At 34.1% G+C, this 57,671-nt stretch carries 55 protein-coding genes (1 of these 55 running past the window's edge); 46 read left to right on the top strand and 9 right to left on the bottom strand.

Features of this window, described 5'->3' with window-relative positions; genetic code table 11:
* On the bottom strand, positions 1-463 hold the 5' end (the start) of the coding sequence (locus ASC72_RS07990; RefSeq protein ID WP_056189463.1) for a TonB-dependent receptor. It extends 2,594 nt beyond the left edge of the window; 463 of the gene's 3,057 nt are visible here — the first part of the coding sequence; the start codon lies at positions 461-463; the stop codon falls past the left edge of the window.
* Positions 464-1,020: 557 nt separating this feature from the next.
* On the opposite strand from ASC72_RS07990, the gene ASC72_RS07985 reads away from it, so the two are divergent.
* Positions 1,021-1,710 carry an NUDIX domain-containing protein gene (locus ASC72_RS07985; protein ID WP_056189460.1) on the top strand — a complete coding sequence of 230 codons (690 nt, stop codon included), beginning with the start codon at positions 1,021-1,023 and terminating at the stop codon, positions 1,708-1,710.
* 271 nt (positions 1,711-1,981) lie between these two features.
* On the opposite strand, the gene fsa is transcribed toward ASC72_RS07985, so the two are convergent.
* The 3 genes from fsa to ASC72_RS07970 form a co-directional block, all read right to left on the bottom strand.
* A complete protein-coding gene (gene fsa / locus ASC72_RS07980; RefSeq protein ID WP_056189457.1) occupies positions 1,982-2,638 on the bottom strand; it encodes a fructose-6-phosphate aldolase in 657 nt (218 codons plus the stop codon).
* 8 nt (positions 2,639-2,646) lie between these two features.
* Positions 2,647-4,698 (bottom strand): transketolase, encoded by a 2,052-nt coding sequence (locus ASC72_RS07975; protein ID WP_056190474.1) that lies wholly within the window; start codon positions 4,696-4,698, stop codon positions 2,647-2,649.
* Positions 4,699-4,959: 261 nt separating this feature from the next.
* The gene (locus ASC72_RS07970; protein ID WP_056189454.1) at positions 4,960-5,958 is read right to left on the bottom strand and encodes a GntR family transcriptional regulator; all 999 of its coding nucleotides are present in this window, start codon (positions 5,956-5,958) and stop codon (positions 4,960-4,962) included.
* A 161-nt stretch (positions 5,959-6,119) separates the two neighbouring features.
* Here ASC72_RS07970 and ASC72_RS07965 point away from each other — a divergent pair, with 161 nt between their 5' ends.
* From ASC72_RS07965 to ASC72_RS07945, 5 genes are all read left to right on the top strand, one after another.
* Positions 6,120-7,115, top strand: a complete 996-nt coding sequence (locus ASC72_RS07965; RefSeq protein ID WP_371258446.1) for an aldose epimerase family protein — start codon at positions 6,120-6,122, stop codon at positions 7,113-7,115.
* 83 nt (positions 7,116-7,198) lie between these two features.
* Positions 7,199-8,359 (top strand): galactokinase, encoded by a 1,161-nt coding sequence (galK, locus tag ASC72_RS07960; protein WP_056189446.1) that lies wholly within the window; start codon positions 7,199-7,201, stop codon positions 8,357-8,359.
* Between the two features lie 17 nt (positions 8,360-8,376).
* The gene (locus ASC72_RS07955) at positions 8,377-9,456 is read left to right on the top strand and encodes a UDP-glucose--hexose-1-phosphate uridylyltransferase (protein ID WP_056189443.1); all 1,080 of its coding nucleotides are present in this window, start codon (positions 8,377-8,379) and stop codon (positions 9,454-9,456) included.
* Positions 9,457-9,691: 235 nt separating this feature from the next.
* Positions 9,692-11,377 carry a sodium/sugar symporter gene (locus ASC72_RS07950; protein WP_056189440.1) on the top strand — a complete coding sequence of 562 codons (1,686 nt, stop codon included), beginning with the start codon at positions 9,692-9,694 and terminating at the stop codon, positions 11,375-11,377.
* A gap of 177 nt (positions 11,378-11,554) precedes the next feature.
* Positions 11,555-12,160 carry a hypothetical protein gene (locus ASC72_RS07945; RefSeq protein ID WP_056189437.1) on the top strand — a complete coding sequence of 202 codons (606 nt, stop codon included), beginning with the start codon at positions 11,555-11,557 and terminating at the stop codon, positions 12,158-12,160.
* A gap of 34 nt (positions 12,161-12,194) precedes the next feature.
* Here the strand turns inward: ASC72_RS07945 and ASC72_RS07940 are convergent, their stop codons facing one another.
* Complete coding sequence (locus ASC72_RS07940) at positions 12,195-13,445, bottom strand: NAD(P)/FAD-dependent oxidoreductase (protein WP_056189434.1); 1,251 nt, start codon at positions 13,443-13,445, stop codon at positions 12,195-12,197.
* Positions 13,446-13,546: 101 nt separating this feature from the next.
* Here ASC72_RS07940 and hutH point away from each other — a divergent pair, with 101 nt between their 5' ends.
* The 35 genes from hutH (at position 13,547) to dusB (ending at position 47,412) form a co-directional block, all read left to right on the top strand.
* Complete coding sequence (hutH, locus tag ASC72_RS07935; protein WP_056189431.1) at positions 13,547-15,067, top strand: histidine ammonia-lyase; 1,521 nt, start codon at positions 13,547-13,549, stop codon at positions 15,065-15,067.
* A 38-nt stretch (positions 15,068-15,105) separates the two neighbouring features.
* Positions 15,106-16,332, top strand: a complete 1,227-nt coding sequence (locus ASC72_RS07930; protein WP_056189430.1) for a WG repeat-containing protein — start codon at positions 15,106-15,108, stop codon at positions 16,330-16,332.
* Between the two features lie 28 nt (positions 16,333-16,360).
* Entirely contained in the window at positions 16,361-17,092 is a 732-nt protein-coding gene (gene fabG, locus ASC72_RS07925) for a 3-oxoacyl-ACP reductase FabG (RefSeq protein ID WP_056189427.1), read from the top strand.
* Between the two features lie 19 nt (positions 17,093-17,111).
* Positions 17,112-18,347: a beta-ketoacyl synthase gene (locus ASC72_RS07920; protein ID WP_056189423.1), complete on the top strand. Its 1,236-nt coding sequence runs from the start codon at positions 17,112-17,114 to the stop codon at positions 18,345-18,347.
* Complete coding sequence (locus ASC72_RS07915) at positions 18,340-18,594, top strand: acyl carrier protein (protein WP_056189420.1); 255 nt, start codon at positions 18,340-18,342, stop codon at positions 18,592-18,594. The genes ASC72_RS07920 and ASC72_RS07915 overlap by 8 nt, the downstream gene beginning before the upstream one ends.
* Positions 18,594-19,475: a lipid A biosynthesis acyltransferase gene (locus ASC72_RS07910; protein WP_056189416.1), complete on the top strand. Its 882-nt coding sequence runs from the start codon at positions 18,594-18,596 to the stop codon at positions 19,473-19,475. The genes ASC72_RS07915 and ASC72_RS07910 overlap by 1 nt, the downstream gene beginning before the upstream one ends.
* Before the next feature lie 190 nt (positions 19,476-19,665).
* A complete protein-coding gene (locus ASC72_RS07905) occupies positions 19,666-20,568 on the top strand; it encodes a hypothetical protein (RefSeq protein WP_056189412.1) in 903 nt (300 codons plus the stop codon).
* A 16-nt stretch (positions 20,569-20,584) separates the two neighbouring features.
* Complete coding sequence (locus ASC72_RS07900) at positions 20,585-21,718, top strand: beta-ketoacyl-ACP synthase III (RefSeq protein WP_056189409.1); 1,134 nt, start codon at positions 20,585-20,587, stop codon at positions 21,716-21,718.
* A complete protein-coding gene (locus ASC72_RS07895; protein ID WP_056189405.1) occupies positions 21,718-22,149 on the top strand; it encodes a hypothetical protein in 432 nt (143 codons plus the stop codon). The genes ASC72_RS07900 and ASC72_RS07895 overlap by 1 nt, the downstream gene beginning before the upstream one ends.
* A gap of 8 nt (positions 22,150-22,157) precedes the next feature.
* Entirely contained in the window at positions 22,158-22,622 is a 465-nt protein-coding gene (locus ASC72_RS07890) for a hypothetical protein (RefSeq protein WP_056189400.1), read from the top strand.
* Positions 22,623-22,647: 25 nt separating this feature from the next.
* Entirely contained in the window at positions 22,648-23,052 is a 405-nt protein-coding gene (locus tag ASC72_RS07885; RefSeq protein WP_056189397.1) for a hypothetical protein, read from the top strand.
* Positions 23,052-24,050 (top strand): BtrH N-terminal domain-containing protein, encoded by a 999-nt coding sequence (locus tag ASC72_RS07880; protein ID WP_056189393.1) that lies wholly within the window; start codon positions 23,052-23,054, stop codon positions 24,048-24,050. Before ASC72_RS07885 ends, ASC72_RS07880 begins: the two co-directional genes overlap by 1 nt.
* Before the next feature lie 61 nt (positions 24,051-24,111).
* The gene (locus ASC72_RS07875; protein ID WP_056190472.1) at positions 24,112-24,810 is read left to right on the top strand and encodes an ABC transporter ATP-binding protein; all 699 of its coding nucleotides are present in this window, start codon (positions 24,112-24,114) and stop codon (positions 24,808-24,810) included.
* A complete protein-coding gene (locus ASC72_RS07870; RefSeq protein ID WP_056189390.1) occupies positions 24,800-26,083 on the top strand; it encodes an ABC transporter permease in 1,284 nt (427 codons plus the stop codon). Before ASC72_RS07875 ends, ASC72_RS07870 begins: the two co-directional genes overlap by 11 nt.
* The gene (locus tag ASC72_RS07865; RefSeq protein ID WP_056189387.1) at positions 26,058-26,507 is read left to right on the top strand and encodes a thioesterase family protein; all 450 of its coding nucleotides are present in this window, start codon (positions 26,058-26,060) and stop codon (positions 26,505-26,507) included. Before ASC72_RS07870 ends, ASC72_RS07865 begins: the two co-directional genes overlap by 26 nt.
* Before the next feature lie 100 nt (positions 26,508-26,607).
* On the top strand, positions 26,608-27,744 hold the full coding sequence (locus ASC72_RS07860; protein WP_056189383.1) for a beta-ketoacyl synthase: 1,137 nt from the start codon (positions 26,608-26,610) through the stop codon (positions 27,742-27,744).
* On the top strand, positions 27,745-28,281 hold the full coding sequence (locus ASC72_RS07855; RefSeq protein ID WP_056189380.1) for a hypothetical protein: 537 nt from the start codon (positions 27,745-27,747) through the stop codon (positions 28,279-28,281).
* Positions 28,282-28,286: 5 nt separating this feature from the next.
* Positions 28,287-28,979, top strand: a complete 693-nt coding sequence (locus tag ASC72_RS07850; RefSeq protein WP_131725798.1) for a hypothetical protein — start codon at positions 28,287-28,289, stop codon at positions 28,977-28,979.
* An 89-nt stretch (positions 28,980-29,068) separates the two neighbouring features.
* Positions 29,069-29,683 (top strand): hypothetical protein, encoded by a 615-nt coding sequence (locus ASC72_RS07845; RefSeq protein WP_056189374.1) that lies wholly within the window; start codon positions 29,069-29,071, stop codon positions 29,681-29,683.
* Positions 29,684-29,685: 2 nt separating this feature from the next.
* A complete protein-coding gene (locus ASC72_RS07840) occupies positions 29,686-29,943 on the top strand; it encodes a phosphopantetheine-binding protein (protein ID WP_026727250.1) in 258 nt (85 codons plus the stop codon).
* An 87-nt stretch (positions 29,944-30,030) separates the two neighbouring features.
* Complete coding sequence (locus tag ASC72_RS07835) at positions 30,031-31,233, top strand: beta-ketoacyl-[acyl-carrier-protein] synthase family protein (RefSeq protein ID WP_056189370.1); 1,203 nt, start codon at positions 30,031-30,033, stop codon at positions 31,231-31,233.
* Positions 31,234-31,492: 259 nt separating this feature from the next.
* A complete protein-coding gene (locus tag ASC72_RS07830; protein ID WP_056189367.1) occupies positions 31,493-32,554 on the top strand; it encodes a beta-ketoacyl synthase N-terminal-like domain-containing protein in 1,062 nt (353 codons plus the stop codon).
* Positions 32,551-33,327 (top strand): polysaccharide deacetylase family protein, encoded by a 777-nt coding sequence (locus tag ASC72_RS07825; RefSeq protein WP_056189365.1) that lies wholly within the window; start codon positions 32,551-32,553, stop codon positions 33,325-33,327. Before ASC72_RS07830 ends, ASC72_RS07825 begins: the two co-directional genes overlap by 4 nt.
* Positions 33,328-33,412: 85 nt before the next feature.
* Positions 33,413-34,039 carry an outer membrane lipoprotein carrier protein LolA gene (locus tag ASC72_RS07820; protein ID WP_056190471.1) on the top strand — a complete coding sequence of 209 codons (627 nt, stop codon included), beginning with the start codon at positions 33,413-33,415 and terminating at the stop codon, positions 34,037-34,039.
* Positions 34,005-34,640 (top strand): hypothetical protein, encoded by a 636-nt coding sequence (locus ASC72_RS07815; RefSeq protein WP_056189362.1) that lies wholly within the window; start codon positions 34,005-34,007, stop codon positions 34,638-34,640. The genes ASC72_RS07820 and ASC72_RS07815 overlap by 35 nt, the downstream gene beginning before the upstream one ends.
* Before the next feature lie 27 nt (positions 34,641-34,667).
* On the top strand, positions 34,668-35,273 hold the full coding sequence (locus ASC72_RS07810; protein WP_056189360.1) for a porin family protein: 606 nt from the start codon (positions 34,668-34,670) through the stop codon (positions 35,271-35,273).
* 5 nt (positions 35,274-35,278) lie between these two features.
* The gene (locus ASC72_RS07805) at positions 35,279-35,893 is read left to right on the top strand and encodes an outer membrane beta-barrel protein (protein WP_056189356.1); all 615 of its coding nucleotides are present in this window, start codon (positions 35,279-35,281) and stop codon (positions 35,891-35,893) included.
* A 3-nt stretch (positions 35,894-35,896) separates the two neighbouring features.
* The gene (locus ASC72_RS07800) at positions 35,897-36,274 is read left to right on the top strand and encodes a 3-hydroxyacyl-ACP dehydratase (protein ID WP_056189353.1); all 378 of its coding nucleotides are present in this window, start codon (positions 35,897-35,899) and stop codon (positions 36,272-36,274) included.
* Positions 36,271-36,756: a hypothetical protein gene (locus tag ASC72_RS07795; RefSeq protein ID WP_056189350.1), complete on the top strand. Its 486-nt coding sequence runs from the start codon at positions 36,271-36,273 to the stop codon at positions 36,754-36,756. Before ASC72_RS07800 ends, ASC72_RS07795 begins: the two co-directional genes overlap by 4 nt.
* A gap of 19 nt (positions 36,757-36,775) precedes the next feature.
* The gene (locus ASC72_RS07790) at positions 36,776-37,954 is read left to right on the top strand and encodes a DUF2062 domain-containing protein (protein WP_056189346.1); all 1,179 of its coding nucleotides are present in this window, start codon (positions 36,776-36,778) and stop codon (positions 37,952-37,954) included.
* A gap of 155 nt (positions 37,955-38,109) precedes the next feature.
* Positions 38,110-41,790 carry a 1-acyl-sn-glycerol-3-phosphate acyltransferase gene (locus tag ASC72_RS07785; RefSeq protein WP_056189343.1) on the top strand — a complete coding sequence of 1,227 codons (3,681 nt, stop codon included), beginning with the start codon at positions 38,110-38,112 and terminating at the stop codon, positions 41,788-41,790.
* 1 nt (position 41,791) lies between these two features.
* The gene (locus ASC72_RS07780) at positions 41,792-43,306 is read left to right on the top strand and encodes an NAD(P)/FAD-dependent oxidoreductase (protein WP_056189339.1); all 1,515 of its coding nucleotides are present in this window, start codon (positions 41,792-41,794) and stop codon (positions 43,304-43,306) included.
* A gap of 8 nt (positions 43,307-43,314) precedes the next feature.
* Positions 43,315-44,976 (top strand): C45 family peptidase, encoded by a 1,662-nt coding sequence (locus ASC72_RS07775; protein ID WP_056189336.1) that lies wholly within the window; start codon positions 43,315-43,317, stop codon positions 44,974-44,976.
* Positions 44,977-44,978: 2 nt separating this feature from the next.
* Complete coding sequence (locus tag ASC72_RS07770) at positions 44,979-46,268, top strand: phenylacetate--CoA ligase family protein (protein ID WP_082564284.1); 1,290 nt, start codon at positions 44,979-44,981, stop codon at positions 46,266-46,268.
* A gap of 151 nt (positions 46,269-46,419) precedes the next feature.
* Positions 46,420-47,412, top strand: a complete 993-nt coding sequence (dusB, locus tag ASC72_RS07765) for a tRNA dihydrouridine synthase DusB (RefSeq protein WP_056189329.1) — start codon at positions 46,420-46,422, stop codon at positions 47,410-47,412.
* Between the two features lie 53 nt (positions 47,413-47,465).
* On the opposite strand, the gene ASC72_RS07760 is transcribed toward dusB, so the two are convergent.
* From ASC72_RS07760 to rbfA, 4 genes are all read right to left on the bottom strand, one after another.
* Positions 47,466-48,068, bottom strand: coding sequence for an N-acetylmuramoyl-L-alanine amidase (locus tag ASC72_RS07760; protein ID WP_131725797.1), 603 nt, complete (start codon positions 48,066-48,068; stop codon positions 47,466-47,468).
* Positions 48,069-48,134: 66 nt separating this feature from the next.
* Positions 48,135-49,562 (bottom strand): MATE family efflux transporter, encoded by a 1,428-nt coding sequence (locus ASC72_RS07755; RefSeq protein ID WP_056189321.1) that lies wholly within the window; start codon positions 49,560-49,562, stop codon positions 48,135-48,137.
* 169 nt (positions 49,563-49,731) lie between these two features.
* Entirely contained in the window at positions 49,732-50,931 is a 1,200-nt protein-coding gene (locus ASC72_RS07750; protein WP_056189319.1) for an FtsX-like permease family protein, read from the bottom strand.
* Position 50,932: 1 nt separating this feature from the next.
* Complete coding sequence (gene rbfA, locus ASC72_RS07745) at positions 50,933-51,325, bottom strand: 30S ribosome-binding factor RbfA (protein WP_007808467.1); 393 nt, start codon at positions 51,323-51,325, stop codon at positions 50,933-50,935.
* Positions 51,326-51,543: 218 nt separating this feature from the next.
* Between rbfA and ASC72_RS07740 the strand changes: the two genes are divergently transcribed.
* The 5 genes from ASC72_RS07740 to ASC72_RS07720 all read left to right on the top strand — a co-directional run bounded on the left by ASC72_RS07740 (position 51,544) and on the right by ASC72_RS07720 (position 57,423).
* Entirely contained in the window at positions 51,544-51,963 is a 420-nt protein-coding gene (locus tag ASC72_RS07740; protein WP_056189315.1) for a CBS domain-containing protein, read from the top strand.
* A 332-nt stretch (positions 51,964-52,295) separates the two neighbouring features.
* Entirely contained in the window at positions 52,296-53,732 is a 1,437-nt protein-coding gene (locus tag ASC72_RS07735) for a circularly permuted type 2 ATP-grasp protein (RefSeq protein ID WP_056189313.1), read from the top strand.
* Positions 53,733-53,778: 46 nt separating this feature from the next.
* Positions 53,779-54,720 (top strand): alpha-E domain-containing protein, encoded by a 942-nt coding sequence (locus tag ASC72_RS07730; RefSeq protein ID WP_241775660.1) that lies wholly within the window; start codon positions 53,779-53,781, stop codon positions 54,718-54,720.
* A 4-nt stretch (positions 54,721-54,724) separates the two neighbouring features.
* The gene (locus tag ASC72_RS07725) at positions 54,725-55,669 is read left to right on the top strand and encodes a transglutaminase family protein (protein ID WP_056189307.1); all 945 of its coding nucleotides are present in this window, start codon (positions 54,725-54,727) and stop codon (positions 55,667-55,669) included.
* A 305-nt stretch (positions 55,670-55,974) separates the two neighbouring features.
* Complete coding sequence (locus ASC72_RS07720; protein ID WP_056189302.1) at positions 55,975-57,423, top strand: IS1182 family transposase; 1,449 nt, start codon at positions 55,975-55,977, stop codon at positions 57,421-57,423.
* Positions 57,424-57,671 lie beyond the last annotated feature (248 nt).

Genomic DNA, 57,671 nt, shown 5'->3' with positions numbered 1-57,671 from the left:
TTGCAGCATCATATGTTACGGTCTTTTTAGCCGATTCTAAATTTACGACACTTACAGAACCTGTTAAATCAGATTTCTTTTGGGTACCGTAACCTATTACAACTACTTCATTTAATTTATTGGTGTCTTCACTTAATACGGCATTTACTTTAGATAAATTTCCTACTGTTATTTCCTGATTTTGAAATCCCAGAAATGAAAAAACTAAAATATCATTTGGGGATGCTTTAATAATATACTCTCCATCAAATCCAGTAACTGCTACTGTTTTGGTTCCTTTTATCATAATGTTCACGCCCGGCAAGGGTAATTTGTCTTGTGCCGAAGTAACAACTCCGCTAATCTCTTTGCCCTGAGCCGACATTTGATTAACAGAAAATAATAGCATCATTAGTGCTAATAGCCATTCTTTTTTTGGCAATAAAAAATTGCAATAAAAAAATAATCGTTGGTTTGTTATCATACTGGTTTTTTTAAGGTTGGTTAGTTGTAAATTATAAGTGTTAATTCTACATTTGTAAATTTAAATAAAAAAAAGACTGAAAAACAAATTAATATCATAAAAAAAATGAAGAAAAAAAATGTATATCGCAAATTAAGTGTTAAATGAACATTTAAAACTTGCTGTTTTTTTCAAAAAATGAGTCTTTTTTGAAAGTTATTTGTGTAAAATTTACACTTTTCATCAAAAAGCAACTTTTTAAGCAAAAAAAGCTTTTTTCAAAAACTATTTAATTTTGAATAATTTAAAAGGCATAAAATGTTATTTTTGTAAAAAAAATCTGGTTTTATTTGTCAGGTTTTTCACTTTTAGATAACGCTATTTTTAAAAACTATCCTGTAACTATCCTGTTTTCATCTTAAAAAAGTCTTAAATCGGATAGCAGACTGTTATTTTTTTCTAAAAAGTTATTTTTTTAACGCTATTTTTGAGTAGTTATTTGTGTAAGTGTAAAATCTACATTAATAAATTATGAAACGTATTAAGAAGTTTATATATTTACCAATAAAATATTTAATATGCTAAACAGTTATAGCTCTGCCGATAAAGTCCTATTAGCAGTAGATTGTATCATTTTTGGATTTGACCATGAGGGGTTGAAAATTCTTTTAATTAAAAGAGATTTTGAACCTGAAAGAGGAAAATGGTCTTTAATTGGAGGATTTTTAAAGCGCGATGAGGTACTTGACAACGCTGCTATTAGAATATTACATACCTATACCGGGTTACACGACATTTATATGGAGCAATTACATGCTTATAGCGAAATTGACCGTGATCCTGTCGAAAGAACCATTTCAGTATCGTACTACGCCTTAATTAACATTGAAAATCACAATACGGAACTTATCAAAAATTATCATGCGCAATGGTTTAGTATAACTGATGCTCCAAACTTAATTTTTGACCACAACGAAATGGTAGATTACGCCATCAAAAGGTTACGTTACAGAACTTCAATAAAACCAATTGGGTTTGAATTATTACCTGAAAAATTCACGATGCGTCAGTTATTGGAATTATACGAAGCAATTTTGAGTAAGGAACTAGACAAACGAAACTTTATCAGTAAAATTAATTCATTAGAAATATTGAATAAATTAGATGAAAAAGACATGCAGTCATCCCGAAAAGGTTCTTATTTGTATACTTTCAACAAAGAAAAATATGAAGAGAAATTACTAAATGATTTTGTGCTGAATTTATAAATAAAAGTTTCACGCAGATTTTAAAAGATTTAAGCAGATCAAAAGCAGATTTTTTTTAAATCCTTTATCCCGATAACTATTGGGAGTGATTATTTTCTTAAAAAACAAAAAACCCTGAAACCTACAAACTTTCAGGGTTTTTACTTCAATAAAACTAATTAAAAAACTAAACAAATTTTCTTTTTTGAAAAGATAATCTCTCGCAGATTTGGCAGATTGAGCAGATTTTATTTCGACCTTATTAATCTGCTAAATCTGCGTGAAAAAAATATTAGCTATTTCCTTTTTGGTAATCTGCTAAAAAGGTGGCTAATCCAATATCCGTTAAAGGATGTTTCAACAAGCCTTCAATCGCGCTTAACGGCCCGGTAATAACATCTGCTCCCGTTTTGGCACAATTAATAATATGCATTACGTGTCGAACTGATGCTGCCAGTATTTGCGTTTCAAAACCATAATTATCATAAATCAATCTGATTTCTTCAATCAAATTCATTCCGTCTGTCGAAATATCATCCAGACGACCAATAAAAGGTGAAACATATGTTGCCCCGGCTTTTGCTGCCAGTAAAGCCTGACCTGAAGAAAACACCAATGTACAATTGGTTTTAATTCCTTTATTCGCAAAATATCTGATTGCTTTTACACCGTCTTTTATCATCGGGATTTTTACCACAATCTGCGGATGCAATGCTGCCAGCTTTTCTCCTTCGGCAATCATTCCTTCAAAATCGGTCGAAATTACCTCAGCACTTACATCCCCATCAACCAGTTCGCAAATTTTTATGTAATGATCCAGAATATTCTGAGCTCCTGTAATTCCTTCTTTTGCCATTAATGACGGATTTGTGGTTACACCATCTAAAACCCCTAAATCATTAGCTTCTTTTATGTCTTTTAAATTCGCTGTATCTATAAAAAATTTCATCTTTCTCTTTATTTTATGTTATAATTATTCTGCTCCAAATATTTGATTATTTCTTCGCAGGCATTTTTACTGGTAAATCCAAATTTCTGATCCAGAACCGAAGCCGGAGCTGAATATCCAAAATGATCCAATCCAAAAACTTTTCCTTTGCTTCCCACTAAACTTTCCAGGTTGACCGGAAGTCCTGCTGTAAGTCCGAAAACCAATTGATTATGTGGAATAACACTTTCCTGATATTCTTTTGATTGAGACCTGAAAAGTCCTTCTGAAATTATGGAGGCAACATTTATTTTTATTTTGATAATATGTTCCAATTCTTCTGCAGCTTCAATTAGTGTCGCTACTTCTGATCCGTTGGCAACTAAAGTGATGGCAGGATTTTCATTTGATTTGACTAAATAACCACCTTTTTTTGCTTTTAAAGCATCTTCAAATCTTGAATTTCCAATTGCTGGAATGTCCTTAATTTCTTGTCTTGAAAGAATTAAACCTGTTGGTGTTTTCTTGTTCTCCAATGCCATTTGCCAGGCAACAGACGTTTCAATGGCATCAGCCGGGCGAAGTGCCAACAAACTTTGATCACCAGAATGATTTTTAATTTTTTCTAATAATCGAATTTGTGCTTCCTGTTCAATTGGCTGATGTGTAGGCCCGTCTTCGCCTACGCGGAAAGAATCGTGTGTCCAGACATATTTTACCGGTAATTCCTGAATTGCCGCCAAACGAATAGCAGGTTTCATATAATCAGAAAAAACGAAAAATGTTGCGACTACGGGAATAACACCACCGTGAAGCGCGATTCCGTTTGCGATTGCCGCCATGGTTAATTCGGCTACACCAGCTTGCAAAAATGCTCCGCTGAAATCATTTTTCTTTAAGATCGATGATTTTTTCAAAAAGCCATCTGTTTTATCACTGTTGGATAAATCGGCAGAAGAAACAATCATATTTTCTACATTTTCAGCCAGATATCCCAAAACTGCTGCAGAAGCATCTCTTGTTGCTGCATTTGCTTTTTGAGCGATTGCACTGAAATCTAAAGCTGGTAAATCTCCATTAAAAAACTGTTTTATCTTTTGGGCAGCTTCAGGATTCTGACCTTCCCAAGCTGAAATTTTTGCTTTTCTCTGAGCCGATTCTACCGTTTTCTGATTTAAAATAGTTCCATAATGTGCTGCAACTTCTTCATAAATAGCAAATGAATCTTCAACGTTGGCTCCTAAGTTCAATAATGTTTTTTCAAAATCGGCTTTGGTTGCTCCAATTGGTTTTCCGTGAAGTTCGCATTGTCCTTCATACATTGATCCGTCAGCAGTTACGCAACCTTTTCCCATTATGGTTCGGCCAATAATCAGTGTTGGTTTTTCCGTTTCGTTATGTGCTTCAGTCAGAGCTTTACGAATCTGAGCGTGATCATGTCCATCAATAGTAACCACTTTCCAACCCCATGATTCATATTTCATCGCGGTGTTTTCAGTCGTAACCTCATCGGTCATCGATGAAAGCTGAACATCATTTGAGTCGTAAAACATAATGAAATTGTTGAGTCCCAAATGTCCGGCAATACGCCCTGCACCCTGCGAGATTTCCTCCTGAACACCTCCGTCCGTAATAAAACCGTATATTTTATGATCGAATAAATTCTCAAATCTTGCCGAAAGAAATTTAGCAGCAATCGCTGCTCCAACTCCCATAGCATGTCCCTGACCCAATGGTCCGGAAGTATTTTCGATTCCTCTTTTTACATCAACTTCAGGATGTCCCGGTGTTACAGAACCCCATTGTCTAAAATTTTGAAGGTCTGTTTTTTCGAAATTCCCCAACAAATAATATTGGGCATACATTAATGCGGAAAGATGTCCGGCATCCATAAAAAAACGATCCCTGAAAATCCAGTGCATATCGCTCGGATCGTATTTTAAATATTCGGTATATAAAATATGCAGAAAATCAGCACCTCCCATGGCTCCACCAGGATGGCCTGAATTCGCTTTTTCGACCATCGAAATGGCTAAGGCACGAATATTATTCGCAGCTAATTGGTCAATTTTGTTGTTCATTTTTAAGTAATCTAAGTGGTTTGTGGTTAATAGCGGTTTAAAATTTGTATTTGCAGAATTCCGAAAAGAATAAAATCTTTTCAATTAAAACAAAAACGAATAATAAGTGTAGAATTTACATTTGCAAATGTATGTAAAAAAATTTCACGAAAACAAAAAATTGCATCCTTATTTTTTTTACCAATAATTTATAGATTTAACAAACAAAAATAAATATAATTGTGATATAAATAACCAATAGCAGAAATGACATAAAAATCACTACAAAGAATTTCGCATAATAAGAGATGATTTATTTTCGATCTGTACGTTATTTCCCTTAATAACCATTTCTGCTAAAATTTTCCCCATCATTTCAAAATGGGTCGAAATTGTACTAATGCCATTGGCTACCACTTTTTTCAAAGGCGTTTCATTATAGGATATAATTCCAAAATCAGAACCTAATTTTAAATTCTGATTTCTGGCATTTTCAATTACAGCCACTAAATCACGATCATTCGGAATAATATAGAGGTCTCCTAAAGTAATCTCGCGATTGGTAAATTCGGTTATAATTTCAGACTCAAAATGGTACTCCGCGCAAAAAGCTTCAAAGCCTAATTTCATTCCGAGTGGCTCCCTGAATCCCGGGAAAATCAAAATCAATCTTTTGTATTTGCCTAATCTCGATTTTGCTTTTAGCAATCCTCCAAAAATGTCTTTTTCATGATTTTGATAAATGGCCGGATACAATCTTAAACTGGGATTGGTCTGATCTAAAATAATTACATCATTTACTGGTAGGGTTTTTATCAAATTGACTATATCGGTCAAGTTGGTTGGCATGATAATGTATTTTGTATAATTTCCGTTGCCGTCATTTATTAGCTTTTGAAAAACCTGAGCATTAAAATGATGAAAGAAAATATCGACCTGAACATTTTTTCCAATGTTTTTCAAAAATGAATTATAGATATCTTCCTTGAAAATATTTAGTTCATCAAAAAGCAAAAATATCTTCTGTTTTATAGCAATTTCAACGCTTTTCACGTAATATCCCTTACCGGGAATGGCGTAAATTATCCCTCTTTTTTTCAGTTCATCATACCCTAACAAAACAGTATCCCGGGATAAGGAAAAAGCCAAACATACTTTATTGACCGATGGAAGACGATCTCCTTTTACCAATTTTCCATCCTCAATTGCTTTTTCAATTGAAAGAATAATCTGTTTATATTTTGGCAAACCAAGATTGCCTTGAATGGAAATTATATTCATGAAAAATATTTTTTTGTGCAATATACAAAAAACTGGTAGGTACTGGTATGTAAAAGTCGGGAATGTTTCTATTTTTGAATTTCACATTTGGTAAAAATAAGATGGAAATAAAACAAATATCACATTTTCAAGATAAGTCTGACTGCAAATTGTTTGGTTTAATGTCTGATAACGAAGAAATTCATTCTTTCGAATTAACTAATAAAAACGGAATAAAAGTTCAACTTATCAATTATGGTGCAACGGTAACTTCTTTGAAAATTCCTTCTTCAAACGGAAAACTGGTCGATGTTGTTTTAGGTTTTGATACTTTAGAGTCTTATCTATCTTCTTATAATTTACCGAGTGCTCCCTATTTTGGAACCACCGTTGGCCGCTATGCAGGAAGAATCAATAAGGGACATTTTACCTTAAACAATGAGACATTTCAGCTTGCGGGCAATAATAATGGTAACAGCTTACACGGAGGAAATATTGGTTTTGGAAGAAGAGTCTGGAATGTAACCGACTTAACTGGTGGGGAAAATCCATCCATAACTTTTGGTCTTTTAAGTGAAGATTCTGATGAAAATTTCCCTGGAGAATTACATGTTTATCTAACTTATACTTTAACTGAGGAAAACGAACTAAAGCTGGAATATAAGGCAACAACAACAAAAGATACCGTTATTAATTTAACGCATCATAGTTATTTTAACCTTGACGGTCACGATACTTCGGTATTAGATCAACAAATGTATATTGATGCTTCTAAAATGTTAGAAACAGATTCTAACAATATTCCAACAGGAAAATTTACAGATCTTTCTAATCATGCTTTTGATTTCAGAACACCTAAAAACTGTCCTTCTTCAATCGATAATTCTTTTGTAATTGAATCTCAGAATAAAGTTGCTGCGCAATTATTCAGTGAGAAAAATAATTTGCAAATGAGTGTTTACACAGATCAGCCAAGTGTACATATATATGTAGGCGGAAATTGTTTCGACATCCTTGAAGGAAAAGAAAATACAAAGTATCATGCAACAAGCGGAATTTGTTTTGAAACCCAAAATTTTCCGGATGCACCAAATCAGGCTCATTTCCCGAATTCAGTTTTGAAAAAAGGCGATGAATACCGTCAGACAACAGTTTATAAATTTGATCGTATTAATTAATTATCCTAAAAAACATATTTTTTATCTGATTCTAATGATTTTTCATTTGAATTACAAAACAACACTATTACAATTACAAAATAATGAATGACATTTTAATACAAAACACGACAGCATTTTTTGAGAAATCGTTCGGATCTGCTCCTCAGAAAATTGTGCTTTCTCCCGGGAGAATAAACATTATTGGAGAACATATTGATTACAACGACGGTTACGTTTTACCAGCCGCAATTGACAAAGTAATTTGCTTTGCTTTTGAAAAAAACAACACTCAAAAATCTAAAATAATCGCCATCGATTTAAATGAAGAATTTGAACTTGATTTAACTGAACCCATTCAATTAAGCGATGTTGTCTGGACCAATTATATTCGTGGTGTTGTCAAACAACTTCAGAACAATGGGTTTTCGTTTGAAGGTTTCAATTGTGTTTTCAGCAGTAATATTCCGGTTGGTTCCGGTTTGTCTTCTTCGGCAGCTTTAGAGTGCGGAACCATTTTTGGAATCAAGGAGCTTTTTGGTTTAAAAATTGAAAAAGTTGATATCGCTTTAATGGGGCAAAAAGCCGAACATTGGGTAGGAATTAATTGTGGAATTATGGATCAGTTTTCGAGCGTTCACGGACTTGAAAACAAAGTAATCAAATTAGATTGCAATACATTGGAATTTGAATATCACGATGCTGATTTCAAAGATTACTCCGTTATTTTATTTGACAGTAATGTAAAACATTCGCTTTTTACTTCTGAATATAATACGAGAAGATTAGAATGTGAAGAAGGATTATCAATCATTAAAGAACATTTTTCGGAAGTAAAAAGTTTCAGGGATTGTTCTGAAGAGCAACTTTTGAGTATTCAGAATCAATTTACTCCGGTTGTTTTTAAGAGAGTTCACTTTGTTGTAAAAGAAATTAACCGGGTTATAAAAGCCTGTGAGGCGCTGGATAAAGGAAATATAAAACTTTTAGGACAATTGCTTTTTGAAACGCATTATGGTTTATCGCAGGAATATGAAGTAAGTTGTGAAGAGCTGGATATGCTTGTAGATACCGCAAAATCTGACGATGCGATCATTGGAGCGCGTGTAATGGGCGGCGGATTTGGTGGTTGTACTATAAATTTAGTTAAGAAAGGAGATGAAAATGAGGTAAAACGTAAATTTTCAAAACTTTATTTAGATACATTTGGAATTGAATTAAAATTCTATGATGTAAAAATCTCAAATGGAACAACACTACTTTAATACCACAAACGAATACAATGAAAAATTTTGACATTAACGAAGACCCTCACAGACGCTTCAATCCTTTACTTAACGAATGGGTGTTAGTATCCCCTCATCGTGCAAAACGCCCTTGGCAGGGACAAAATGAAACTATTGCCACAGAGGCTTTACCAAAATATGATTCAACTTGTTATTTATGTCCCGGGAATGTTCGGGCCAATGGCGTAAATAATCCGAAATACGAAAGTAGTTTCGTTTTCGAAAATGATTTTGCTGCCATGAAACAGGAAGAAATTATTTTTGAAGAAGACATTAAACATACCTTTTTTAAGGCAAAACCAGAACAGGGAATTTCAAGAGTGGTTTGTTTTTCTCCCAGACACGATCTTACGTTGCCAGAAATGGATCTGGACGGAATTGAAAACATAATCAGAACCTGGCAAAAAGAATATACCGACTTAGGAAATATAAAATACATCAACCACGTTCAGATTTTTGAAAATAAAGGGAGTGTTATGGGCTGCAGCAACCCGCATCCGCACGGACAAATCTGGGCACAATCATCATTGCCAACTCAGGTTGAAAAAACGCATCATAGCCTAAAAGCCTATTATGATAAAAATAAAAGAACACTTCTTGAAGATTATCTTCAGGCCGAATTAAGATCAGAAAGTCGTATCGTTATCGAAAACGATTATTTTGTGGCTTTGGTTCCATTTTGGGCAATCTGGCCTTACGAAACTATGATTCTGAGTAAAAGAGCCATCTCAAAAATCACTGATTTTACAGAAGATGAAGTACGTTCTTATGCTAAAATTTTAAAGCAATTAACCATTAAGTACGATAATTTATTCAGTACTTCTTTCCCTTATTCATCAGGAATTCATCAGGCTCCTACAGATGGTTTAGATCATCCGGAATGGCATTTCCATATGCACTTTTATCCGCCTTTACTTCGATCTGCAACAGTTAAAAAATTCATGGTGGGTTACGAAATGTTAGGCGAGTCGCAACGTGATATTACACCTGAAAAAAGCGCCGAGATTTTAAGGCAACAATCAGATGTGCATTACAAAAGTAAAGCCGCAGTACGTGAAAAAATGGAGTCGAAATAAGACCCAGTTTAAAATTTAACATAATTATCCACTTATAAATGTAAAAAATACATTTGTAAGTGGTGTAAATATAGATTTTTATTATACTTTTGGCTTTCGTTCTTATTTTGACAATAAAATAACATAAATAAAACACATATCTTATTTTTAGTCAGAGAAAACCACAAAAAAGCTGATTTTTTAATTTATTAAACAAACAATCACCTAAAAACTAATTTTTAAAATACTACTAACAATGAACCAGAACCTTGCTTTCGCAGATTATGCGGTTTTTATTATTTATTTCATCGTAGTTTCGGTCTACGGTTACACCATTTACAGTAAGCGTAAAAAAGACGAACACGATGCAAAAGCTTACTTTTTAGCTGAAGGAAATTTAACGTGGTGGGCTATTGGAGCTTCGTTAATTGCCTCAAACATTTCGGCTGAACAATTTATCGGAATGAGCGGTGAAGGTTTCTTTTTAGGAATTGCCGTTGCTGCTTACGAATGGCTTGCTGCTGTTGCTTTGATTATTGTAGCTGTTTGGTTTATTCCTGTATATCTTAAGAATAAGATTTACACCATGCCTCAATTCTTAAAAACACGTTACAACGAATCTACTGCTTTGATTATGGCGGTTTTCTGGTTGTTTTTATATGTATTTGTAAACTTAACTTCTATTCTATATTTAGGAGCAGTAGCTATTAATGGTCTTGCTGGTGGAGAATATCTTCACGTAATCATGGTTGGATTAGCTGTTTTTGCTTTATTCATCTCTTTAGGAGGTATGAAAGTTGTGGCTTATACAGACGTTATTCAGGTTGCGGTTTTAATTATTGGCGGACTTGTGACTTCTTATATTGCATTGACAACTGTAGGACAATATTTTGGAGTTGGAGAAAATGCAATCGCAGGATTTAAAGTTTTAATGAGAGAAGCTCCTGAGCATTTTAAAATGATTATCCCAAGACCAACTGCTACTTCATCGCAGCTTGAAATTGACAAATACTTAACTTTCCCTGGTTTGATGTCTTACCTTGCCGGTATCTGGATTATCAACTTAAACTATTGGGGATGTAATCAATATATCACACAAAGAGCATTAGGTGCCGACTTGCAAACTGCACGTACGGGTATTTTATTTGCTGGTATGTTAAAATTATTAATGCCATTAATCGTAATGTTGCCAGGTATCGCTGCTTACGTTTTATACCAAAATGGACATTTACCACAATTAGTTGGAGGAAAAGATGGAGCTTATTCAGCTGTACTAACATTCTTGCCAACTGGTTTAAAAGGACTTTCTGTAGCGGCTTTAACTGCTGCAATTGTAGCTTCATTGGCTGGAAAAGTAAACAGTATCTCAACTATTTATACTTTAGATATTCATAAAAAATACATTCAAAAAGAAGCGGGTGAAAAACAACAGGTAAATATTGGTAGAATTGCCGTTTTTGCTGCAATGCTTTTAGCCGTATTATTTACATGGAATGATATTTTAGGAATTGGTGGTGTTGGTGGATTCACTTACATTCAAAAATATACAGGTTTTATTAGCCCTGGTGTATTCGCAATGTTCTTCCTTGGTATGTTCTGGAAAAGAACTACCGGAACTGCTGCAATTGTGGGTGTAATTTTAGGATTTGTATTATCCGTATTATTCAATGAATATGCTCCAATGTTATTCGGAAATGAAACTTTATTGTATACCGCTTATCCTAACGGAAAAGGAGCTTTCGAAATTCCTTTCCATATTTGTATGGGATTATCATTCCTTTTTACAATGTTAGCGATGATTGGAATCAGTTTCGCTGGTCCAAAAGTGAACCCTAAAGCGTTTGAAATAGACTCTGAAATGTTTAAAGTAAAACCACAAACTACAGTTTTAATCGTAATTACATTATTGATTATTGTGGCTTTGTATGTTAAATTCTGGTAGTATAATTTTTTACTATATTATTTTTGAAGACAAAAAGAGGATGCCATTTGGTATCCTCTTTTTATTTATAAAGGATTTTAACCCTTAATAATAAAGCCTCAATTTATTTTATTTTGCGTAATCAAAATTTAAATTACTTTTAAGCAAAAAAAATAAAACTAACAAACCATTAAAAAAATGAAAAAACTAGTACTTGCCCTTTTCCTGATTTCTGTGGCAGCATTCTCTCAGGACATGACTGTTATAAATGGAAATTTTGATTTCTTAAAAGATCAGACTGAAATCAATACTGAATTTGATTACAGCAATTTCACCATGATGAAAGAGAAAAAAACAGAATCTCAATATGTCGAAGAACATAAAGCTGATTTGGATCAGAAAGCAAAAGGAAATGGAAATATTTGGCAAAAAAAATGGATTGCGGCAAAAGAGCAAATCTGGACACCAAAATTTTTAGAGATTGCAAATATTGTATTAACCAAAGCAGGTAAAAACCTGAATTTTCAAGAAGGATTAAACACTCCCTATACTTTAATTGTACAAACTCTCTGGATTTATCCGGGTTGGGATGCAGGAATTATGAAACAACAGGCAAAAGTTACTACTCATTTAAAATTTGTAGAAACAGCAAATAAGTCAAATGTGCTGTTAGAAATTTCAAGTGAGGAAGCACCAGGAGATCAATGGGGAAATAATTACAGTAACGAATCAAGAATTGGAGAAGGATATGCTAAAACAGCCAAATCATTATCAAAAATGATACTGAAAAAAGCATCTAAATAAGAAGCACTACTCAAAGAAAAAGCCCTGATCATCATTATTCAGGGCTTTGTTCTTTTTGCATATTCAATAAATAGGCCATATTCCTGATCACATGATCATGTTTTTTTACAAAAGGGTTTTCTTCATCCCAAACATATCCGGCTAATACCGAACAAATTTTTTCTTTCACATCCGGATTTTCCGGTTGGTGAAAAAACAAAGTCTGAAGGTTTCCGGTGTACCATTCTTTCACGTAAGTGGTAAAAACGGCAATTCCCCTTTTCATGTAGTCTGTAAATTCAACTTCCCAGTCTACTTCAATTCCCTTCGATTCTTTTATGTATAATTTTGCTGCCAACATTCCGGATTCGGTCGCAAAGGCAACTCCCGATGAAAAAACCGGATCTAAAAATTCAGAACTGTTTCCCGTTAATGCAAAACCATCGCCATACATTCTTTTTACGGCTCTTGAATAATTTTCCAATTTAACCGGCTCAAACAAAAACTCAGTCCCTTTAAATCTTTGGATATAATAATCCGACATCTGAATCGCATTTCGCAAAGCTTCGGCATTATCTTTATTTTCAGATAAGGAATTAATAAAATCAGTCGGGCCAACAACACCTAAACTTGTATTTCCATTCGAAAACGGAATAACCCACAACCAAACTTCAGTTTCCAAAATATCAAATGAAATTTGTGTTCCTTCTTCCCCTTCCGGTCTGTTAATGTCTTTTACGTGAGTAAAGATCGAAGAATGCGGATCTAATTTTGATGGTGTATCCAAATCTAAAAGTCTTGGCAAAACTCTGCCGTAACCACTGGAATCAATAATAAATTTAGCGTGAATTTCTTTTAAATTTCCGTCTTTGTCTTTTACAATGGTTTTCGAATTTTTTCCTTCAAAAGAAACTTCTAAAACCTCTGTTTCAAATTCAAGATCGATTCCTTTTCTAACGACTTCCTGCGCCATGGTGTGGTCAAAATCAGCGCGAGGTACTTGCCAGGTCCAATCCCAGCCCTCTCCAAATTTCTGGCTAAAATCGAAAACACAAATTTCTTCTCCCCTAATAAAACGAGCTCCGAGTTTTTTCTCAAAATTCATTGCATCGAGACATTCAAAAAGTTCAGCTTCGGCAAAATGATCCATCACCCGCGGAATAAGGCTTTCGCCTACCACAAGTCTTGGGAATTTTGCTTTCTCCACCACTTTTATCTTAATATTATTTTTATGAAGATACGATGCCGAAACGCATCCTGAAGGTCCTGCACCAATCACTAAAACATCAACAAACTCCTTTGTCATAATAAAAATGTTACCGATTATTAACTTACATTTGCCTTCATCAAAATAACTACATTTATTTTGATAAATAAAATTAAATTAGCACAATCAAAAACGATTTAATGAATACAATTAATGAATATTTAAGTTTAGGAGAATTCGAATCCATCATTTTTGGAAATAACAAAGTTACAATCAGCGATGTAGTTTTAAATCGGGTAAACGAAAGCTTTAACTTTCTGAAAGAATTTTCGGGAAATAAAATAATATATGGTGTGAATACTGGTTTTGGACCAATGGCTCAATATAGAATTAAAGAGTCAGACCAAATTCAGCTGCAATATAATTTAATCAGAAGCCACTCTTCAGGAACCGGAAAACCATTAAGTCCCGTTTGTGCAAAAGCAGCGATTTTAGCTCGATTAAATACGCTTTCATTAGGAAATTCCGGAGTTCATCCTTCAGTAATACACCTGATGGCAGAATTGATCAACAGAGATATTACGCCACTGATTTTTGAACATGGCGGCGTTGGAGCAAGTGGTGATTTAGTACAATTATCACACTTGGCTTTAGTCTTAATTGGCGAAGGCGAAGTTTTTTATAAAGGAGAAAGAAGACCAACTCCTGAAGTTTTTGAAATTGAAGGCTTAAAACCAATTCAGGTAGAAATCAGAGAAGGTTTGGCTCTAATCAACGGAACTTCGGTAATGACCGGAATTGGCGTTGTAAATGTGCATCATGCCAACAAATTATTAGACTGGTCTTTAAAATGTTCTTGCGCCATCAATGAATTGGTTCAGGCGTATGATGATCATTTTTCGGCAGAATTAAACCAAACTAAACGTCACAAAGGCCAGCAGGAAGTAGCTTCAAGAATGAGAGCAAATCTTTCTGACAGTACTTTAATCCGTAAAAGAGAAGATCATTTATATTCCGGTGAAAATACTGAGGAAATCTTCAAAGAAAAAGTTCAGGAATATTATTCATTGCGTTGTGTGCCTCAAATTTTAGGTCCGGTTTTAGAAACGATCAATAACGTTGCTTCTATTTTAGAAGACGAATTTAACTCGGCAAACGATAACCCTATTATCGATGTAAAAAACAAACATGTTTATCACGGAGGTAATTTTCATGGCGATTATATTTCGCTTGAAATGGACAAGTTAAAAATCGTTATTACCAAATTAACAATGCTGGCAGAACGTCAATTGAATTATTTATTGAATTCAAAAATCAACGAAATTCTTCCTCCGTTTGTCAATTTAGGAACTTTAGGATTTAATTTTGGAATGCAGGGTGTTCAGTTTACAGCAACCTCAACAACTGCCGAAAGCCAAATGTTGTCTAATCCAATGTACGTTCACAGTATCCCGAACAATAATGACAATCAGGATATTGTAAGTATGGGAACAAACGCGGCCGTGATAACCTCAAAAGTAATCGAAAACGCTTTTGAAGTTTTGAGCATCGAAATGATCACGATTGTTCAGGCAATTGATTATTTAAATCAAAAAGATAAAATTTCATCGGTTACTAAAAAATGGTACGATGATGTTCGTAATATAATTCCGGTGTTTAAGGAAGATCAGGTAATGTATCCGTTTGTACAAAAAGTAAAAGATTATCTGATCAATAGTTAAATTTTAATTTCACATTATTAATATTGAACCTTTAAATCATGAAAAAAATACTTCTTTTTTTATTTGCTTGGTGCATTCAATTTGTTAATAGTCAGGAACTGGCTTTAGTTAAAAAAAATTCTAAAATTGGATATATTTCCAAAAACGGAGATTTTAAAATTGAGCCAAAATACAAATCTGCAAAAAGCTTTTCTGAAGGTTTGGCTGCTGCAGAAGAAAATGGGAAATGGGGATTCATAGATACAAAAGGAGTCTGGGTAATTCCAGCCGATTTTAAGGATGCCAAAGATTTTAACAGCGGGATAGCTGTTGTTCAAAAAGATAAGGATTGGGTTTATATCAATACAAAAGGAGAAATTCAAAAAGCACCGGCTTCTGATAAAGTATTTGATTTTAATAATGATGTTGCTTTTATCAGACAAAATGATAAAGTTGGATTGATCAATTCAAAAATGACAGTTGTTCTGGAACCGAAATACGATCAGATTAAATCTTTTGAAAATGGTTTCGCCAGAGTTGAAAGCAATAAAAAATGGGGAATTATAAATACTGCCGGAAAAGAAGTTGTAGAACCAACTTATGATGAAATAGGCAATTATTTTAAAAACACCAGCTGGGCAAGAAAGGATAAAACTTTCGGAATTGTAAGCGACGGAAAATTTATTCCGGTTGACGGAGCAGAAAAAATCTGGGATTTTGAAACACAAGATTTGACTTTTGCCAAAAAGAACGGAAAAATTGGTTTTATTGACTTAAAAGGAAATTGGGTAATTACTCCTATATATGATAAAGCGAAAGCATTCTCAAAAAATTTAGCTCCGGTTTGTGTGGGTTCTAAATGGGGATATATCAACCCAAAAGCAGAATTTGTAATTGAACCAACGTATAGCGATGCCGAAGTTTTCAGCTCAAACGGACTGGCTCCGGTAAAAGAAAAAAACTGGGGATTCATCAATGAAACAGGAAAAATAGTAATCCCAACACAATACGGAATTACAACAAACGGAATTATCGCCATGTTTGTACAGCAGGATAAAGGTTTTATTGATGGTGTTGCAAGAGTAAAAAACGAAGGAAAATGGGGTTTTCTTAAACCAGACGGAACTGTAGTGAGCAACCAATGGTTTGAAAATGCTGAACTATTTTCAAAATCAGAAAAAAAAGAGATAATTGAAGCTGCGGCTGAAAAGCCAAAACAGGAAACAAAACAAGCAAAACCGGCAACCAAAACTGCTGCTAAACCTGCAGTCAAAAAAAAGAAATAACATTTATCTCCAATAAAAAATAAATTACATGAAATGTGTATTAGTAACAGGCGGTTCGAGAGGAATTGGAAGTGCTATTTGTAAAAAATTAGCCGTCGAAGCCAATTATCATATTCTGATAAATTATCATTCGAATAAAATTGCTGCCGAAGCAACACTTCAGGAAATACAAAAATTAGGAGCAACCGGAGAAATTCTGGGTTTTGATGTTTCTAATTTTGAAGAGGTGCAAAACACTTTAACAAAATGGCAGGAAGCCAATCCTGAAGCACTTGTTGAAGCTATTGTAAATAACGCCGGAATTACAAAAGACGGTCTTTTTATGTGGATGACTCCCGAAGACTGGAACGGAGTTGTGAACACAAGCTTAAACGGTTTTTTTAATGTGACGCAGTTTTTCATCCAAAAAATGCTTCGCAATAAATATGGAAGAATAGTCAATATGGTTTCGGTTTCGGGTGTAAAAGGAACAGCCGGGCAAACCAATTATTCGGCTGCAAAAGGCGCTATTGTTGCGGCAACAAAAGCATTAGCACAAGAAGTTGCCAAACGTAATATTACAGTAAATGCTGTGGCTCCTGGTTTTATCAGAACGGACATGACGAGTCAGCTGGATGAAAAAGAATTATTAAAGCTAATTCCGGTGAATCGTTTTGGCGAAGCCGAAGAAGTAGCAGATTTGGTAAGCTTTTTGATTTCTAAAAAAGCAAGCTACATTACTGGTGAGATTATCAATATAAACGGAGGAATATATTCTTAAAAAATTACTTTAAAAGACGATGAATAAGAGAGTTGTAATTACTGGAATGGGAATTTATTCTTGTATCGGAACTTCTTTAGATGAAGTAAAGGAATCTTTATACAACGGAAAATCTGGTATTCAGTTTGATTCTGATAGAAAAGAATTTGGTTTTCAATCGGCCTTAACCGGCATGGTTCCAAAAGCGGATTTGAAAAATTTACTGACCCGAAGACAGCGTATGAGCATTGGTGAAGAAACCGAATATGCTTATATGGCCACCATCGAAGCATTGAAAAATGCGAATATCGACGATGCTTTTTTTGATGAGCGCGAAGTGGGAATCATGTACGGAAATGACAGTGTTTCTAAAGCCATTATCGATGCCACAGATATTGTTCGTGAGAAAAAAGATACCGCTTTAATAGGTTCAGGAGCGATTTTTAAGTCGATGAATTCGACAGTTACGATGAATCTTTCGACAATTTTTAAACTACGCGGTATCAATTTAACGGTAAGTGCGGCCTGCGCGAGTGGTTCACATTCTATTGGATTGGCCTATTTTTTAATAAAAAGCGGTTTTCAGGATATTATTATTACAGGTGGAGCGCAGGAAATCAATAAATATGCGATGAGTAGTTTTGATGGTTTGGGCGTTTTTTCTAACAGAGAAAGTGATCCTGAAAAAGCTTCAAGACCTTTTGATGCAGATCGTGACGGATTAATTCCGTCAGGCGGAGGGGCTACTTTAATTCTTGAAAGTTATGAATCTGCCATTGCAAGAGGCGTCAATATTATCGCCGAAGTTGTAGGTTACGGATTCTCGTCAAACGGTGGTCACATCTCGACTCCAAATGTCGAAGGCCCGTCTATAGCCATGCAACGAGCGCTTGACGACGCCAAATTAAAAGCAACAGATATCGAATACATTAATGCCCATGCCACTTCAACTCCAGTTGGAGATGGAAATGAGGCCAAAGCGATCTTCGAAGTTTTTGGTGAGAAAAATCCTTATGTAAGTTCCACAAAATCAATGACTGGACACGAATGTTGGATGGCGGGAGCCAGCGAAGTAATCTATTCTATTTTGATGATGCAGCACGATTTCATTGCTCCAAACATCAATTTAGACAACCCGGATGAAGATGCTTCTAAATTAAATTTGGTCAAAACTACTTTAAACAAAAAATTTGACATATTTTTGTCCAATTCTTTCGGTTTCGGAGGAACCAACTCTGCGTTGGTGGTTAAAAAGTTTAAATTGAACAATGAATAAAGAAGAGATTATAACGAGAATTAATGGTTTTTTGGTTGATGAATTTGAAGTAGACAATGACGAAATTGAACCAGATGCTAATTTAAAAGATACACTTGGGTTAGACAGCTTAGATTATGTTGATTTAGTTGTTTCAATTGAAGCTAACTTTGGTGTAAAACTAGTTGAAGCAGATTTTGTTGGAATCGCTACTTTTCAAAACTTTTACGACCTGATCGAAACTAAATTAAAAGCTAAAGCTGTTTAATGAGTCAATGGGATGGCAAATCAAAAGGAACAGTTTTAGGCTATAGAATATTCGTTTTTTTAATACAAAAAGCGGGTGTCAAGTCTGCTTATGTCTTACTTTATCTGGTTGCCTCTTATTATTTCTTATTTCTTAAAAAGAGCAATCGCGCTATTTTTTATTACTTTAAAGAAAGGCTTCACTATTCCAATTTTCAGGCAAAAAAAATGGTTTTCAAAAGTTACTACACTTTTGGGCAGACTATTATTGACAAAATTTCGATTTCCGCAGGAATGCGAAACAAATTCACTTACGAATTTGACGGTATAGAAATTCTGAAAAACCTTTTGGCTGAGAAAAAAGGAGGTGTTTTAATCAGCGCACACGTTGGGAATTTTGAAATTGCAGAACACTTTCTGGGCGATATAGATCTAAATTTTCAAATTAATCTGGTTACAACGGATCTAGAACATTCTGCCATTAAAAATTATCTGGAGAGTGTTACCCAAAAACCGACCGTAAAATTTATCATCATCAAAGATGATTTGTCCCATATTTTTGAGATCAATGCGGCACTGGCAAACAACGAATTAGTTTGTTTTACCGGAGACCGTTATTTTGAAGGAACCAAATCACTTTCAGCAGAAATTCTGGGCAAAGAAGCCAACTTTCCGGCAGGTCCTTTTTTAATTGCTTCGAGATTAAAAGTTCCTGTTGTTTTTGTTTATGTAATGAAAGAACCCAATCTTCATTACCATTTATACGCCAGAGAAGCGACAGTAAAACACCGCGACGAAAAAGGTTTGTTACAGGAATATGTAAAAAGTGTCGAAAGCATCCTGCAAAAATATCCTTTGCAATGGTTCAATTATTTCGATTTTTGGAATGATTTAAAAGGATAAAAAAATTCGCCACGAATTCACGAATTTATTTTTTAATAACTTTGAGAATTTGAGCATCTTTTTATGAAAAATTCGTGAATTCGTGGCGAAAAATTGCTAACCTATTTCCATTTGCAATAAACCATTAAACAAGAAAATTCGTTTAAATAAATTTACTTATTTTTGTTTGCAACCAAAGCCTTCAAATCAAATGAAAAATGTTCTCGTTATTTTTTATTCTCAATCTGGGCAACTAGAATCTATTGCGCGAAATATTGCAAAACCCTTTGTAAATTCAGAGGAAATAAAAGTAACCTTTCACGAAATTCAGTTAGAAAAACCTTTTCCTTTTCCTTGGAATAAAACCACTTTTTTTGACGCGTTCCCCGAATCTTTTTTACAGATTCCGACAGCCTTAAAACCAGTTTCTGAGAAAATTCTGAATACAAAATTCGATCTTGTTCTTTTGCATTATCAGGTTTGGTATTTGTCGCCTTCAATTCCGATGAACTCTTTTCTGAAAAGTGCCGAAGCAAAAACCATTCTTAACAATACACCAGTCATTACCATAAACGGATCTCGAAATATGTGGATTATGGCACAGGAAAAAGTAAAAGTTTTATTGCGTGATGTAAATGCGAAGCTGGTTGGAAATGTGGCGTTGGTCGATCGCGTTGGAAATTTAATCAGTGTGATTACAATTGTACACTGGATGTTTTCCGGAGTAAAGGAAAAATATTTAGGTTTTTTCCCGTTGCCTGGAGTTTCTGATAAAGACATTCAGGAATCGGATAAATTTGGAGAAGTAATACTTTTCCAATTCAATCAAAACAAATTAGACGATTTACAACCAAAATTAGCCGAAATAGGCGCTGTAAAAATCAGTTCGTATTTAGTGACGGTAGATAAAACAGCGAATAAAATATTTAATAAATGGTCTAATATCATTCATAAAAATCAAAAAAACAGAAAAACGCTTCTTAAAATATTTTATGTTTATTTATTCTTGGCTATATGGCTAATCTCACCAATAGTCTATATATTGCATCTTATTACCTATCCATTTAAGTTCAAAAAAATAAAAAAGGAAACTCAATATTATCAGGGAGTTTAGAAGAGGAAATTAAATTATGTTTGACGTATATATTACCAAAGCCGCAAAGTATTTGCCAAATGAAGCTGTTTCAAATGATGAAATGGAAAGCTATTTGGGACTTATAAATGATACAGCCTCAAAAGCAAGACGTATTATTTTGCGTAATAATAAAATTACAAGCCGATATTACGCTGTCGATAAAGAAGGCAAAAGTACACATAGCAATGCCGAACTGACTCGAAACGCTATTGTACAATTATTTGATGAAAAATTTACAGATCAGAATGTTGAAGTACTGTCCTGCGGAACCTCGTCACCGGATGTTTTGGCACCGTCACATGCTGCAATGGTTCATGGTTTATTGAAAAACAGATCGGTAGAATTGAATTCATCTATGGGAATTTGCTGTTCCGGAATGAATGCCTTGAAATATGGTTTTCTTTCCATACGTTCAGGAAATTCTAAAAATGCGATTTGCACAGGATCTGAAAAAGTTTCAACCTGGCTTTCGTCTCCAAAATACAATCACGAAATCATCAACTTAAAAAATCTGGAAGCTCAGCCTATTATTGCTTTCAAAAAAGATTTTTTACGTTGGATGTTGTCTGACGGAGCGGGTGCTTTTTTATTAGAAAATAAACCTGGCGGAGACATCTCGTTAAAAATCGAATGGATGGAATCGTATTCTTATGCCTTCGAACTGGAAGCTTGTATGTATGCCGGTGGAGATAAATTAGAAAATGGAGAAATCAAACCTTGGAGTGATTTCAAACCAGATGAATGGTTAAACGAGTCGGTTTTTGCTGTAAAACAGGATGTAAAACTATTAGACGAATTTATTTTACCAAAAGGTGTCGAGAGTATGAGTGACGCCATGGCCAAACATAATATTACCGGCGAAGAAGTTGATTATTTTTTACCGCACGTTTCGTCTCATTTTTTTGTTGAAGGATTGAAAAATGGACTGAATGAAAAAGGAATCGTAATTACCGATGAAAAATGGTTTATGAACCTTCTGAGAGTTGGAAATGTTGGATCAGCATCTATTTATATTGCTGTTGAAGAATTAATGAACTCTGGTAAATTAAAAAAAGGCGACCGCATTTTATTGTCTGTTCCGGAAAGCGGAAGATTCTCATTTGCGTACGCTTATTTAACGGTTTGCTAATGGAAACTACAATACTTTTAGAAAAAGAAGCTGTTGGAAATTTATTACCGCAGAAGTTTCCTTTTGTAATGGTAGATCGCCTGTTTTCTTATTCTGAAACTTCATTGGTTGCCGGTTTGAAAATTGAGAATGACAATATTTTTTTAGAAGAAAATACTTTTTTAGAAGCAGGTTTAATCGAACATATGGCACAATCTGTGGCCTTGCATACCGGTTATCAGTTTTTTTTAAAGAACGAAATTGCACCAACCGGTTATATCGGTTCGATTAAAGATATTGAAATCAAAAAATTGCCTCAAATCAACGATACGATTCAATCGACCATTACGATTTTACAGGAATTTGGTGGAATCACTCTGGTTGACATTGTGACTTTTTTGAATAATGAAGAAATTGCAAGCGGACAAATGAAAACCGTTTTAGCCAAATAAAAAAGAATATGAAAGTCGGAGTTGACATCCAAAATTACTTGCCCCATCGAGCTCCAATGCTGATGGTCGATTTGATTTTAGATATCGATGCCAACTTTGTAGAAACCATTTTTTTGATCAAAGAAGATAATATTTTTGTCGACAAAAACATTTTTACAGAAGCCGGTTTAATCGAAAACACAGCCCAGACTTGTTCGTCAATTGTTGGAAAAAAATACTTTTTTGATGAAGACGGTACAGAAAATGAGAATGTTAACGTTATAGGTTTTATCAGTGCTTTAAAAAACCTGCAAATTTATTCATTACCAAAAGTTGGCGACAGCATTACAACCAAAGCGACTTTGGTTTCAAAATTTGTTGGCGACGATTATACTTTATGTACAATGAGCTGTGAAAGCTTACTTGAAGACCAACTACTTTTAGAATGCGAGATTAATTTGTTTATTCAGAAGACGATTTCGGCAACCACTTAATTCTAATCGAAAACTAAAACCCGTCATGGAAAAAGAAAATGTACCTCAGCACGATGGAAATTTAAGCAAAAAGAACCTTAAAGAACTTGTTTATGCTACCGATGAAAACGGCAATTATACAACGGCTTTAAGTACCGGCTGGGAACCAAAAGCCATTGCACTTTCGAACGCGATTGATGATATAAAAGAACGTGCCGAAGAAGCAAAACTAAAAGTTCAGATTGGAGAATTGAGTCCGATTTGTTATTATATGGAACTCAACAAAATGGATCTTACGATTCTTTCCGGTTATGTTGACATGTGGAAATGGCGTGTAAAAAGACATTTTAAGCCAGCCGTTTTCGCCAAACTAAACGACAAAATTTTACAAAAATATGCAGACGCTTTTGACATTTCAATAGCCGAATTAAAAAACTTTAAAACAGATTAATGCAAGTTACTTTTACACACCATCAATCTGCTCATTGTGAAAATGGAGTAGCGTCAAATTTGCTAAAAAACAGCGGATTGAACATCAGCGAACCGATGGTTTTCGGAATTGGTTCTGGACTTTTGTTCGTGTATTTGCCTTTCATAAAAGTAAATCACGCGCCGGCAATCAGCTATAGAACTTTGCCTGGACAGATTTTTAATAAAGTTGCAAGCCGTTTAAATCTTAAAATAAAAAGACAAAAATTTTCATCTGTTTCAAGTGCTACTAAAGCTTTGGATGAAAATTTAAAAAATAATATTCCAACCGGATTACAAGTTGGTGTTTACAACCTTACTTATTTTCCGGATGAATACCGTTTTCATTTCAACGCTCATAATTTAGTCGTGTACGGAAAAACCGAAACTGATTATTTGATCAGCGATCCTGTGATGGAAACCGTTACAACTTTGACGCATAATGAACTAGAGAAAGTACGTTTTGCCAAAGGTGCGTTTGCTCCAAGAGGTCAGATGTATTATCCAATTCAGGTTCCGAATGAGGTTGATTTTAAAAGTGCGATCATTAAGGGAATCAAAGATACGTGTCGCACTATGCTCGCGCCAATGCCAATTGTAGGTGTTAACGGAATTAGATTTGTTTCTCGCCGAATCAGAAAATGGCCTGCAAAACACGGTGTCAGAAAAGCCAATCATTACCTGGCGCAAATGGTACGCATGCAGGAAGAAATTGGAACCGGAGGCGGTGGTTTCCGTTTTATTTACGCCGCGTTTTTACAAGAAGCTTCGGTTATTTTGGGTAATGAAGAATTGAAAAATCTTTCGAAAGAAATGACTCAAATTGGAGATTCCTGGAGAGATTTTGCCGTAGAAGCGTCCCGAATTTACAAAAACAGAAGCGCTAAAGAAGACGCTTACAACGCCATTGCAGATGAACTTTTGGCCATTGCGAATCGCGAAGAAATCTTTTTCAAAAAACTAAAAAAAGCAATCAGCTAAATATATTTTGAATTCCATTATAAAAATAGAATCCCTTTCGAAAAAGTACAAAGACGCAGAAATGTTTTCTTTGAATGACGTTTCGCTGGACATAAACGAAGGTCAGATTTTTGGTTTACTTGGACCAAATGGGGCCGGAAAAACCACTTTAATTTCGATGCTCTGCGGATTAATCAAACCTACTTCAGGACATTTCACGATTAATAATCTGGACTATTCGCATCATGCCGCAAAAATCAAAAAGATCATTGGCGTTGTTCCTCAGGAATATGCTTTATATCCAACTTTGACGGCGCGTGAAAATCTCCACTATTTTGGAAGTATGTACGGTTTGAAAGGTTCTGATTTAAAAGATAAAGTAATCGAAACGTTAGATCTTTTGGGACTTTTGAAATTCGCTGACAAACGCATTGAAACCTTTTCGGGCGGAATGAAACGAAGAGTCAATTTGATTGCCGGAATTCTGCACAATCCGAAAGTTTTGTTTTTAGATGAACCAACGGTTGGTGTTGATGTACAATCTAAAAATGCTATTTTGGATTATTTAAAAGTATTAAACCAAAACGGAACTACAATTATTTATACCTCACATCATTTAGCGGAAGCCGAAGATTTTTGCGACACCATTGCCATCTTAGACCAAGGCCGAATTTATGCGCAAGGCACGCCATCAACTTTGATTGCGTCTGTTGAAGAAGCGAGAAATCTCGAAGAAGTTTTTATTTCATTAACCGGTAAAGACTTTAGAGATGCTATATAAAATTTGGATGTCGATCGTAAAAGAATTTTTATTGCTGAAACGCGATTTAGGCGGTTTGATCATTCTGTTCATCATGCCTTTGATACTTGTGATCACAGTTACTATCATTCAGGATAGTACCTTTAAAACCGTAAGTGATACTAAAATTCAGATTTTATTGGTCGATAACGACAAAGGTTCAGTTTCAAAGACGGTTTTTGATAATCTACAAAACAATAATGCATTCGATGTTGTAACTCAAATCGATAATCAGCCTATTACAGAAGAAATTGCGCGCGAAAATGTTTACAAAGGAAAATTTAAGCTGGCGATTGTAATTCCGAAAGATTTAAGTGTTGATTTACAAGCCAAAGTTGATCAGAATGTACAAAACATTGTGAGCAAAATGGGTTTTACAGATTCTGTTGCCAAACCCGAAACCTCAAAAGTTTTACAGCAAAAAGAAGTTAAATTGTATTTTGATCCGGCCGTTCAAATGAGTTTCAAAACTTCGGTTATGAATGCGATTGACAAAATGATTTCTCAGATCGAAACCAAGTCCATTTACACCACTTTTCAAAATCAATTGGGCGAAGAAAACACGAAATTCGATCAAAAGAGTTTTATTACTTTCAAAGAAATAATTCCAAGAATAAACAATAAGGAAGTATTGCCTAATTCGGTGCAACACAACGTTCCGGCCTGGACACTTTTTGCCATATTTTTTATTGTAATTCCTTTGTCCATCAATATTGTAAAAGAAAAATCACAGGGAACATTTGTGCGTTTATTGACCAATCCGGTTTCAAATTTAATTGTCATTATCGGAAAAACCATTACGTATTTAATAATCTGTATGATTCAGTTTTATATGATGGTTGCCGTTGCAATTTTCCTTTTTCCACATATTGGTTTACCTCCATTAAATGTGGAAGGGCATTTGTTTTTGATGAGTGTTGTGGCTTTATTTTCTGGTTTTGCCGCAATTGGTTTCGGAATTTTATTAGGAACTGTTGCGAGCACTCAGGAACAATCGGCACCGTTTGGTGCGACAAGTGTTATTATTTTAGCTGCTGTTGGAGGCGTGTGGGTTCCTGTTTTTGCGATGCCAAAAATTATGCAGATTATAGCCAAATCATCGCCTATGAATTGGGGATTGGAAGCTTTTTACGATGTTTTATTACGCAACGTTTCTTTCGTCGAAATCATCCCAAAAATAAGTTTGCTATTTTTGTTCTTTATAATCACAACTTCCATTGCCTTATTTTATGACAAAAAGAAAAGAACAGTATAACGAAGCCATTGCCCTAACCGTTTCGCACGAAATCAGAATTCGTTTTAACGAAACTGATCCGCTTGGAATTGTTTGGCACGGAAATTATATTACCTATTTTGAAGATGGAAGAGAAGCCTTTGGACGCGAACACGGGCTTACGTATTTGGACATTGCAAAAACCGGTTTTACTACTCCAATTGTAAAATCGAAATGCGAACACAAATTGTCTTTACGTTACGGCGATGTTGTAACTATAGAAACAACCGTTGTCGATACACCAGCCGCCAAAATGATTTACCGTTTTAAAATTATAGACGAAAAAGGCGAAGTTGCCTGTACCGGCGAAACCGTTCAGGTATTTTTAGATCAAGAAGGAAACTTAATGCTGACGAATCCTCCTTTTTATGAAGAATGGAAACGAAAAGTGGGATTGTTGAAATAAAACACTAATTACACCAATTTACACAAATAAAAAATCAGTGTAAATCCGCTTAAATCCGTGTCATCTGCGTTCCATTTCAGCGTTCAATAAAAATCACAAAATGATAAGAGAAGTATATATAAATGAAACCAATTGTATCACGCCTTTAGGTTTTGATGTTCCATCGAATATCGAAGCGATTTTGCGTGGCGATTCGGGACTTCAATTGCATCAGGATATTTCTTTGATGCCGATGCCATTTTATGCTTCTATTATCGCTGATGAAAAAATAAACAGTGCTTTTGAAAAGATAAGTACTGAAACCAAATATTCTCGTTTAGAGAAAATGATGATTTTGGCTTTAGAACCGATGATCAAAAATTCCGGTATTGAATTAAATTCGAAAACAGCTTTTATACTTTCTACTACAAAAGGAAATGTTACGGCTTTAAAAGAGAATTCTAAAATCAGTTTTCAAAACGCACATTTAGATGTTTTGGCTCAAAATGTTGCCAATTTCTTCGGATTTAAAACAACGCCAATTGTAGTTTCGAATGCTTGTGTTTCTGGAATTTTAGCAATATCTGTTGCTAAAAGAATGATTCAGTCGGAGCTTTACGATAACATTTTTGTAGTTGCCGGCGACGAAGTTTCAGAATTTGTTTTATCTGGTTTTAATGCTTTTCAGGCAATGAGCGATTTGCCTTGTAAACCGTATTCTAAAAACAGAACCGGCGTAAGTTTGGGCGAAGCAACAGCTGCTGTTTTAGTTTCGGCGGAAGCCAGAAATGCTAAAATAAAAGTGATTGGAGATAGTTCCATAAATGATGCGAATCATATTTCGGGACCTTCAAGAACAGGCGAAGGTTTGTTCCGAAGTATTCAGAATGCGATGAAAGAAGCAAAAATAAATTCGGATCAAATTGATTATATTTCGGCGCACGGAACCGCAACTCCGTTCAACGACGAAATGGAAGCGATTGCTTTGAATCGTTTGGATTTACAAAATGTTCCGCTCAATAGTTTAAAAGGATTTTACGGTCATACTTTAGGCGCTTCAGGGTTATTGGAAACGGTAATTGCAATTGAATCAGCAAATCAAAATCAACTTTTCGAATCGAAAGGTTTTGATGAAATTGGTGTCAGTGAAAGGATTAATGTGATTGAGAAAAATAAAGAGGTAACTATTGAAATATTTTTGAAAACGGCTTCTGGATTTGGGGGTTGTAATACGGCTGTGGTTTTTGAGAAGATCTAAATGAGAAGTTTAAAGAATTTAGATGTTAAAAAAAGTATTGAACTAAATAAATTAGTTTATTCTGAAGATTGGCTTGAGAAGTTTGGGACAATAACCTTATATCTATTTTTTAGCTGGGGATTTCTAATGCCTTTTTTAATTTATTTTAATCCTTATCGTGATTATTCAAAAACTGGAATTGAGTTTTATCTGCTTTTTATTTTTAGTTTATATTGTGCCATTACAATTTATAGAAAAGCAACTGAAAAATGCCTAACTAAAATTGTCAGCAAATACAATGCAGAAGAAAACAAATTACTCATTAATCAATATTGTGAAAAAAAAGGTTTTGAAAAACATAAAAATTCTGGAAATGTAATAATTTACAATAGCCTTAATAATCTGGCTATTAATCCACGATTTCAAACAAGAAGAATATTTATTTTAGACAAAAATGAAATTTATTTTACAATGATAAAAGAAAATCAAAAATTAAATATTCCCGTTCTTTTTTCACAAATTAGTTTAAAGAGAGATATTGAAAATTTATGCCAATAATGTTTATGAAACTATCAAAATCCATATTTATAACTCTAATTCTTCTTTCTTTTTTAGGGTGTAAAAAAGAAGAAGTTAAAAAAACTGACGAACTACAATTTGAAAAAGATGCAATGAAAAGTGTCTTTGTTGAAATTGTAGATTCTATTTATATGGATAGAAGAATTATTTTTCCGCCACCAACTCCAAGATTTAATGAAAAAACAAATAAAGAAGATACTACGGGATTTCATAAAGAATTAAAAGAATATTGGCGTAATCGCGATAGCATCAAAAATGATAGAACAAGAATACTTCTGGGGGTTTATAACGACGTAGAGAAAATTAGTTCTTTTGAAACTGAAATGATAGTGAAGTACATTAATATTTCAGCTTATACTTATGACGTTTCAAAAGAAGTAGACAGTTACAAAATTGATTTAAAGCCTTTTGAAAATAACAAAAAGTTTAATTTTCAAAACGCATCAAAATATCCTCATGAAAAAAATTGGGATTTAAATGATATTAGTAATGTACGATTTCCCGTTGGAACAATTTCAGTATCAAGAATTCAATTCAATAAAACGAAAACAAGAGGAATTTTATCCGCTGGCGCTTCTTGTGGTGGAGGAAGATGTGGAAGAGGTTTTATAATTATAATTGAAAACAAATCTGGAAAATGGAAAATTGCCGAAGTTATTCCTACTTGGGAGTCTTAAATTATAAAACTAATTTTCAAGATTAGTTAGTGTAATTTTCAAACCAATAACCAATCCGTGCAAATTAGTGCAATTAGTGTTTAAATAAAATGACGCAAAAAATATACATACAATCCTACATCACTATCCAAAACAACGAAATCGTTTTGAACGGAACTTCTGTATTCAAAATTGAACCCAGCAATTTTGCTGATTTCTCCAAACAAGCCTATCGCAATTTTGACATTCAATATCCGAAGTTTTTCAAAATGGATGCTTTGAGTAAATTGGCTTTTTTAGGTGCTGAATTGCTTTTGAGTCCGATAACTTCTTCTGAGGAAGAAAATAATATCGCTTTGGTTTTGGCCAATAAATCTTCGAGTTTAGATACTGATGTAAAATATCAGGAATCAATTTCAGACAAAGAAAACTATTATCCGAGTCCGGCAGTCTTTGTTTATACGCTGCCAAATATTTGTCTGGGCGAAATAAGTATTCGCCATCAGCTGAAAAGTGAAAATTCTTTCTTTATATTTGATGCTTTCAACACCGAATTTATATCGAATTATTCGAATATTCTATTAAATTCAGATAAAGCAGATGTGGTGCTTTGCGGTTGGGTAGAATTTTTTAATGACGATTACAAAGCTTTTCTTTGCACGATAAGCAAGAAAGAAAACACAAAATATACAAACCAGACTATCAATACATTATATAATAAATAAGCATGGAAGCATTAAAAGAAGAATTAAAAAATAAAATTATTACGACTTTAAACTTAGAAGATATCGCAATCGAAGACATTGCTGATAACGATCCTTTGTTTGGAGACGGTTTAGGTTTAGACTCGATTGATGCACTTGAATTAATCGTGATTTTAGATAAAGATTACGGGATTAAATTGGTGGATCCGAAAGAAGGAAAATCAATTTTCCAGTCAATTGAAACAATGGCAGCTTACATTAGCGCAAACAGAACTAAATAAATTTTAGATTTTAGACTTTGGATTTTAGATTTCTTAGACAGAAATATTTAGAATCCAAAGTCTAAAATCATAAATCTAAAATCTAAAATGACAAAGGGCGTTGCAATAACCGGAATGGGAATTATCTCTTCGATTGGAAATTCAGTCGAAGAAAATTATATTTCGTTAATCGAAAATAAAATTGGTATTTCCAGAATCCAAAATATTCCGACTGTTCATGCTGATGTGATTAAAGTTGGCGAGATCAAAAAAACCAATAAAGAACTGGTTGCCGAATTGCATCTTTCTGAAAATAATAATTTTTCAAGAACCGCGATGATCGGTACTTTGGCTGCTAAACAAGCAGTTGAAAATGCAGGAATCACCTCAATAAACGAATTTAGAACCGGGCTTATATCAGCGACAAGTGTGGGTGGTATGGATATGACCGAAAAATATTATTATAAGTATTTCGAAAACCCGAAACTTGTAAAGTACATTTCTTGTCATGACGGTGGCGACGTGGCTGAAAAAATTGCAGAAGAATTGGGTTTAAAAGGACTGGTTACCACAATCAGCACCGCCTGTTCATCGGCTGCGAACTCGATTATGCTGGGTGCTCGATTGATTAAAAGCGGAAAATTAGACCGTGTTATTGTGGGCGGAACCGATGCTTTGGCAAAATTTACCATCAACGGATTTAAGACTTTGATGATTTTATCAGACGATTATAACAAACCTTTCGACAATACCCGAAAAGGATTAAACCTGGGAGAAGCGGCCGCTTATTTAGTTTTAGAATCAGATGAAATGGTTCAAAAATTCAACAAAAAAGTATTGGCCAGAGTTTCCGGTTACGGAAATGCAAACGACGCTTTTCATCAAACCGCTTCTTCAGAAAACGGCGATGGCGCTTATTTGGCGATGAAAAAAGCCTTTGAAGTTTCAGGTTTGAAACCTTCTGAAATTGACTATATCAATGTGCACGGAACTGCAACTCCCAACAACGATTTATCTGAAGGAAGGGCTTTACTTCGCATTTATGAAAATGGAAAAGTGCCAGATTTCAGTTCAACAAAACCTTTTACCGGTCATACTTTAGCGGCAGCGGCCGCAATTGAAGCCGTTTATAGTGTCTTGGCCATTCAGAATAATGTGGTTTATCCGAATTTGAATTTCGAAATTCCGATGGAAGAATTTGAACTGCAACCGCAAACTTCCTTAAAAATGAAAAATATCGAACACGTTTTATCTAACTCTTTCGGTTTTGGAGGAAATTGTTCAACCCTTATATTTTCAAAAAACGCATGAAATCGTCATGATTCCAATAAAAACTAAACTACTTAAGACTTAAAGCCCATGGGTTCAGTCGGAAGACTTAAGTCTGCAATATTAATTTTAACCGCAAATTACACAAATTCCCACAAATTAATTCGCGATAATTTGTGTAATTTGTGGTTAAAAAACTTTTATGAAGCTGAAAGCAACATCCATAGTTTAAACTATTTTTGAACCAATAATAAGGAATGATGATACCATATTCCTCTAAAAAAACAAATATAATCTTCGTATGAAAAAAGCATATATAAATGGAGTAGGCTGTATTTCGACTCAAAAAACATTTGATACTGTTTTTTTAGAAGAAGCGGTCCTTAATACAAACGATACCGTTTTTTCGATTGTGTCTCCGGTTTACAAAGATTACATTTCTCCTTCCGCAGCAAGAAGAATGGCAAAAGGAGTAAAAAACGGAATCGTAGCTTCGGCCTTGGCCATGAAAGATGCAAACCTTGAAAACGTAGATGCAATTATTACCGGAACTGGCTTAGGATGCATTGAAGATTCTGAAAAATTTCTAAAAAATATTCTCGATAATAACGAAGAGTTTTTAACACCTACATCTTTTATCCAATCAACACATAATACGGTTGGTGCGCAAATTGCTTTGTCGTTGCAATGCAAAGGCTATAATTTTACGTATGTAAATGGAGCTGTTTCTTTTGAGTCGGCGCTTTTGGATGCGAAAATGCAGATTGAAGAAAACGAAGCCAATTCGATTTTGGTTGGTGGCATTGACGAAACCGGCGAATATACCATGTCACTTTTTAAATTGGCTGGACGAATTAAAAAAGAAAACGATCTTCCTTCCAACATTTTAAATACCAATTCAGTTGGAGTTGTTTATGGAGAAGGCGCAAGCTTTTTTGTTTTAGAAAATGAAAGAAAAGATTCGACTTACGCTGAAATTTTAGATGTTGAAATTAAAAATACCTTAGAAGAAAACGAAATCGAATCTGAAATAATTGCTTTTTTAAAAGCCAATAATTTACAAATTTCAAATGTCGATGCAGTAGTTTTAGGCTTAGACGGCAATATCACTTTTGACTCTTATTACAAAAATCTGGCAGAAAATGCTTTCGCAGAAACACCACAATTATATTACAAACATTTGAGCGGAGAATATGACACAGCTTCGGCTTTTGCTGTGTGGATGGCATCAAAAATTATAAAAACGCAGGAAATTCCAGAAATTATAAAAGTAAATTCGGTTACAAAACAAGCTTACAATACCATTTTATTGTACAATCAGGTAAATGGAAAAAATCATAGTTTTACGTTACTTTCAAAATGATAACGCATAAAAACATTTCGTTATTCTTTCTCTTTTTATTGCTTTTACTGCTTCTTTTGAATCTCTATACAGCAATAAATTTGTTATGGTTTATCGGGATAATTTTAATCTGGATCGGTATAAATGCTTTTGGCTCAGCACGAATTTCTTCGAACTATCATGTAAAAACGTTCTGCAATAATCCATCCGAAACAGAAAAAAAAATTGCCCTTACTTTTGATGACGGCCCGAGTGTTTTTACTTTGGAAGTTTTACAATTGTTGAAAAAATACAATGCAAAAGCAACCTTTTTCTGCATTGGGAAAAATGTTGAAGCACATCCGGAAATTATAAAACAAATTATTGCTGAAGGTCATTTGGTTGGAAATCATTCTTATAATCATTCGAAGTTTTTTGATTTTTATAATGCTGCAGCAATCACAAAAGAAATTCAGAAAACGGATCAGCTTCTCGAAAAATTCACTTCCAAAAAAATAAACTTTTTTCGTCCGCCTTACGGAGTTACGACGCCTTCGATCCGTAGAGCCTTAAAAATTACCGGACATAAAGTAATTGGCTGGAGTATTCGTTCGCTTGACGGCGGAACAAAAGACCAAAATTTAATTTTCAATCGCATAATAAAACGAGTTTCTCCCGGCGGAATCGTACTTTTGCACGACACGGCATTGCACTCTGTTTTGGTATTGGAACAGTTTTTGCAATTTTTACAGCAAAACAATTACAAAGTGATTTCGATTGAAGAACTTTTGAATCTTAAAGCTTATGAAAATTGAACGCGGATGAAAACGGATTTCATCTATAATCTGTTTAAATCATTTATCCCGATAGCTATCGGGAGTGGAAAAAAATTTAAAAAATATGAAAACTAAAATAGCAATACTAATTCTATTTATTTCTGGCAATTTGTTCGCTCAGGAACAAAAAATGACGGATGCTGAAATTGCCGCTTTCAAACAAGATGTAAATGTAGTTTCTAAAAAAATCAAAACCTTAAGTACGGATTTCGTTCAATACAAACATTTAGATTTTTTATCCAAAGACATTGAAACTTCTGGAAAAATGATTTTTAAAGAACCGGCTTTACTACAATGGCAATATAAAAAACCATACAATTACAGTATCGTTTTTAAAAACGGAAAAATCCTGATTAACGACGAGGGAAAGAAAAGCGCAGTTGATATTGGCAACAGCAAAATCTTTGGACGTATCAATAAATTAATTGTTGGCAGTGTGAGCGGAAATATGTTTGACGACAAAGAATTTGCGATTTCGTACTTCAAATCGAAAGGACAAAATATTGCGAAATTTGTTCCGAAAGATGCTGCTTTGAAAAAATATATCAAACAAATCGAACTGACTTTCGACAAAGAAGAAGCAACTGTCGTTCAGGTCAAATTATTAGAATCATCCGAGGATTATACCCGAATTGTACTTAAAAATAAAGTGATCAATGCAAAAATCGACGATTCAGTTTTTACTAATTAATTGCTTTTTGGCAGTTTTTTTGATTTCCTGTGGCTCGGTCACTAAAAATTATACGCCTAAAAAATTAGACAAAACGACTGTAGAAATTCCTTATTTTTCAGACTCTAAAACAGATTATGTTTACAAAACCAACATCACGGTTTACGGTCATGATATGTCTGGAATATTCATCGCAAAGAAAATAAATGACACTACGCATCGCGTCGTTTTTACCACTGAATTTGGTAACAAATTGTTGGATTTTGAGATTTCTGAAAAGACTTTTAAAGTCAATTCAATAGTTTCAGAATTAGATAAAAAAATACTGATCAATACGCTGAAAGAAGATTTTAGACTACTTCTTAAAAAAGAATATTTGATTCAGGAACAATTCGAAAATGAATCCGATAACATTTATAAATCGGCAGACGGGAATCGTGACAACTATCTTTTCGTCTCTAAAAAAGAGCAAAAATTAGAAAAAGTAGTTCATTCTTCTAAAACAAAAGAAAAAATAACAATTACTTTTACTTTAGAAAACGATATTTTTGCTAAAAAAGTCGTCATTTTACATCAGAATATAAAGTTAAAAATTGAGTTAAATTATTTTAAATCAGAGTAAAATTCACATAACCTAAAACAAACCAAAATGAAAAAAATAACCTTAATTGCATTCCTTTTATTTATTGGCCTTGCAACTTTACAAGCACAAGTTAGAGTTAGTCCGGGAATTCGTGGCGGTTTAAATCTTTCAACCTTAACGAATATTGACGACAACAGTATGAAATCTGATTTTTATGTAGGCGGTTTAGTCGAAATAAAATTCAATAAATATTTTACGCTTCAGCCAGAATTAACCTATTCAAGACAAGGCTCTGAAGGCCGCGAATATTTTCCAGATACTGACTCGTTTGAAAATACAAAATATGAGTTAAATTATGTAACAATAGGTGCAGTCGCAAAGTTTAACTTTGGAGGACAAGGCTTTCATATATTAGCCGGACCATCTGTTGATATTAAAACAAGTGACAATTTTGGCCGATACGGATATGATCCAATTGATACGGATTTTGCTTTTGTTGGCGGTATTGGTTACAGTTTACCAAACGGATTAACTTTTGAAGCAAGGTTTAAGCAAGGATTAATTGATATTTACGGTTACGATGGTATTGATTATGATGACTATTATAGTGATCAGGTTATTTTAAATCAGGTATTGCAGTTTGGTATCAGCTATACTTTTAAAGTAAAATAAACATTTTGAAATATAGAAATTTATTAATCGCCGCAACAGCTATTTTTGCATTTCAACAAGCTGGTGCCCAAACTTCTTTTAAACCAGGTTTAAGAGGAGGTTTTTCGTTTTCGACTATTTCAGAAACGCGTTCCAGCTATAAAACTGATTTTTATATTGGTGCTTTTGGAGAAATAAATATTACAAAAAAATATGCGCTTCAGCCTGAAATAACGTATAGCAGACAGGGATCTGACAATGTTGGATATTATTTTAATGATAATACCCAAACCGAAATAGTAAAATCTCGTGATTTGCAAATGGGTTATTTATCCTTTACGCTTCTTAATAAATTGACATTTGGACCTGGAATTCAAATACAATTTGGGCCCGCTGTAGATGTTCTTGTAAATGATAATTTAGACAAAGTAGCAATGTATAATGATTTAGCATTTATTAGCGGTATTGCCTATCGTTTGCCTTCTGGTCTTACATTTGAAGCCAGATTAAAAAAAGGTATACTGGATGTATTTGATAGTTCCTATTATAATGACCGAAATGATTATTATTTATTTGGAAGTTACAATACCAATGTCAATTTTCAATTAGGACTTTCTTATGCCTTTGGCGGAAAAAAATAAAAAATGGTTTTAAAAGATTTTTACAAAGTTCTTTCGGAAGAAAAAACAACCGATTCTAAATATAGTATTACGATTTTGGTCAATGAAAAACATGAAATTTTCAAAGGTCATTTTCCGGGAAACCCGATTATGCCGGGAGTTTGCATGATTCAGATTATTAAGGAACTTACGGAGAAAATCACTGAAAGTACTTTAATGATTCAAACGCTTGCCAACGTAAAATTTATGGCGCTTATTAATCCGGAAAATAATCCGGAATTGCGCTTAGAACTTGATATTACAACGACTGAAGATAATTTGGTGAAAGTAAAAAACACCACTTATTTTAACGAGACTGTTGCTTTAAAATTGAGCAATGTCTATAAAAAACTGGAGCTATGAAACTGCTATTAACATTACTTTTATGGGTTAATTTTGCTGGTACGCCAGACTTGGCTGCTATCAGAAAAATGTATACTGGCGTTACAAAATCAGAAACCAACGCCAAAGAATTTTCAGAAAAAATGGCTGGAGTTTCTAACAATGATGATAAAATTTTAGTGGCTTATAAAGCGGCTTCGATTTTATTGGATTCAAAGTTGGAGAAAAAATTAAAGGATAAAATCGATCGTTTTAAAGAAGGTGCAAAATTGCTTGAATCAACTATAAAAAGCGAGCCAAATAATATTGAAATCAGATTGATCCGATTGAGTATTCAGGAAAATGTTCCTGGAATTACAGGTTACAAAAAGAATATTAAAGAAGACAAAAAATATATTACAGAGCATTATGCAGAGCAAAATGCCACTTTAAAAGATTACTTAAAAGACTTTATTTTACAATCGAAAAGTTTCTCTGAAAAAGAAAAACAATTCTTGAAGTAGGCGAAAGCAAAACTCCAAAATGAAACCTACTTTGTCACAGCACGATCTTCCGGATTCCACTTCTTTTTGTGTTATTGTCCCGACGTACAATAACCACAAAACGCTTAAAAAAGTACTGGATTCTGTTTTAGATTTCACTCCAAATGTCATTATCGTTAACGACGGTTCGACAGATTCGACACCGGAAATTTTAAAATCGTATTCAGAGCTTACCCAAATTCATCATCCTAAAAATTTAGGAAAGGGCCGCGCGCTTAGAAATGGATTCCGAAAAGCAATCGAAATGAAGTTTGAATATGCCATTACGATCGATTCTGACGGGCAGCATTTTGCTTCGGATATTCCGAATTTTATTGCCGAAATTCAAAACGAACCCAATTCTTTACTAATTGGAAGTCGTAATATGACACAGGAAAATGTGCCAAAGAAAAGCAGTTTCGGAAATAAATTTTCGAACTTTTGGTTCAAGTTTGAAACCGGAATCAAATTGGAAGACACACAATCTGGTTTTAGATTGTATCCTTTACAATTGATTCCGAAACAATATTATACCAATAAATTTGAGTTTGAAATTGAAGTAATTGTCCGTTCAGCCTGGAAAGGGATTACGGTGAAAAACATTCCGATTCAGGTTTTATATGATCCCGCAGAACGTGTTTCTCATTTTCGTCCGTTTCGCGATTTTACCCGAATTAGTATTTTAAATACCATTTTGGTAATTAATGCTCTTTTGTACATCAAACCAAGAAATTTCTTTCGAAGATCAAAAAAAAAAGGCTTTAAAAAATTCTTTCTCGAAGATATTTTAGAAAGTTCGGATTCAAATTTTAAAAAATCAGCTGCAATTGCTTTGGGTGTTTTTATCGGAATTTCTCCATTTTGGGGCTTTCAGACCATTTTACTTTTTACTTTTGCCGCCTTATTTAAGCTCAATAAAGTCATTGCTTATTTGTCTTCGAACGTTAGTTTTCCACCGTTTATTCCTTTTATCATCTACGGTTCTTTAAAAATGGGAAGCTATTTTGTCTCCAACGATGTGCCATTAATTTTAGACAGTTCAGTTACACTTGACGATATTCAAAAAAATGCTACCCAATATATCGTCGGAAGTCTTATTTTAGCATCCGTTTCGGCGCTGTTTTTTGGTTTTATAAGTTATTTGCTTTTAGCGGCTTTTACTAAAAAACGCATTGAATAAAAATCTATATGGTTTTGCCACAGATTATAAGGATTACAATGATTTTTTTTCGCCACGAATTCACGAATTATTTTAAGTGAATTCGTGGCGAAGTGACAAAGATTTTAAATCAATTTAATCTCTTAATCTGTGGCAAAAAACAATAATAAATAATTATGCATCACTATTTCTACGCCATTCATTTGTTTGTCAACCGAAGAAAATCCTTGTCGGTTGCGCTGGCTGTTTCGATGCTTTTTGTATTTGGCTTTTTTGCTTCTCAAATTAAATTTGAAGAAGATATCACGAAATTAATTCCAACAAACGACAAAGCTGACGTTACGGCAAAAGTCCTCAAACAATTAAATTTTGCCGATAAAATAACCGTCATTTTCAAACTTGAAAAAAACGGCTCTGACGAAGACTTAAAAGAAATGGCAACCGCTTTTTCTGACAGTGTTGCTAAATCCTGCAAACCATACATTACCGGAATTCAGGGGAAAATTGACGAAGAAAATATTCAGGAAACTATTGATTTCGTTTACGGTAATCTGCCGCTTTTTCTGGATAATAAAGATTACGAAACCATTCAAAATAAACTGCAAAAAGACAGTATTACAGCAACCGTTCAGGGAAATTACAAATCGATTATTTCACCTTCCGGATTTGTTACCAAAGATTTTATTCTGCAGGATCCGCTTGGGATTTCTTTTATCGCCTTAAAAAAATTACAGCAATTAAATGCTGGCGACGATTTTACGCTCGATAATGGTTTTGTCATGACCAAAGACAAAAAGAAATTATTGCTTTTTATAACTTCAAATCTTCCATCAAGCGAAACGGAGAAAAACACCATTTTCGCAACCAAACTAAAATCGATTCAGGAAAATTTAAATCAGAAATTTAAAGGCAAAACTTCAATCAGTTATTTTGGTTCGGCTTTAATTGCCGTTGCTAATGCCAATCAAATTAAAAGCGATATTGTTTTAACGACAACAATCGCGATGATTACGCTGATGCTGATTTTGATTTTGTTTTATAGAAAAGTATTAATTCCGCTAATTATTTTTCTGCCAACCGTATTTGGAGCTTTATTTGCCGTGGCGTTTTTATATTTTGTGAAAGAACAAATCTCAGCCATTTCACTCGGAATTGGTTCTATTTTACTCGGAATTACAATTGATTATTCCCTTCATATTCTAACGCATTACAAACACAACAGTGATGTAAAAACATTGTATAAAGACATTACAATGCCGGTAATTATGAGCAGTTCGACTACGGCTGTTGCCTTTTTATGTCTACTTTTTGTAAAATCAGATGCGTTGAATGATCTGGGAATTTTCGCCGCTGTTATCGTTATGGCTTCTGCATTTTTCTCGCTTTTAATTGTACCGCATTTATACAAACCGAAAGAAAACAATTTTGAACATAAGAAAAATGTGATCGATAAATTGGCTCATTTTTCTTTTCACAACAATAAAATCTTAATTGGCTTTTGTATTTTAATTACCATTGTCTGCTTCTTTACTTATAATAATGTTGGTTTCAATAACGATCTGTCGCAGTTGAATTTTGTTCCAAAGGAAATTAAAGCGGCAGAAAAAGACCTGGAAGAAAGCACGAGTTTAACTTCAAAAACTATTTATGTTGCTTCGTACGGAAAAAGTATGGAAGAAGTTCTGCAAAATAACAGCAAGCTTTTTTCTGATTTATCAAAAGAGAAGCAAGACAACAAAATTTTAAATTTTAGTTCGGTTGGCGGCATTATGCTCTCGCAGAAGCAACAGCAACAGAAAATAGACCAATGGAATTCTTTTTGGGATGCCAATAAAAAACAGCTTTTAAAATCACAATTAATTTCTGAAGGTTCAAAACTCGGCTTTAAGCCAACCACTTATTCGAATTTTTACGACCACTTGGATTTTAATTTCAAACCGATTTCTGCCAAAGATTATTTAAAAATTCAGGCGTTGCAACTGAAAGAATTTGTAACCGAAAAAGATGGGTTTTACACGATTTCAACTCTGGTCAAAGTGACGCCGGAACAGCGAGATGTTTTTGTGAAATCGGCTTCAGCCAAAAATAATCTGATTGCAATTGATCGTCAGCAAATGAACGAAACGTTTTTCAGCACTTTGAAAACCGATTTTAATTCGCTTGTCAATTATTCATTTGTTGCTGTAATTCTGATTTTGTTTTTCTTTTTCAGAAGAATCGAATTGGTTATCGTGAGCTGTATTCCGATTGCTTTAACGGGAATTGTAACGGCAGGAATTATGGGCATTTTTGGTATTCAGATGAATATATTCAGCATGATTGTATGCACTCTGATTTTTGGACACGGAGTTGATTTTAGTATTTTCATGACCAGTGCGCTTCAAAAAGAATATTCAACCGGCAAAAACGAAATTGCCATTTATAGAACTTCCATTATTTTGGCCGTTATCACAACAATATTAGGAATTGGCGCGATGATTTTTGCCAGACATCCGGCCTTAAGATCTATTTCATCGGTATCCTTAATTGGAGTTTTCGCGGCATTGATTATTACGTTTATCTTCTACCCGATTCTCTTTAAACTATTTATATCAAATCGCTCGAAAAAAGGAAATCCGCCTTTTGTATTACGCACCTTTATTCACGGTATCATTTCGTTTACTTATTATGGACTTGGCGGTATTTTGATGTCGCTTTTCAGCATTACCATCATGCCGATTCTTCCAATAAAGGAGAAAACTAAAATGAAAGGCTTTCGATATGCGATTTCAAAATTCATGAAATCAGTTTTATATTCGAGTCCTTATCTTCATAAGAAAGTCATTAATAAATATGGTGAAAATTTCGAAAAACCAGCCATCATAATTGCCAATCATTCTTCGTTTATCGATATTCTGGCCATGGGAATGCTGAGTCCGAAAATTATATTTTTAGTAAACGACTGGGTTTACAACTCTCCTATTTTTGGCGGTACAGTTAGAAAAGCAGGTTTTTATCCTGTTTCTGAAGGATTAGAAAGCGGCGTTGAACATTTACGTCAAAAAGTAAACGAAGGCTATTCGCTAATGATTTTCCCTGAAGGAACCCGTTCTGAAAGCAATCAAATTAAGCGTTTTCATAAAGGTGCTTTTTATCTTGCCGAAGAATTTAATTTAGATATCCTGCCTGTTTTAATTCATGGTGCTTCAGAAGCAATTCCGAAAGGTGATTTTGTAATTCATGACAGTTCTCTTACCGTTTCTATTTTAGAAAGAATTTTGCCAGATAATCTTTCTTTTGGGAATAATTATGTGGAAAGAACCAAACAGTTAAGTTCGTATTTTAAAGCTGAATTTGCTAAAGTTCGTCAGGAATTGGAAGGGCCGGAATATTTCAAAAAAATGCTTATTCATAGTTATGATTATAAAGAAATTGAAATCATCAACAGCGTTAAAAGCAATTTAAAAACACATTTAGAAATCTATTATCGCTTAAACAGGCATCTTTCGGCGAAAGCCAAAATATTGCATTTAGCGAATGATTATGGACAACTGGATGTTTTATTAACCTTGCAGGAACCACAGCGAAAAATACATTCTTACATTGCCGACGAAGAAAAATTGTTAGTAGCGAAAACCAATTATTTCCTCAAAAAGAGAAAAATATCTTATTTTGAAAATCTCGAAAGTATTTCAGAAAATCAATTTGATGCCGTTTTAATTTCGGATGAAAATTCCGCTAGTGCTATTGAAAAAATCGTTGCTCTAACTTCTTGCATTATTTTGATTGATAATTCCAGTTTAAAAACCACTTTGATTAACTTTGGTTTTGAATGTATTTTAGAGGAAGATTCCATAATCGTATTAAAGAAAAATTAGAATGAAAGAGCAATACGATGTTGTAATTGTAGGCAGCGGATTGGGCGGTCTGGTCTCGGCAATTATTTTGGCGAAAGAAGGCTATAGCGTTTGTGTGCTCGAAAAAAACAATCAATACGGTGGGAATCTACAAACTTTTGTGCGCGATAAAACCATTTTTGATACCGGAATTCATTATATCGGAGGTTTAAGTGAAGGACAAAATCTCTATAAATATTTTAAATATTTGGGGATTATGGACCAATTAAATCTAAAAAAACTAGATGAAAATGGTTTTGATATGATCTCTTTTGAAGACGATCAAAATGAATATCCACATGCCCAGGGTTATGAAAATTTTGTAAAACAATTAGAATATTTTTTCCCTGAAGAAAAAGAAAACCTTGAAGAATACTGTACTAAACTGCGAACAATTTGTGACTCATTTCCACTCTACAATTTAAAATGGGAAGGCAAGTATGACAATGCTATTTTAGAATTAAACGCAAAAGAAATAATTGACAATAGTACTCAAAATGACAAACTAAAAGCGGTTTTGGCGGGCACCAATTTTCTGTATGCCGGTATTGATAAATCACCCTTTTATGTTCATGCACTTTCTGTAAACTCTTATATACAAAGTTCCTGGCGTTGTATTAATGGCGGAAGCCAGATTACAAAACAACTTTTAAAACAACTCAAAAAAAACGGGGGCGAATTTTATAAATACAAAGAAGTTACTCGTTTTAATGTTGAAAACAACAAAGTAACGGCTGTAGAAATGAAAGACGGAACTCAGGTTTTCGCTACTCGTTTTATCTCTAATATAGATCCTAAAATCACACTGAAACTAGTTGGCGAAGAGCATTTCAGAAAAGCATTTTTTAGCCGAATTCAGAGTCTTGAAGGTGTTATTTCGGCTTTTAGCCTGTACCTTGTTTTTAAGCCTGAAACTTTCAAATACATCAATCATAATCATTATCATTTTAAGAAAAGTTCTGAAGTCTGGAATGCTCATGATTACGACGAAAATTCATGGCCAAAAGCGTTTATGGCTTCTATGAATGCTTCAAAAAAACAAGAAGAATGGGCAGAAGGCATGACTTTCATCACTTATATGAAATATGACGATGTGGCTCCGTGGATGAATACTTTTAACACAACTGCAGAAGAAAATGATCGTGGCGAAAGTTATGAGGAATTTAAAACCAGAAAAACAGCTAAATTTCTTAATGAAATTGAACTAAAATTTCCAGGAATAAAAGATTGTATTCGGTCGATTCATACTTCGACGCCGCTTTCTTATCGGGATTATATTGGTGGACACAATGGCAATATGTATGGTTATGTCAAAGATTCCAGCAATCCGATGAAAACCCTTATTCCGTCAAAAACTAAATTAGACAATCTTTATCTTACCGGACAAAGCATCAACATGCACGGCGTTTTGGGAGTAACTATTGGAGCTGTCGTAACCTGTTCTGAAATTCTTGGAAAAGAATATTTAGTAACCAAAATCAATCAGGCATCTGAATAAAAAAGCGTATGAAGAGTCGAATTCCATTACTTTTCTTTATCAGTTTTACTTTGATCTTTGTTGCTTGCGGAACATCAAAGTCAAAAAAACATTTACCAAATATTGCGCATTATAACGCCACTAAACCTCTTGTAACCAAACAATCTGATTCTGTATTTTTCTCAGGAAAAAATTCGCTTTTAAAAAACAAACAAGGTCTTTGGGAATTATATGTTGAAGGTGATCCTCTCGAAATTGGTCTTTCAAATGGCGCTTTATCAGATTCGCTTTTAAAAAAGCAGGAACAAATATTTTTCTCCAGAATTGAAGATATTGTTCCTTCCAAATTCCAGCAAAATCTACTTCGGAATTTTCTAAAATGGTATAACCGAAAATTATATCAGAATGTTCCAAACGAATATCAAACAGAAATTTATGGAGTTTCGCAATATACCTCTCGAAATTTTAATGACATTGCACCACAGTACCAACGCAGCTTATATTTGCATGCCGCGCACGATATTGGTCATGCGCTACAAGATTTGGCTTTGGTTGGTTGTTCCTCTTTTGCCGCCTGGGGTGAAAAATCTGAGAGTGGCAATTTAATTCTTGGCCGCAATTTTGACTTTTATGTAAATGATGCTTTCGCAGAAAATAAAATAATCGCCTTTATAAAACCCAAAGAAGGTCACCCGTTTATGATGGTTACCTGGCCCGGAATGATTGGAGCCGTTTCCGGAATGAATAAAGAAGGTTTGACCGTTACGATAAATGCATCAAAATCTAAAATTCCGTTAAGTGCCAAAACACCTATTTCTATTCTGACCCGTGAAATTTTGCAATATGCGCAAAATATAGACGAAGCAATTGCTATTGCTAAAAAAAGAAAAGTATTTGTTTCTGAGTCTATAATGGTTGGAAGTGCTAAGGATAATAAAGCCGTTTTAATCGAGGTTTCGCCAAAAAAAATGGGCGTCTACGATGTTCCAAATAGTAATCAATTGATTTGTTCGAATCATTTTCAGAGCGATGCTTTAAAAAATGAGGAGCGAAATCAGACACAAATTTCTAATAGTCATTCCAAATATCGTTTTGACAAAATGCAGGAACTTTTTACTAAAAACCCTAAAATCAATCCTCAAATTGCCTCGGAAATTCTGAGAAATAAAGATGGTTTGCAAAATAGTGTTTTGGGTTATGGGAACGAAAAAGCATTGAATCAATTGATGGCGCATCACGGAATTATTTTTGAACCAAAAGAAAAACGGGTTTGGGTTTCTGCAAATCCATATCAATTGGGTGAGTTTGTATGTTATAATTTAGATTCTGTTTTTAAAGAAAGAAAAACAAATGCTATAGTTTCTTTTGAAGAAGAAAATTTGAATATTGCAAAAGATCCATTTTTAGATACAAAAGCATTTCAAAACTATCAGAAATTTAGAATCGAAGACGATAAAATAGATTTATATTTGAAAAATAAAAAGGAGATTTCTTTAGAATTTATTCAGCAGTATCAATCTTTAAACCCTGATTACTGGGTTGTGTATTATAAAGCAGGATTGTATTTTTATCAAAAGAAATACTTTCAACTAGCTCAAATTAACTTTGAAAAAGCATTAACCAAAGAAATTACAACTGTTCCTGAAAAAGAAGCAATTGAAAAATATTTAAAAAAAATCAAGAGAAAATGACCATGATTCCAGCAATAGAAAAAGATTCTTTAGACCAAATTAAAATTTTTCAGGAACAGAAATTAGCTGAACTTTTAACGTATATCAGCGAGCATTCTCCTTTTTACAAACGCCTTTTTGCCGGAAGAAATATTGATGTTTCGAAGATTAAAACACTCGAAGATTTACAATATTTACCCATAACAACAAAAGAAGATTTACAGCAATACAACGATGATTTTTTGTGCGTGCCTCAACATAAAATTATTGACTACGCCTCTACTTCAGGGACTTTAGGTGATCCGGTTACTTTTGGTTTAACCGATTCAGATTTGGATCGATTGGCTTATAATGAAGCGATTTCGTTTGCCTGCGCCGGAATTGCAGAAGGCGATGTCGTTCAATTAATGACTACAATCGATCGAAAATTTATGGCAGGTTTGGCCTACTTTCTAGGTTTGAGAAAATTGAAAGTTGGCGTTATCAGAGTAGGTGCGGGAATTCCGGAATTGCAATGGGATTCGATTTTAAAATACAAACCTTCTTACTTAATTACGGTTCCTTCTTTTTTGTTGAAACTAATTGAATATGCAGAAATACATGGAATTGATTATAATAATTCGAGCATAAAAGGAGCAATCTGCATTGGTGAATCTTTGAGAAATGAAGATTTTTCGATGAATACTTTATCCAAAAAAATTGCAGAAAAATGGAATATTAAATTGTTTTCGACTTATGCTTCAACGGAAATGAGCACCGCCTTTACCGAGTGTGAATACGGAATTGGAGGTCATCATCATCCGGAATTAATTATTGTTGAAGTTCTCGACGAAAATAATATTCCTGTAAAAAATGGCGAAGTTGGCGAATTGACTTTTACTACTTTAGGAATTGAAGCTATGCCGTTATTGCGTTTTAAAACTGGTGATATTGTACAACTTCATGATGAACCTTGTGCTTGCGGCAGAAATACTTTGCGTGTCGGTCCGGTAATTGGGCGCAAAAAACAAATGATAAAATACAAAGGTACAACACTTTATCCGCCAGCAATGAACGATGTTTTGAGTGGTTTTGACAATATCGAAAATCATCTTATTGAAATTTCCACCAATGATTTAGGTACAGATGAAATCCTGATAAAAATTGCCGTAAAAAATCAAACGTCAGAATTTCTTCAGGAAATCAAAGATCACTTCAGAGCCAAATTAAGAGTGACTCCAAAAATAGAATTCGCTTCAAAAGAAACTTTAAATCCGTTAGTTTTTAATCCGATGAGCCGTAAACCTATTCGGTTTTTTGACTATAGAACGTAGTACAGGTACAAAGTTGCAAAGGTTCAGAGGGACAAAGGTTTATCTAATTGTCTGATAAAAAAACCTTTGAACCTTTGTCCCCCTGAACCTTTGAACCTCAATTTGGTACAAATTGAACTAAAAAGTTGTAATTTTGCACAAAATATTGAAGATGGTCAAGATTGGCAACATAGAATTACCTGAATTTCCTTTATTATTAGCACCGATGGAAGACGTGAGCGATCCGCCGTTTCGCAGATTATGCAAAACGCACGGCGCTGATATGATGTATTCTGAATTTATTTCGTCGGAAGGATTGATTCGTGATGCTATCAAAAGTCGAATGAAGCTGGATATTTTTGATTACGAACGCCCGGTTGGAATTCAGATTTTTGGTGGAGATGAAGAAGCAATGGCCCTTTCGTCTAAAATTGTTTCTACTGTAAAACCAGATTTAGTGGATATCAATTTTGGATGTCCGGTAAAAAAAGTAGTTTGTAAGGGTGCTGGTGCCGGAGTTTTGAAAGATGTTGATTTGATGGTTCGTTTGACAAAAGCCGTTATCAGAAGTACGGATTTGCCTGTTACCGTAAAAACGCGTTTAGGGTGGGATGAAAGTTCTATTAATATTGATGAAGTTGCAGAAAGGCTACAGGATATTGGTGTTCAGGCTTTGACCATTCACGCCAGAACCCGCGCACAAATGTACAAAGGCCACGCCGATTGGTCGCATATTGCACGCGTAAAAAACAACCCCAGAATTACAATGCCCATTTTTGGAAATGGAGATATCGATAGTCCTGAAAAAGCATTAAAATATAAAAATGAATACGGAATCGACGGAATTATGATTGGTCGTGCTGCGATTGGTTATCCTTGGATTTTTAATGAAATTAAACATTTTTTTAAAACCGGAGAACACTTACCTGCTCCAACGGTTATCGACCGTGTTGAAGCTGCCAGAAACCATTTAATGTGGTCAATGGAATGGAAAGGTGAACGCTTGGGAATTGTGGAAATGCGCCGTCATTATACGAATTATTTCAAAGGAATTCATTCGTTTAAAGAATACAAACAAAAGTTAGTTACAACTGACGGGCCTGAAGATTTATTTACAATTATGAAAGAAATCGAACAGGTTTATGCCGGTTATGAATTTGCTTAAAAACATAAAAAAAGACCTTCAAATTGAAGGTCTTTTTAGTTTTAAATATCTTTTTACTTTAGAGCTTCCAGGATTTTTTCGGCAATTTCATTTTGTCCTTTCTCACTGGTGATGTATGTTCTGTCATTAATATTTGATAAATATCCAACTTCTAAAGTCAGTGCCGGGCAATTTGAATTTTTCAATATATAAAAAGAAGCTTCTTTCACTTCTCCTTTTGAAAAATAATCTCCTGCCACTCTATCAACCAGAATCTCGGCATTTGTTTTAGATTCGTTGTAAAATTTAGATTTGGAAGAAACATACGCCTGCACTCCATTCTTGTCTAAATTCTCAGAAGCATTAATGTGTAATGAAATTACCAGTTTCGCATTTAGATTATTGATGATAGAAACTCGTTCGCTTAATTCCATAAAATGATCACCTTCACGAAGCAAGACAATTTCTAAATTTTCATTTTTATTCTGAGCCTTAATCTTTTTAGCAATTGTTTCTACAATTGCTTTTTCCTGCAAACCATTCAACGTTGCACCAAAGTCATCTCCACCGTGACCGGCATCAATAACAATTATCTTTTTAGTCTCCAATGACTTAAAAGCAAAAAGTCCAAACACGACTGCACTCAAAAATACCAGAACTTTAATCTTAGTTTTCATATCAATTTGTTTTTGGTTATAAATTACCAACGATGATATTTAAGAAATATTGTACAAAACAAAAGCTTAAACCTGAATACGTTTCCATTTTCCTCTTTTATAAAGGACAATTCCCGCTAACGTAATCGCAGTTTCTGCAACCGGAATTGCTATAAAAACTCCAGTTGGTCCCATATTAAAATGTTTTGCCAATACATAAGCCAAAGGAATTTGGAACAGCCAAAATCCGAAGAAATTGATTCCGGTTGGTGTCCAGGTATCTCCCGCTCCATTAAAAGTATTGATCAAAACCATTCCGATTCCGTAAAAGACAAATCCAACACTCATGATTTGTAATGCTTCAACAGCAACTGCTCTAACCATTTCGTCGTTTGTGAAAAAGGAAACGATGTATTTACCAAAACACAATGAAATGACCATAATTGTCGCCATAAAAATGACATTGTATCTTGCTGTTGTAAAAACTGATTTTTCTGCACGTTCAATTTGTTTGGCACCTAAATTTTGCCCCACCAAAGTCGCGGCTGCATTACTCAGTCCCCAGGCCGGAAGTATAAAAAACATCATAATTCTAAGCGCTGTCTGATAACCCGCAGAACCATGATCTCCACCGGTTGTGGCAACTAATTGCGCCAGAAAAATCCAGCTGCAAGAGGCAATAACGAATTGTAAAATTCCCGGAGCGGCAATTTTTACCAATGCTTTTATTTGCTTAAAATCTGGGATAAAATACGAGATAATAATTCTTAAAGCACCGTTCCCAAAAAACAAATGATACACTTGGTATAACACGCCAATGCTTCTTCCCAATGTTGTCGCTAAAGCAGCACCCACTAATCCAAAAGCTGGAATAGGTCCTAACCCGTTAATCAAAATTGGACATAAAATAATGTTACAAATATTGGCCAGCCACAAACTTTTCATGGCAATTGCAGCATTTCCGGCACCACGGAATATTCCATTAATTAAGAATAAAAGCATGATACATAAACTGCTTCCAATCATAATTTGTGTGAAACGGAAACCATGTTCAGCAGCATCAACTGAAGCGCCCATCAAAATCAGAATATCTTTAGCATAAATAACGCCCAAAATACTCATTATGCTATTGACTGCAAAAGCAATAATGATGGCCTGCATTCCAGCCTTCGCAGCAGCGATTGGATCTTTTTCTCCAATGCGTCGCGCCACAACTGCCGTTGCTGCCATGCTCATTCCGATTGCTAAAGAATATATAATTGTCAATACCGATTCGGTTAATCCAACGGTTTGAATTGCAAAACTGCTGTGCTCTAAATGTCCAACGAAATATAAATCGACTAAAGCAAAAACCGATTCCATCATCATTTCCAAAACCATCGGAATGGCTAATAAAATAACGGCTTTTTTAATGCTTCCGGCAGTATAATCAAACGATTCGTCACCTTTGAGTGCTTGTTTTAAAGTGGTAAAAATTTTAGAAAATAAACTTTTTTGTATAGTTGTTTCTGTCATGATATATAGGATAAATGATAAAATTGGTCCAGATTGAATTATCTGAACACGAGAAAAAAAACGTAAGTATCCTAATTATTAAAAAATAAAAATAGGATTAGGCAGAAACAATCATATGCTGTAGATTTTTAAGACGATAAATATAGCTAATATTTTTTAACAAGAAATATTAATCTAGCAGCTTTTTACTTACGCGGCTACTGGCAATTAAAGAAGCCACAAAACCAAGCGAAACAATTGTTCCCATTACGATAAGTACATTTTCTAAAGTAAAAACTACTGGATATGCTAAAGTTGGTGTAAGCATTATCAGATTATACTTTTGTTGCAAAACAACCATAATAATCCCAAGGGCAAGACCTATAATTCCTCCAAAAACACTTAATAAAGTTCCCTGAAGCATAAATATTTTTCGAAGACTTTTGATTTCTGTTCCGAGATTAAAAAGGGTTTTTAGATTTCCTTTTTTATCCAAAATCATCATGATTAAAGCACCGACTAAATTAAAAAGTGCCACAATAATTACCAAAGTAAAAATCAGATATACCGCAATATTTTCGGTGTTTAGCATCTTGTACAAAGACTCATTGAGTTGCGCTCTGTTTTTGATCGTGATTTTATTTTTGAAAATGCTTTCCAGGCTAGATCTGACTGAATTTTCGTTGGCATTGTCTTTTAATTTAAATTCAACTCCTGAAATCTGATTCGGCTTATACATCAATAATTCCTGTGCCAAACTTAAATCGGCAAACACATATTTCGAATCTAAATCTTCACTGATCGAATAAATTCCGACAGGCAAAACATCAGTTTTATTAAAAGCTTCTTCCGGATTTTCAAAGGCTCCTTTTCCGGGTTTTGGTGCGAATATTTGTAAAGGATTCTCAAAGTCAAGAATTCCCATAGAAAAATCTCTTGCAATTCCGTAACCTACTACAACCTGATACGTATCCGGTTTCACCCATTGGCCATTAAACAATTTCTTTCTGATATCGTTGACAACCGGATAAAGACTGTCAACTCCTTTTAAGTAAGTAACCTGCTGTTTGTCTTTAAACAAAAACAAAACACGTTCTTCTATAATTTTAGTATACGAAGCAACGCCTTCTATTTTTTTAATTTCACTCTCCTGGTCCGGTGTAATTAAAAACGATTTTCCCAGTGTACTGGTAATTTTTAAATCAGGATCAATTTCATTGGTGAACGAAAGACTAAATACTTTTAGTCCGCTAAAAACGGATAAAACTACAAACAAAGCCATTGTGCCAACAATAATTCCCATGCTGGCAATGCGATTAATGATATTGATAGCATTGTTTTTACTTCTGCTAAAAATGTAACGTTTGGCTATGTAAAGGGGGAAATTCAACTTATGATTTTCTTCTTTTTTCTAAAAGATCACGGTTTTCAATTGGGTTTTCTCTGTTTGATAAAGCGTTGTCGATTTTTTCTATATAATCTAATGAGTCATCGATAAAAAATACCAGATTTGGTACACGACGCAATTGCAAACGAACACGTTGTGATAAATCGTGCTTAATTAAAGTCGTATTCGATTTTATTCCTTCTAAAGTTTCCTTTGCTTTTTCTTGTGGAAAAATGCTTAAATATACTGTTGCCACAGATAAATCTGATGTAACGCTAACTTTGGATACGGAAATTACCAAATTATTAATTCCGTTTTTTCGCACTTCACCTTGCAAAATATCAACCAAATCTTTTTGGATGACACCGCCTATTTTTTTCTGTCTATTTGTTTCCATAGTGCAAAAATACTATTTTTAAATTTCACTCGATACAATTTCCATTGAACAATAGAATGATTTTTACAACCTTATCTCTTTTTACTGCAATTTTGATTCTTTTTTTGACGAAAACCTAATAAATGAAATCATTCCTCTGAAATGTCAATGCTGATAAAAGTCACACTTTTTATCGGAATTATTCTACATATTTGATAGAACCATAAAACACATCAATTATGAAAAAAAGAGAACCAATCAGTCATATTATGACCAAAACTGTAGTGACTGCAAATGAAAATGATGACCTTAAAAAAGTTGTTGAAAAGCTGAAGAAAAACACCATTCGCCACATTCCGATTGTTAAGGGGAAAGAAGTTGTGGGTATTATTAGCAGAACAGATATTAACCGTTTGACTTTTGGTGCTCTGTTTGAAGGCCAGGAAGGAGCTGATGAAGCGATTCTGGATATGCTGACTATTTCTCAGGTAATGACTTCAAAGCCCAAAACAGTTTCATCAGATACTATAATCAGAGATTTGGCTGAAATTTTTGCTAAAGAAGATTTTCATGCTTTACCTGTTGTTGACAATGGTGAACTAAAAGGAATCGTAACTACAACTGATGTTGTAAAGTACTTTTTAGAACAATATGAATGAATTAAATTCAACTTTTTAAATTTCAATTTTTTGGAGTTTACGAATTAACAAAAGGGAGCTAATAGTTCCCTTTTTCAGTTTAATCATTATTCCTTTAGTCTTTTAGATCCAAAAACTTCTTCAAAACTGATTTTTGCAAATATGAAATCTCAAAAAAACGTACCTCTAAAAAGTCAAATTTTCAAAATAAAAACTTCAAAAAATGAATTTTACATAAATTACAAAATTCACATTAATTTAAAAGTTTCAAGGAAAATAAAATTGTATTTTAGATCAAAAATGAATATTTTTTATTAAAAAGTCTATAATTCAATTTATTTAATAATTAGAGTATGGCGAAATTAGCACCAAGTTTAAATCATAGCGGATGGGATGAAATGTTTTCTAAAGAAGGTGTTCGGGATTCTTACAGTCAGGTTTTTAAAACATTACAGAGTATCAGTCATAAAAATTTAACCAACAAACAACAACAGGCTTCTGATTTATTCATGAATCAAGGAATCACCTTTACTGTTTATAGTGACGATGAAAATGGTATTGAACGTATTTTCCCTTTTGATATAATTCCGAGGATCATTACACAAAAAGACTGGCTTGAAGTAGAATCTGGCATCAAACAGCGTTTACTGGCATTAAATTTATTTTTGGAAGACATTTATAACGATCAAAATATTGTAAAAGAAGGAATCATTCCTGCAGCGCTAATTGCTTCATGCCCCCATTATATACAGGAAGTTCAGGGAATAAAAGTGCCTCACAATATTCATGTTCACATTGCCGGAATAGATTTGATTCGCGGAACAAAAGGCGAATTTTACGTTTTAGAAGATAACTTACGATGCCCGAGCGGTGTCAGTTATATGTTAGAAAATCGTGAAATTACCAAACGTATTTTTCCTGATATGCTCTCGTCTAATCATGTCAGTATGGTTAGTAATTATCCGATGATTTTTCATAGCATTCTGGTTTCGCTTTCGCCGAGAAACGTTTCGAATCCAAATGTGGTTTTACTGACTCCGGGCGTTTATAATTCGGCTTATTATGAACATAGTTACCTGGCACGACAAATGGGAATTCCTTTGGTCGAAGGACGTGATTTAGTCGTAAACAATAGTCGCGTTTACATGAAAACCACTTCCGGTTTACAGCAAGTCGATGTTATTTATCGCCGTTTGGATGATGAATATTTGGATCCTTTAGTTTTTAAACCAGACAGCGCACTTGGTGTTCCGGGTTTAATCAGTGCGTACCGACAAGGAAATGTGGCTCTGGTTAACGCAGTTGGTAATGGCGTTGCTGATGATAAGGCGATTTATGCATATGTTCCGGATATGATTAAATATTATCTGAACGAAGAACCAATCCTGAAAAATGTTCCAACCTATAGAATGGAAAATTTACCTGAACGAGAACATGTTTTTGCCAACATGGAAAAAATGGTTATTAAAGAAACTAATCAAAGCGGTGGTTACGGAATGATCATGGGCAACAAGGCCACTCTGGAAGAAATCGATGAAGCTAAAATTGCCATTATCAAAACACCTAGAAATTTTATTGCACAACCTATTATTCAATTAAGTACAGTTCCGTGTTTAATTGATGGCCAGCTTAAATTACGCCATGTCGATTTAAGACCTTATGCTTTGTGCGGGCCAAAAGGTGTTCAAATTGTTCCCGGAGGATTAACGCGCGTTGCTTTGACAGAAGGTTCTTTGGTTGTTAATTCTTCTCAGGGCGGTGGCAGTAAAGATACCTGGATTATAAAATAAACTTAACTTTTCTAATCTTAAAAAAACATTCAAAATGGGAGTAAATATGCTTAGTCGAGTTGCCGACGGAATGTTTTGGCTCAACCGATATATGGAACGTACAGATGGAATGTTACTTACGTTAAACACTTCCTATATTTTATCTTTTGATAAAGAAATTAATGATTCACAGGGTTACAAACCTCTGTTAGAATATTATACGAATTTGTCTCAGGATAAAATTTATTCGATACAATATGATACTACTTATGTTCTGAAATACATTATTTGCGATAATCAAAATGATAATTCAGTTAAAAACTTAGTCGTTAAAGCTCGTGAAAATGCGCGTGGTTCTCAGGATAAAATCACCAAAGAATTGTGGGAACATATTAATTCAATGTATCATTATGTAAACTCGCCAGATCTTCCTAAAAAACTGGAAACCACAGATGCATTAAAAGTCATTACCAAATTAAACAAGGACTTATTGCTCTATAACGGAATCCTTCAAGTTACAATGCCCCGAGGTTTGGGCTGGTGTTTTTCGAGTATTGGCAAACATATCGAAAGATGTTTACAAACCATTTCGATGACGCAGGCTTACTTTGCTCCTATCAATTATAATCTGGAAGGCGAAGAAGACTTAATGTATTGGCGCCGTTTATTATTGTCTTTGTCTGGATATGAATTGTATTTAAAAAGTTACAGCAACATTTCGCACAATCGAAAAGTCGCGCATCAGGTTATTTTCAATATGGATTTTGCGCATTCTGTAATTTATACTTTAGACTTTATAAACACTTATTTAAACTGTCTTTTCAAGGACAATGATTTGAGTGAAGCACGTACTTTAATGAACCAATTTGGCCGATTAAAAAGTTATGTGGCCTATACAGATTATCAACATTTGACTAATCAGGAATTAGAAGAAGTCTTGCAAAATACAAAAAATCAGCTTATTCAATTTTCGATAGATTTTTCAAAATTATTCTTTTCTTATACCTAAAAATATGGCGGTTTTTAAAATAGTTCACCTTACAAAATATCAATACAATTATCCCATAAAAGAAAGTATCAATGAAATCCGGCTCTTTCCTCATCATTTTGACAATCAGGAAGTTTTACAATATCAACTTTTAATTACACACAATCCTGATGTCGATATTTCTGAAGATTATTATGGAAATCGAGTGGGTAATTTCAATGTTTTGGATGTTCATACTGAAATGACAATCGAATCCAGAATGTTAGTTCGTGTTAATCATTCTCTTAAAATTCCAGAGATTGATGCTACTTCCATGGAGGATATTCAGGAAGAAAAAGAGAGAAGTATTTTATTATTGCGACTGTGTTATTTAGATAATACTCAAAAACAAAATGAAATTGAAGCTATTCTGAAGGAAATTAATATTGAAAATAAATCCATTATTGAAATTGCTCAACAATGCAATGCTTACGTTTTTGAGAATTTCACTTACACCAAAGGAATCACCAATATTGAAACAACTGTCGATGAAATTTTAACTTTAAAAAAAGGAGTCTGTCAGGATTTTGCCCATATTTTGCTACAACTTTTGCGTACAGCGGGAATTCCGTCTCGTTATGTAAGCGGTTACATTTGCCCCAACGAAAGCGGTCTTCGAGGCGAAGGCGCGACACATGCGTGGGTCGAAATTTATACCCCAAAACAAGGTTGGTTAGGTTTAGATCCAACTAATAATATTTGGACAATGGATAACCATGTTCGCCTTTCTGTCGGCAGAAATTTTAGCGATTGTACCCCTATAAAAGGAACTTTTAAGGGATTAGCCAGACAAACACTTTCGGTATGTGTTTCGATTGGTTATGAAGATGGAAGACAGTTTGAAGAAATCAACGATGTCAAACTTCAGGAAGTTTCCTCCCGCGTTCAGGCGCAACTTGATTATATGGATCATTTACAACAACAGCAATAAAAAAAGGGAGCTTAAATTAGAGGGCACTGAAAAAGTCTTTTCACGAATAAACTGTTAATTAAAAGGAGTAGAAAACAAAAGGTTTTCTACTCCTTTTTTATTATCTTTTCCGTGTAANCCCGCGTTCAGGCGCAACTTGATTATATGGATCATTTACAACAACAGCAATAAAAAAAAGGGAGCTTAAATTAGAGGGCACTGAAAAAGTCTTTTCACGAATAAACTGTTAATTAAAAGGAGTAGAAAACAAAAGGTTTTCTACTCCTTTTTTATTATCTTTTCCGTGTAATCACAAGGCCTTTTAGATGTTAATTCAACAACAGCAAATCCAGTTTAGTCCGTATACTTCATTATATGATTTAATTGTTCCTAAGGATAATCTTCTTAGAAAAATCAACGAACTCATAGACTTTTCATTCATCTATGATGAGTTGCTAAATAAATATTGTACAAATAATGGTCGCACAGCAGAAAGTCCAGTGCGTATGTTTAAGTATTTGCTTCTAAAAACAATTTATGATGTCTCGGATGTTGATGTAGTAGAACGTTCACGTTTTGATATGTCTTTTAAGTATTTCTTAGAAATGACGCCAGAAGAGAGCGTTATTAATCCAAGTTCATTGACGAAATTTCGTAAACTTCGTCTTAAAGATACAGACTTATTAAATCTACTCATTGGTAAAACAGTGACTATAGCTGTTGAAAAGGGAATCATCAGATCCAGGTCTATTATAGTGGATGCTACCCATACTTTGTCGAGATCCAATCCATTTTCAGCAATTGATGTATTAAGGGAGCGTTCTAAACTACTTCGAAAGACGGTATATCTATTTGATGACCAATTCAAAGAACATATGCCAAAGAAGAACGATACTAATGAATTAGAAAACGAACTAACCTATTGTAAAGAACTGGAGCAGCGTATAGGGAAAGAAGAATCTTTAAGTTCTATACCTGCTGTAAAAGAAAAACTAAACCTGCTAAAAGAAACGATAGAAGATACTCAGGAAAATTTTACTTTATCGAAAGATACAGATGCTAAAATAGGTCATAAATCCGCTGATAGCTCTTTCTTTGGATATAAGACTCATTTAGCCATGACAGAAGAGCGTATTATTACCGCGGCGGTAGTGACATCAGGCGAAAAAGGAGATGGACCGGAACTCCCTAAACTTATAAAGATGAGTCAGGAAAACGGAATTGATATAGATACTATCATTGGTGATGGAGCTTATACAGGAACAGAAAATCTCAAGCAAGCAAGCGAATTAGAGATTAAAATGGTAGCTAAACTGAATTCTACAATAGCACAAGGGGCTAGAAAAGACGAAGATAAATTCGATTATAATAAAGATGCCGATAGATTTGTTTGTCCTGCAGGGCACATGGCAACACGAAAATCAAAACAGGGCAAAAAGAATGTCGGAACAAATCAAGTAGAGACCCATTATTTTGATGTTGAAAAATGCAAGTCTTGCCCCTTAAAAGAAGGATGTTACAAAGAAGGATCAAAGACAAAAACATATTCGGTATCAATAAAATCAGAATTACACCAAGAACAAATTGCTTTCCAAGAAACCGACTTCTACAAAGAAAAGGCAAAACACCGATACAAAATAGAAGCTAAAAACAGTGAACTAAAAAATGTACATGGATATGACAGAGCAACATCTTATGGGATAGATAGTATGCAAATGCAAGGTGCAATGGCTATTTTTACGGTCAATTTAAAAAGAATACTGAAATTGATATAAAGAAATTACATCCTAAACAGGCATTGTCCAGAATACCTCGCTACAAGTCAAAAATAGACTCATATAACTGTAAATAAAAAACAGTGATAAAACGAAAAACGCTTACAACGGATCTTTTTAAATCCCGTTATAAGCGTTTTTTTGTTGTCTAAAAAATAAACCTGATTAAAATAAGGGATGTTTTTCAGTGCCCTCGATTTCTCTGAAGCTTTTTGTCTCGTAACGGGAAACATTGAAATAGCTAACCA

It is taken from the genome of Flavobacterium sp. Root420 (assembly GCF_001427905.1).
Classification (GTDB): Bacteria; Bacteroidota; Bacteroidia; order Flavobacteriales; family Flavobacteriaceae; genus Flavobacterium.
Note: the sequence above shows the minus strand (reverse complement) of the source record. Positions and strands in the feature narration are given on the sequence as shown.

Excerpts from the sequence above, each read along its gene's own strand:
- hutH (WP_056189431.1), top strand. The coding sequence starts at position 13,547 with ATGAATACAATTAATGAATATTTAAGTTTAGGAGAATTCGAATCCATC.
- ASC72_RS07885 (WP_056189397.1), top strand. The coding sequence starts at position 22,648 with ATGGAAAAAGAAAATGTACCTCAGCACGATGGAAATTTAAGCAAAAAG.
- ASC72_RS07785 (WP_056189343.1), top strand. The coding sequence starts at position 38,110 with ATGCATCACTATTTCTACGCCATTCATTTGTTTGTCAACCGAAGAAAA.
- ASC72_RS07915 (WP_056189420.1), top strand. The coding sequence starts at position 18,340 with ATGAATAAAGAAGAGATTATAACGAGAATTAATGGTTTTTTGGTTGAT.
- ASC72_RS07940 (WP_056189434.1), bottom strand. The coding sequence starts at position 13,445 with ATGACAAAGGAGTTTGTTGATGTTTTAGTGATTGGTGCAGGACCTTCA.
- ASC72_RS07740 (WP_056189315.1), top strand. The coding sequence starts at position 51,544 with ATGAAAAAAAGAGAACCAATCAGTCATATTATGACCAAAACTGTAGTG.
- ASC72_RS07985 (WP_056189460.1), top strand. The coding sequence starts at position 1,021 with ATGCTAAACAGTTATAGCTCTGCCGATAAAGTCCTATTAGCAGTAGAT.
- ASC72_RS07730 (WP_241775660.1), top strand. The coding sequence starts at position 53,779 with ATGCTTAGTCGAGTTGCCGACGGAATGTTTTGGCTCAACCGATATATG.
- ASC72_RS07755 (WP_056189321.1), bottom strand. The coding sequence starts at position 49,562 with ATGACAGAAACAACTATACAAAAAAGTTTATTTTCTAAAATTTTTACC.
- ASC72_RS07825 (WP_056189365.1), top strand. The coding sequence starts at position 32,551 with ATGATAACGCATAAAAACATTTCGTTATTCTTTCTCTTTTTATTGCTT.
- fsa (WP_056189457.1), bottom strand. The coding sequence starts at position 2,638 with ATGAAATTTTTTATAGATACAGCGAATTTAAAAGACATAAAAGAAGCT.
- ASC72_RS07725 (WP_056189307.1), top strand. The coding sequence starts at position 54,725 with ATGGCGGTTTTTAAAATAGTTCACCTTACAAAATATCAATACAATTAT.
- ASC72_RS07945 (WP_056189437.1), top strand. The coding sequence starts at position 11,555 with ATGAAAAAACTAGTACTTGCCCTTTTCCTGATTTCTGTGGCAGCATTC.
- ASC72_RS07930 (WP_056189430.1), top strand. The coding sequence starts at position 15,106 with ATGAAAAAAATACTTCTTTTTTTATTTGCTTGGTGCATTCAATTTGTT.
- rbfA (WP_007808467.1), bottom strand. The coding sequence starts at position 51,325 with ATGGAAACAAATAGACAGAAAAAAATAGGCGGTGTCATCCAAAAAGAT.
- ASC72_RS07920 (WP_056189423.1), top strand. The coding sequence starts at position 17,112 with ATGAATAAGAGAGTTGTAATTACTGGAATGGGAATTTATTCTTGTATC.
- ASC72_RS07890 (WP_056189400.1), top strand. The coding sequence starts at position 22,158 with ATGAAAGTCGGAGTTGACATCCAAAATTACTTGCCCCATCGAGCTCCA.
- ASC72_RS07955 (WP_056189443.1), top strand. The coding sequence starts at position 8,377 with ATGAAAAATTTTGACATTAACGAAGACCCTCACAGACGCTTCAATCCT.
- ASC72_RS07895 (WP_056189405.1), top strand. The coding sequence starts at position 21,718 with ATGGAAACTACAATACTTTTAGAAAAAGAAGCTGTTGGAAATTTATTA.
- ASC72_RS07975 (WP_056190474.1), bottom strand. The coding sequence starts at position 4,698 with ATGAACAACAAAATTGACCAATTAGCTGCGAATAATATTCGTGCCTTA.
- ASC72_RS07720 (WP_056189302.1), top strand. The coding sequence starts at position 55,975 with ATGTTAATTCAACAACAGCAAATCCAGTTTAGTCCGTATACTTCATTA.
- ASC72_RS07840 (WP_026727250.1), top strand. The coding sequence starts at position 29,686 with ATGGAAGCATTAAAAGAAGAATTAAAAAATAAAATTATTACGACTTTA.
- dusB (WP_056189329.1), top strand. The coding sequence starts at position 46,420 with ATGGTCAAGATTGGCAACATAGAATTACCTGAATTTCCTTTATTATTA.
- ASC72_RS07910 (WP_056189416.1), top strand. The coding sequence starts at position 18,594 with ATGAGTCAATGGGATGGCAAATCAAAAGGAACAGTTTTAGGCTATAGA.
- ASC72_RS07850 (WP_131725798.1), top strand. The coding sequence starts at position 28,287 with ATGAAACTATCAAAATCCATATTTATAACTCTAATTCTTCTTTCTTTT.
- ASC72_RS07855 (WP_056189380.1), top strand. The coding sequence starts at position 27,745 with ATGAGAAGTTTAAAGAATTTAGATGTTAAAAAAAGTATTGAACTAAAT.
- ASC72_RS07815 (WP_056189362.1), top strand. The coding sequence starts at position 34,005 with ATGCAAAAATCGACGATTCAGTTTTTACTAATTAATTGCTTTTTGGCA.
- ASC72_RS07870 (WP_056189390.1), top strand. The coding sequence starts at position 24,800 with ATGCTATATAAAATTTGGATGTCGATCGTAAAAGAATTTTTATTGCTG.
- ASC72_RS07800 (WP_056189353.1), top strand. The coding sequence starts at position 35,897 with ATGGTTTTAAAAGATTTTTACAAAGTTCTTTCGGAAGAAAAAACAACC.
- ASC72_RS07900 (WP_056189409.1), top strand. The coding sequence starts at position 20,585 with ATGTTTGACGTATATATTACCAAAGCCGCAAAGTATTTGCCAAATGAA.
- ASC72_RS07860 (WP_056189383.1), top strand. The coding sequence starts at position 26,608 with ATGATAAGAGAAGTATATATAAATGAAACCAATTGTATCACGCCTTTA.
- ASC72_RS07790 (WP_056189346.1), top strand. The coding sequence starts at position 36,776 with ATGAAACCTACTTTGTCACAGCACGATCTTCCGGATTCCACTTCTTTT.
- ASC72_RS07795 (WP_056189350.1), top strand. The coding sequence starts at position 36,271 with ATGAAACTGCTATTAACATTACTTTTATGGGTTAATTTTGCTGGTACG.
- ASC72_RS07780 (WP_056189339.1), top strand. The coding sequence starts at position 41,792 with ATGAAAGAGCAATACGATGTTGTAATTGTAGGCAGCGGATTGGGCGGT.
- ASC72_RS07950 (WP_056189440.1), top strand. The coding sequence starts at position 9,692 with ATGAACCAGAACCTTGCTTTCGCAGATTATGCGGTTTTTATTATTTAT.
- ASC72_RS07775 (WP_056189336.1), top strand. The coding sequence starts at position 43,315 with ATGAAGAGTCGAATTCCATTACTTTTCTTTATCAGTTTTACTTTGATC.
- ASC72_RS07865 (WP_056189387.1), top strand. The coding sequence starts at position 26,058 with ATGACAAAAAGAAAAGAACAGTATAACGAAGCCATTGCCCTAACCGTT.
- ASC72_RS07830 (WP_056189367.1), top strand. The coding sequence starts at position 31,493 with ATGAAAAAAGCATATATAAATGGAGTAGGCTGTATTTCGACTCAAAAA.
- ASC72_RS07770 (WP_082564284.1), top strand. The coding sequence starts at position 44,979 with ATGATTCCAGCAATAGAAAAAGATTCTTTAGACCAAATTAAAATTTTT.
- ASC72_RS07880 (WP_056189393.1), top strand. The coding sequence starts at position 23,052 with ATGCAAGTTACTTTTACACACCATCAATCTGCTCATTGTGAAAATGGA.
- ASC72_RS07905 (WP_056189412.1), top strand. The coding sequence starts at position 19,666 with ATGAAAAATGTTCTCGTTATTTTTTATTCTCAATCTGGGCAACTAGAA.
- ASC72_RS07810 (WP_056189360.1), top strand. The coding sequence starts at position 34,668 with ATGAAAAAAATAACCTTAATTGCATTCCTTTTATTTATTGGCCTTGCA.
- ASC72_RS07965 (WP_371258446.1), top strand. The coding sequence starts at position 6,120 with ATGTCTGATAACGAAGAAATTCATTCTTTCGAATTAACTAATAAAAAC.
- ASC72_RS07835 (WP_056189370.1), top strand. The coding sequence starts at position 30,031 with ATGACAAAGGGCGTTGCAATAACCGGAATGGGAATTATCTCTTCGATT.
- galK (WP_056189446.1), top strand. The coding sequence starts at position 7,199 with ATGAATGACATTTTAATACAAAACACGACAGCATTTTTTGAGAAATCG.
- ASC72_RS07820 (WP_056190471.1), top strand. The coding sequence starts at position 33,413 with ATGAAAACTAAAATAGCAATACTAATTCTATTTATTTCTGGCAATTTG.
- ASC72_RS07970 (WP_056189454.1), bottom strand. The coding sequence starts at position 5,958 with ATGAATATAATTTCCATTCAAGGCAATCTTGGTTTGCCAAAATATAAA.
- fabG (WP_056189427.1), top strand. The coding sequence starts at position 16,361 with ATGAAATGTGTATTAGTAACAGGCGGTTCGAGAGGAATTGGAAGTGCT.
- ASC72_RS07875 (WP_056190472.1), top strand. The coding sequence starts at position 24,112 with ATGTTTTCTTTGAATGACGTTTCGCTGGACATAAACGAAGGTCAGATT.
- ASC72_RS07760 (WP_131725797.1), bottom strand. The coding sequence starts at position 48,068 with ATGAAAACTAAGATTAAAGTTCTGGTATTTTTGAGTGCAGTCGTGTTT.
- ASC72_RS07845 (WP_056189374.1), top strand. The coding sequence starts at position 29,069 with ATGACGCAAAAAATATACATACAATCCTACATCACTATCCAAAACAAC.
- ASC72_RS07735 (WP_056189313.1), top strand. The coding sequence starts at position 52,296 with ATGGCGAAATTAGCACCAAGTTTAAATCATAGCGGATGGGATGAAATG.